The sequence below is a fragment of the Pseudomonas sp. fls2-241-TYG-175 genome (assembly GCF_030209155.1).
GTDB classification, from domain to species: Bacteria; Pseudomonadota; Gammaproteobacteria; order Pseudomonadales; family Pseudomonadaceae; genus Aquipseudomonas; species Aquipseudomonas viridiflava.
In genome coordinates this window covers 1-57,671 of the sequence record NZ_JARVSO010000025.1, presented here as the reverse complement: position 1 = coordinate 57,671, position 57,671 = coordinate 1, and the positions used below count along the sequence as shown (strand labels likewise).

At 58.6% G+C, this 57,671-nt stretch carries 52 protein-coding genes (1 of these 52 running past the window's edge); 15 read left to right on the top strand and 37 right to left on the bottom strand.

What is annotated here, in order from left to right; genetic code table 11:
• The 20 genes from fliF to QRN20_RS18010 all read right to left on the bottom strand — a co-directional run.
• Positions 1 to 83: the start of a flagellar basal-body MS-ring/collar protein FliF gene (gene fliF, locus QRN20_RS18105; RefSeq protein ID WP_029242798.1), read on the bottom strand. 1,699 nt of this gene lie to the left of the window's left edge; 83 of the gene's 1,782 nt are visible here — the first part of the coding sequence; the start codon lies at positions 81 to 83; its stop codon lies off the left edge, out of view.
• Positions 84 to 98: 15 nt separating this feature from the next.
• Entirely contained in the window at positions 99 to 428 is a 330-nt protein-coding gene (fliE, locus tag QRN20_RS18100; RefSeq protein WP_004880750.1) for a flagellar hook-basal body complex protein FliE, read from the bottom strand.
• A 253-nt stretch (positions 429 to 681) separates the two neighbouring features.
• On the bottom strand, positions 682 to 2,097 hold the full coding sequence (locus tag QRN20_RS18095; protein ID WP_122429100.1) for a sigma-54-dependent transcriptional regulator: 1,416 nt from the start codon (positions 2,095 to 2,097) through the stop codon (positions 682 to 684).
• Positions 2,097 to 3,311 carry a sensor histidine kinase gene (locus QRN20_RS18090; protein WP_122407473.1) on the bottom strand — a complete coding sequence of 405 codons (1,215 nt, stop codon included), beginning with the start codon at positions 3,309 to 3,311 and terminating at the stop codon, positions 2,097 to 2,099. Before QRN20_RS18090 ends, QRN20_RS18095 begins: the two co-directional genes overlap by 1 nt.
• A 122-nt stretch (positions 3,312 to 3,433) precedes the next feature.
• The gene (gene fleQ, locus QRN20_RS18085) at positions 3,434 to 4,909 is read right to left on the bottom strand and encodes a transcriptional regulator FleQ (RefSeq protein WP_025995203.1); all 1,476 of its coding nucleotides are present in this window, start codon (positions 4,907 to 4,909) and stop codon (positions 3,434 to 3,436) included.
• A 178-nt stretch (positions 4,910 to 5,087) separates the two neighbouring features.
• The gene (fliT, locus tag QRN20_RS18080) at positions 5,088 to 5,384 is read right to left on the bottom strand and encodes a flagellar protein FliT (protein ID WP_004880742.1); all 297 of its coding nucleotides are present in this window, start codon (positions 5,382 to 5,384) and stop codon (positions 5,088 to 5,090) included.
• A 28-nt stretch (positions 5,385 to 5,412) separates the two neighbouring features.
• Positions 5,413 to 5,808 carry a flagellar export chaperone FliS gene (gene fliS / locus QRN20_RS18075; protein ID WP_025995202.1) on the bottom strand — a complete coding sequence of 132 codons (396 nt, stop codon included), beginning with the start codon at positions 5,806 to 5,808 and terminating at the stop codon, positions 5,413 to 5,415.
• A 130-nt stretch (positions 5,809 to 5,938) separates the two neighbouring features.
• Positions 5,939 to 7,399 (bottom strand): flagellar filament capping protein FliD, encoded by a 1,461-nt coding sequence (gene fliD, locus QRN20_RS18070; protein WP_029242795.1) that lies wholly within the window; start codon positions 7,397 to 7,399, stop codon positions 5,939 to 5,941.
• Between the two features lie 79 nt (positions 7,400 to 7,478).
• Complete coding sequence (locus QRN20_RS18065; protein WP_025995200.1) at positions 7,479 to 7,871, bottom strand: flagellar protein FlaG; 393 nt, start codon at positions 7,869 to 7,871, stop codon at positions 7,479 to 7,481.
• A gap of 72 nt (positions 7,872 to 7,943) precedes the next feature.
• Entirely contained in the window at positions 7,944 to 8,792 is an 849-nt protein-coding gene (locus QRN20_RS18060; RefSeq protein WP_025995199.1) for a flagellin domain-containing protein, read from the bottom strand.
• Between the two features lie 319 nt (positions 8,793 to 9,111).
• Positions 9,112 to 10,038, bottom strand: a complete 927-nt coding sequence (locus QRN20_RS18055; RefSeq protein WP_029242794.1) for a ketoacyl-ACP synthase III — start codon at positions 10,036 to 10,038, stop codon at positions 9,112 to 9,114.
• Positions 10,039 to 10,334: 296 nt separating this feature from the next.
• Complete coding sequence (locus tag QRN20_RS18050) at positions 10,335 to 13,238, bottom strand: glycosyltransferase family 2 protein (protein ID WP_122418634.1); 2,904 nt, start codon at positions 13,236 to 13,238, stop codon at positions 10,335 to 10,337.
• Positions 13,239 to 13,379: 141 nt separating this feature from the next.
• On the bottom strand, positions 13,380 to 16,961 hold the full coding sequence (locus QRN20_RS18045; protein ID WP_029242792.1) for a glycosyltransferase: 3,582 nt from the start codon (positions 16,959 to 16,961) through the stop codon (positions 13,380 to 13,382).
• Positions 16,962 to 17,049: 88 nt separating this feature from the next.
• A complete protein-coding gene (locus QRN20_RS18040; protein ID WP_029242791.1) occupies positions 17,050 to 18,642 on the bottom strand; it encodes a flagellar hook-associated protein 3 in 1,593 nt (530 codons plus the stop codon).
• A gap of 13 nt (positions 18,643 to 18,655) precedes the next feature.
• Positions 18,656 to 20,716, bottom strand: coding sequence for a flagellar hook-associated protein FlgK (gene flgK / locus QRN20_RS18035; RefSeq protein ID WP_285360903.1), 2,061 nt, complete (start codon positions 20,714 to 20,716; stop codon positions 18,656 to 18,658).
• A gap of 10 nt (positions 20,717 to 20,726) precedes the next feature.
• Entirely contained in the window at positions 20,727 to 21,968 is a 1,242-nt protein-coding gene (gene flgJ, locus QRN20_RS18030; RefSeq protein ID WP_096766712.1) for a flagellar assembly peptidoglycan hydrolase FlgJ, read from the bottom strand.
• A 10-nt stretch (positions 21,969 to 21,978) separates the two neighbouring features.
• Positions 21,979 to 23,088 carry a flagellar basal body P-ring protein FlgI gene (locus tag QRN20_RS18025; protein ID WP_004880722.1) on the bottom strand — a complete coding sequence of 370 codons (1,110 nt, stop codon included), beginning with the start codon at positions 23,086 to 23,088 and terminating at the stop codon, positions 21,979 to 21,981.
• 13 nt (positions 23,089 to 23,101) lie between these two features.
• On the bottom strand, positions 23,102 to 23,818 hold the full coding sequence (gene flgH / locus QRN20_RS18020) for a flagellar basal body L-ring protein FlgH (protein WP_004880720.1): 717 nt from the start codon (positions 23,816 to 23,818) through the stop codon (positions 23,102 to 23,104).
• A gap of 81 nt (positions 23,819 to 23,899) precedes the next feature.
• Entirely contained in the window at positions 23,900 to 24,688 is a 789-nt protein-coding gene (flgG, locus tag QRN20_RS18015) for a flagellar basal-body rod protein FlgG (RefSeq protein ID WP_002554310.1), read from the bottom strand.
• A 46-nt stretch (positions 24,689 to 24,734) separates the two neighbouring features.
• Positions 24,735 to 25,475, bottom strand: coding sequence for a flagellar basal body rod protein FlgF (locus QRN20_RS18010; RefSeq protein WP_029242787.1), 741 nt, complete (start codon positions 25,473 to 25,475; stop codon positions 24,735 to 24,737).
• A gap of 282 nt (positions 25,476 to 25,757) precedes the next feature.
• Here QRN20_RS18010 and QRN20_RS18005 point away from each other — a divergent pair, with 282 nt between their 5' ends.
• A complete protein-coding gene (locus QRN20_RS18005) occupies positions 25,758 to 25,949 on the top strand; it encodes a hypothetical protein (protein WP_004880715.1) in 192 nt (63 codons plus the stop codon).
• A gap of 91 nt (positions 25,950 to 26,040) precedes the next feature.
• Here the strand turns inward: QRN20_RS18005 and flgE are convergent, their stop codons facing one another.
• The 4 genes from flgE to flgB are packed head-to-tail and all read right to left on the bottom strand — an operon-like array spanning position 26,041 to position 28,942.
• Positions 26,041 to 27,369 (bottom strand): flagellar hook protein FlgE, encoded by a 1,329-nt coding sequence (gene flgE, locus QRN20_RS18000; protein ID WP_004880714.1) that lies wholly within the window; start codon positions 27,367 to 27,369, stop codon positions 26,041 to 26,043.
• A 28-nt stretch (positions 27,370 to 27,397) separates the two neighbouring features.
• Positions 27,398 to 28,075 (bottom strand): flagellar hook assembly protein FlgD, encoded by a 678-nt coding sequence (locus tag QRN20_RS17995; RefSeq protein WP_004880713.1) that lies wholly within the window; start codon positions 28,073 to 28,075, stop codon positions 27,398 to 27,400.
• A gap of 15 nt (positions 28,076 to 28,090) precedes the next feature.
• Positions 28,091 to 28,531, bottom strand: a complete 441-nt coding sequence (gene flgC, locus QRN20_RS17990) for a flagellar basal body rod protein FlgC (protein WP_004880711.1) — start codon at positions 28,529 to 28,531, stop codon at positions 28,091 to 28,093.
• A gap of 3 nt (positions 28,532 to 28,534) precedes the next feature.
• Positions 28,535 to 28,942: a flagellar basal body rod protein FlgB gene (flgB, locus tag QRN20_RS17985; RefSeq protein WP_004880709.1), complete on the bottom strand. Its 408-nt coding sequence runs from the start codon at positions 28,940 to 28,942 to the stop codon at positions 28,535 to 28,537.
• 310 nt (positions 28,943 to 29,252) lie between these two features.
• On the opposite strand from flgB, the gene QRN20_RS17980 reads away from it, so the two are divergent.
• Complete coding sequence (locus QRN20_RS17980) at positions 29,253 to 30,623, top strand: hypothetical protein (RefSeq protein ID WP_231991836.1); 1,371 nt, start codon at positions 29,253 to 29,255, stop codon at positions 30,621 to 30,623.
• A gap of 76 nt (positions 30,624 to 30,699) precedes the next feature.
• Here the strand turns inward: QRN20_RS17980 and cheR are convergent, their stop codons facing one another.
• The gene (gene cheR / locus QRN20_RS17975; protein ID WP_004880708.1) at positions 30,700 to 31,527 is read right to left on the bottom strand and encodes a protein-glutamate O-methyltransferase CheR; all 828 of its coding nucleotides are present in this window, start codon (positions 31,525 to 31,527) and stop codon (positions 30,700 to 30,702) included.
• A 63-nt stretch (positions 31,528 to 31,590) separates the two neighbouring features.
• A complete protein-coding gene (locus tag QRN20_RS17970; RefSeq protein WP_004880707.1) occupies positions 31,591 to 32,517 on the bottom strand; it encodes a chemotaxis protein CheV in 927 nt (308 codons plus the stop codon).
• A gap of 78 nt (positions 32,518 to 32,595) precedes the next feature.
• Between QRN20_RS17970 and flgA the strand changes: the two genes are divergently transcribed.
• The 4 genes from flgA (at position 32,596) to QRN20_RS17950 (ending at position 35,173) form a co-directional block, all read left to right on the top strand.
• The gene (flgA, locus tag QRN20_RS17965; protein ID WP_025995188.1) at positions 32,596 to 33,354 is read left to right on the top strand and encodes a flagellar basal body P-ring formation chaperone FlgA; all 759 of its coding nucleotides are present in this window, start codon (positions 32,596 to 32,598) and stop codon (positions 33,352 to 33,354) included.
• A 160-nt stretch (positions 33,355 to 33,514) separates the two neighbouring features.
• A complete protein-coding gene (gene flgM, locus QRN20_RS17960) occupies positions 33,515 to 33,826 on the top strand; it encodes a flagellar biosynthesis anti-sigma factor FlgM (RefSeq protein WP_025995187.1) in 312 nt (103 codons plus the stop codon).
• 50 nt (positions 33,827 to 33,876) lie between these two features.
• Positions 33,877 to 34,344: a flagella synthesis protein FlgN gene (locus tag QRN20_RS17955; protein WP_004880702.1), complete on the top strand. Its 468-nt coding sequence runs from the start codon at positions 33,877 to 33,879 to the stop codon at positions 34,342 to 34,344.
• A gap of 82 nt (positions 34,345 to 34,426) precedes the next feature.
• Positions 34,427 to 35,173 carry a flagellar brake protein gene (locus tag QRN20_RS17950; protein WP_025995185.1) on the top strand — a complete coding sequence of 249 codons (747 nt, stop codon included), beginning with the start codon at positions 34,427 to 34,429 and terminating at the stop codon, positions 35,171 to 35,173.
• A gap of 97 nt (positions 35,174 to 35,270) precedes the next feature.
• Here the strand turns inward: QRN20_RS17950 and QRN20_RS17945 are convergent, their stop codons facing one another.
• From QRN20_RS17945 to QRN20_RS17935, 3 genes are all read right to left on the bottom strand, one after another.
• Positions 35,271 to 36,683, bottom strand: coding sequence for an MFS transporter (locus tag QRN20_RS17945; protein ID WP_217667727.1), 1,413 nt, complete (start codon positions 36,681 to 36,683; stop codon positions 35,271 to 35,273).
• A 53-nt stretch (positions 36,684 to 36,736) separates the two neighbouring features.
• Complete coding sequence (locus QRN20_RS17940; RefSeq protein ID WP_162868380.1) at positions 36,737 to 37,978, bottom strand: glutamine synthetase family protein; 1,242 nt, start codon at positions 37,976 to 37,978, stop codon at positions 36,737 to 36,739.
• A gap of 204 nt (positions 37,979 to 38,182) precedes the next feature.
• On the bottom strand, positions 38,183 to 38,362 hold the full coding sequence (locus tag QRN20_RS17935; RefSeq protein WP_127051617.1) for a hypothetical protein: 180 nt from the start codon (positions 38,360 to 38,362) through the stop codon (positions 38,183 to 38,185).
• Between QRN20_RS17935 and vioA the strand changes: the two genes are divergently transcribed.
• The 3 genes from vioA to QRN20_RS17920 all read left to right on the top strand — a co-directional run bounded on the left by vioA (position 38,361) and on the right by QRN20_RS17920 (position 43,800).
• Complete coding sequence (gene vioA / locus QRN20_RS17930) at positions 38,361 to 39,479, top strand: dTDP-4-amino-4,6-dideoxy-D-glucose aminotransferase VioA (RefSeq protein WP_004880695.1); 1,119 nt, start codon at positions 38,361 to 38,363, stop codon at positions 39,477 to 39,479. The genes QRN20_RS17935 and vioA overlap by 2 nt on opposite strands.
• Complete coding sequence (locus tag QRN20_RS17925) at positions 39,479 to 40,204, top strand: methyltransferase domain-containing protein (RefSeq protein WP_122583100.1); 726 nt, start codon at positions 39,479 to 39,481, stop codon at positions 40,202 to 40,204. The genes vioA and QRN20_RS17925 overlap by 1 nt, the downstream gene beginning before the upstream one ends.
• A 74-nt stretch (positions 40,205 to 40,278) precedes the next feature.
• Positions 40,279 to 43,800, top strand: a complete 3,522-nt coding sequence (locus QRN20_RS17920) for a glycosyltransferase (RefSeq protein ID WP_285360896.1) — start codon at positions 40,279 to 40,281, stop codon at positions 43,798 to 43,800.
• Between the two features lie 89 nt (positions 43,801 to 43,889).
• On the opposite strand, the gene QRN20_RS17915 is transcribed toward QRN20_RS17920, so the two are convergent.
• The 7 genes from QRN20_RS17915 to QRN20_RS17885 all read right to left on the bottom strand — a co-directional run bounded on the left by QRN20_RS17915 (position 43,890) and on the right by QRN20_RS17885 (position 50,145).
• A complete protein-coding gene (locus tag QRN20_RS17915) occupies positions 43,890 to 44,912 on the bottom strand; it encodes a ketoacyl-ACP synthase III (protein WP_004880688.1) in 1,023 nt (340 codons plus the stop codon).
• Positions 44,912 to 45,553 (bottom strand): dTDP-4-amino-4,6-dideoxy-D-glucose acetyltransferase VioB, encoded by a 642-nt coding sequence (gene vioB, locus QRN20_RS17910; protein WP_025995178.1) that lies wholly within the window; start codon positions 45,551 to 45,553, stop codon positions 44,912 to 44,914. Before vioB ends, QRN20_RS17915 begins: the two co-directional genes overlap by 1 nt.
• Entirely contained in the window at positions 45,550 to 46,311 is a 762-nt protein-coding gene (locus QRN20_RS17905) for an SDR family NAD(P)-dependent oxidoreductase (RefSeq protein ID WP_029242781.1), read from the bottom strand. Before QRN20_RS17905 ends, vioB begins: the two co-directional genes overlap by 4 nt.
• Positions 46,312 to 46,363: 52 nt before the next feature.
• Positions 46,364 to 46,573, bottom strand: coding sequence for an acyl carrier protein (locus QRN20_RS17900; protein ID WP_004880682.1), 210 nt, complete (start codon positions 46,571 to 46,573; stop codon positions 46,364 to 46,366).
• Positions 46,574 to 46,824: 251 nt separating this feature from the next.
• Complete coding sequence (locus QRN20_RS17895) at positions 46,825 to 47,520, bottom strand: sensor histidine kinase (protein ID WP_096766707.1); 696 nt, start codon at positions 47,518 to 47,520, stop codon at positions 46,825 to 46,827.
• The gene (locus QRN20_RS17890; protein ID WP_004880679.1) at positions 47,517 to 49,118 is read right to left on the bottom strand and encodes a tetratricopeptide repeat-containing response regulator; all 1,602 of its coding nucleotides are present in this window, start codon (positions 49,116 to 49,118) and stop codon (positions 47,517 to 47,519) included. The genes QRN20_RS17895 and QRN20_RS17890 overlap by 4 nt, the downstream gene beginning before the upstream one ends.
• Positions 49,119 to 49,470: 352 nt before the next feature.
• A complete protein-coding gene (locus tag QRN20_RS17885) occupies positions 49,471 to 50,145 on the bottom strand; it encodes a TIGR04211 family SH3 domain-containing protein (RefSeq protein WP_004880677.1) in 675 nt (224 codons plus the stop codon).
• A gap of 465 nt (positions 50,146 to 50,610) precedes the next feature.
• Here QRN20_RS17885 and ppnN point away from each other — a divergent pair, with 465 nt between their 5' ends.
• Positions 50,611 to 51,984 carry a nucleotide 5'-monophosphate nucleosidase PpnN gene (gene ppnN / locus QRN20_RS17880; RefSeq protein WP_043306574.1) on the top strand — a complete coding sequence of 458 codons (1,374 nt, stop codon included), beginning with the start codon at positions 50,611 to 50,613 and terminating at the stop codon, positions 51,982 to 51,984.
• 49 nt (positions 51,985 to 52,033) lie between these two features.
• Here ppnN and QRN20_RS17875 read toward each other — a convergent pair whose 3' ends face one another.
• Positions 52,034 to 52,903 (bottom strand): helix-turn-helix domain-containing protein, encoded by an 870-nt coding sequence (locus tag QRN20_RS17875; RefSeq protein WP_029242778.1) that lies wholly within the window; start codon positions 52,901 to 52,903, stop codon positions 52,034 to 52,036.
• A gap of 148 nt (positions 52,904 to 53,051) precedes the next feature.
• Between QRN20_RS17875 and pobA the strand changes: the two genes are divergently transcribed.
• The 5 genes from pobA to QRN20_RS17850 all read left to right on the top strand — a co-directional run.
• Positions 53,052 to 54,236: a 4-hydroxybenzoate 3-monooxygenase gene (gene pobA / locus QRN20_RS17870; protein ID WP_122435354.1), complete on the top strand. Its 1,185-nt coding sequence runs from the start codon at positions 53,052 to 53,054 to the stop codon at positions 54,234 to 54,236.
• Between the two features lie 351 nt (positions 54,237 to 54,587).
• Positions 54,588 to 55,913, top strand: coding sequence for an MFS transporter (locus QRN20_RS17865; RefSeq protein ID WP_122429093.1), 1,326 nt, complete (start codon positions 54,588 to 54,590; stop codon positions 55,911 to 55,913).
• 167 nt (positions 55,914 to 56,080) lie between these two features.
• Positions 56,081 to 56,431, top strand: a complete 351-nt coding sequence (locus QRN20_RS17860; protein WP_025995170.1) for a DUF6152 family protein — start codon at positions 56,081 to 56,083, stop codon at positions 56,429 to 56,431.
• Positions 56,431 to 56,925: a DUF6644 family protein gene (locus QRN20_RS17855; protein ID WP_025995169.1), complete on the top strand. Its 495-nt coding sequence runs from the start codon at positions 56,431 to 56,433 to the stop codon at positions 56,923 to 56,925. The genes QRN20_RS17860 and QRN20_RS17855 overlap by 1 nt, the downstream gene beginning before the upstream one ends.
• A 304-nt stretch (positions 56,926 to 57,229) precedes the next feature.
• Positions 57,230 to 57,671: contractile injection system protein, VgrG/Pvc8 family (locus QRN20_RS17850; protein ID WP_285360888.1), on the top strand; the 442-nt coding region annotated here is incomplete at its 3' end.

Below are 57,671 nucleotides of genomic sequence, written 5' to 3'. Positions count from 1 at the left end.
TCCAGAAAAGAGAGCCCGAACAACGGTTTCTTGTCGGAGGCGCCCGCTCTTGCTGGAACAGGATCGGCTGTTGCTTCGGCCATGACTCAGTACGTCCCTTAAACCGGCATCTGCATGATGTCTTGATAAGCCTGAACCAGTTTGTTGCGAACCTGGGTCAAGGCCTGAAACGACACACTGGCTTTCTGCGAGGAAATCATGACGTCAGTCAGATCCACACCGCTCTTGCCGATTTCGAACGCGTTGGCCAGCTGGCTGGAGGCCTGCTGAGTCGACGCAACCTTGTTGACGGCCTGGCCAAGCATATCGGCAAAACTGCTGGCACCTGCTTCCTGAGGACCGGACACAGGCTTGGGTGCGGCCATTGCATCCATCTGCATGGCACGCATATCCAACATCAAGCGATTAAATTCAATACCTTGGCTCATGGACATTTTCTCTCGTAAGGCCCGCAAATTTTTGACACTGATTCAGCGGATACAGATGACTTAGCAACAACGGTGCCAGCTAGACGGCGGCAATATGCCACACCACCTTCGAATATCATGTCGATTCAGACGCCATCACCGGCACAACCCCCACCGGACAAGGCCTCCGGGCCTCCCGTATTGCATTCGTCATACGAAGAATCAAATACACCAGATCACGACCACTGGTCTGCAGCTGGCTGGACGGTGGCCGTCAGGTCGCAAACAGATAGCCTTCCACATCCATACCGGCGTCACGCATCTGCGCCAGCTTGTAACGCAGCGTTCGCGGGCTGATACCCAGCCGCTCGGCAGCTTCCTTGCGACGACCGCGCTCGGCGCGCAGCGTGTCGATGATCATCTGAAACTCTCGACGCCTGAGGTCATCCCCCAGCGCACCTGCGGACTCTGAACCGCCAGCGACCACGGCATTATCCGCCACTGACGTGACAGGCATGTGTGGCGCGGGCAACTGGACCACGGGAGCAGGAACGCTGCCCACCGGGCCGGCGAGGCAGAAATCCTGCGCCTGAATCACGCCGCCCTGCTGCAGGATCAGCGCGCGCTGCACGGCATTGTCCAGCTCACGCACATTGCCCGGCCATGGATAACTGACCAGACAAGCCTGCGCTTCAGCTGAAAGACGAACCGGCGCATGCTTCATTTTATTGACGTGCTTGGCCAGAAGACGCTCGGCCAACGGCAAAATATCGGCAGTCCTTTGACGCAATGCCTGCCAGGCCAGCGGAAACACCGACAGCCGATAAAACAGATCCTCACGGAAGCGCCCCGCCGCCACTTCTCCGGCCAGATCACGGTTGGTGGTCGCCAGCACACGAATATCAAGAATGATGGGCTTGCGCGCACCGACCCTCTCAACCTCGCGTTCTTGCAGCACGCGCAACAACTTGGCCTGCAGGCCCATGGGCATTTCGGAAATCTCGTCGAGCAGAATCGTGCCGCCATCGGCCTGTTCGAACTTGCCCGCCTGCGCCGCAATGGCCCCTGTAAATGAGCCTTTCTCGTGACCGAACAGCGTGGCCTCGAGCATGTTGTCGGGAATCGCTGCGCAGTTGATCGCAATGAAAGGCTTATCGGCACGCGGCGAGTTTTGATGAATGTATCGGGCCAGAACTTCCTTGCCGGTCCCGGACTCGCCGGAAATCAGCACCGTGGAGTCGCTTTTCGCCACTCGACTGGCCAGATTGAGCAGTTGAATGCTTGCAGGCTCGACGGCAATCGGCCCCTCGCCTTCGGCCGGACCGAGACGCCCCAGCGCATGGCGCGCGACCAGCGCCAGCAGCGCCTTGGGCTCGAAAGGCTTGACCAGGTAATCCGCAGCGCCCTGTCGCATCGCATCGACGGCACGCTCGACAGCGCCGTGCGCCGTCATCAGCAGCACAGGTAACTGCGGATGACGATTGCGCAGCAAAGCCAGCAACTGATGGCCGTCCATGCCCGGCATGTTCACGTCACTGATCACCAGACTGAACGGCTCGGACTCTACCGCCAGCAAGGCTTCCTCAGCCGAACCGACCGCACGGTAGCCGTATCCGGCCAGCTCCAGGGTTTCCCCCAGCGCTTCGCGCAAGGAACGGTCGTCTTCGACCAGCAGCACCTTGATCGACATCAGCTTGCACTCACTGAGCTGGACGCAGGAATCAACGGCAGGCTGACAATGGCGCAAGTGCCGCGCCCGACACGGGAGCGATATTGCACGCCACCCTGATGCGCGCGAGTCACTGCCGTAACCACCGCAAGGCCAAGGCCGGTACCTGTGGTCTTGGTGGTGAAGAATGGCTCACCGATGCGAGCCAGCGCCGCCTGATCCATGCCACTGCCGTTGTCGCTGATGCACAGCCGCAACGTATTGCCGCGACTGTAGACATGCACCTTGAGACGCGTGCGCCCTGCACTGGCCTGCACCGCGTTTTCAACCAGATTGAGCAGTGCACCGACCAGCGTGTCGCGGTTACACAACAACTCACCGTCGACGCTGTCGCACTGCCAGCGAACCGCCACGCCCTGCAAATGGGTCGCCGCTGCGTTCTGAAGTGCCTGAAACAGCGCACCCGGCGCGATCCGGTCAGTCAGCGGCAGTTCGCCACGGGCGAACACCAGCATGTCACGCACCTGATGCTCGAGTTCATGCAAACGCTCCTTGAGTCGGCCCGCAAAACGCTGCTGGGTTTCCACCGGCAGTTCCTGCTCGGTCAAATGGCTGGCATAGATCATCGCAGCCGACAGCGGCGTGCGAATCTGATGCGCCAGCGAGGCAACCATCCGCCCCAGAGAAGAAAGACGCTCGTGGCGAGCCAGCTGCTCCTGCAGGCGACGGGTTTCAGTCAGGTCGTTAAGCAACACCAACTGGCCCGGCTCGGCATCCAGAGAGCGGGTAGAAATGGACAGACGACGGCCGTCCTTCAGCGATATCTCGTGCCCGTCATCTTCACGCGGAGCGAAGCAGCGACTGATCACATGCCGCCACAGCATGCCCAGCAACGGCTGACCCAGCAGATCGATTGCAGCAGGGTTGGCCTCGCGGACCACACCCATGCCGTCAATGACGATCACGCCACCGGGCAGCAAATCAAGCAGGTTCTGCAGGCGGTTGGCCAGGCGCTCTTTTTCTGCCAGCTCCTGAATACGCTGAACACCGGCCTGCGCCAGCTCACCCTTGAGTTCAGTCACGCGTGCTTCCAGATGTCCGTAGGAATCGGTCAATTGTGCCGACATCTGGTTGAACAGCGAAAACGCCTGTTCCAGCCCGTGACGGCTTTCCAGCTCAAGAGCGGGAAACGGCTGGACAGACAGTTCGGAAGTCATGTGGGCGGCGTTGGACATAAATCATCTCTCGCGTGGCGGACCGTCAGTAAACGGTGTGTTGAGAGAGACTTAGCAATCCTCGTGCCGAAAAAAAACCCCTGAAAATTCAGAGGTTTGATTTTTGGCCGTTCGAGCAGGCGTCAATCCTCCGCCTGTTCGTCTCCTTCCCGACGGCTCATGCCGTACTTGCGCATCTTCTCGACCAGCGTCGTGCGACGGATCCGCAGACGCTCGGCGGCACGGGCAACGATGCCGTTGGCATCATCCAGCGCCTGCTGAATAAGCCCCTGCTCGAGACCACCCAGGTAGTCTTTCAGATCGAGCCCTTCAGGCGGCAACAGCGCACCGGAGGCGAAGTTTGGCGTATGACCGTTGATGGCGACACGCTCTTCGATCTCGCTGCGCAGGCTGTCAACCATCTGCTCGTCTTCGTCGTCGACATAGCGAAACTTCTTCGGCAATTCTGCAACACCGATCACACCGTACGGGTGCATGATCGCCATGCGCTCCACCAGGTTGGCCAGCTCGCGAACGTTGCCCGGCCAGGCATGACGGCAGAGCGACATGATGGCCGCCGAGTTGAAACGGATAGAGCCGCGCTTTTCGTGTTCCATGCGCGAGATCAGTTCGTTCATCAGCAGCGGAATGTCTTCGACGCGCTCACGCAGCGGCGCCATCTCGATCGGGAACACGTTCAGACGATAATAAAGGTCTTCACGGAAGCTGCCGATCTCGATCATGTTTTCGAGATTCTTGTGCGTAGCGGCAATGATGCGCACATCAATACTCTGGGTCTTGTTACTGCCAACGCGCTCAAAGGTGCGTTCCTGCAGCACGCGCAGCAATTTGACCTGCATCGGCAGGGGCATGTCGCCGATCTCATCCAGAAACAGAGTGCCGCCATTGGCCAGTTCAAAGCGCCCGGCACGACTGGTGATCGCTCCGGTAAAAGCGCCCTTCTCGTGACCGAACAATTCGCTTTCCAGCAATTCAGCCGGAATCGCACCGCAGTTGACGGGCACGAACGGCGCGTCGCGGCGTTTGGAGTGGTAATGCAGGTTACGGGCAACAACTTCCTTGCCGGTGCCGGACTCGCCCAGGATCAGAACACTGGCGTCGGTGTCGGCCACCTGCTGCATCATCTGCCGCACATGCTGGATCGCACGGCTGGTACCGACGAGGCTGCGGAACAGGTTCGGTTCGCGATGACGACCACGCTCACGGGCCTGATCGTACATTTCACGATAGACCTGGGCACGGTGCAGGGAATCCAGCAGTTTGCTGTAGCTGGGCGGCATTTCCAGCGCAGACAGCACGCGCCTGCGCATGTCTTCCGGAAGCTCGACGGAAGAACTTTCGCCCAAAAGCAGGACAGGAAGGAACTCATCCCATGCGGCGATGGTCTTAAGCAGTCCTTGAAGGCTGCCCGGGGCGTTTACGTTGCCGATCAGCACGCAAAGCACTTCCCGCGTAGACCCTAACGAGCCTACGACCTGCTGCCAGTCTTGACTGGAACAGGAAAGATTTTCTTCGCCAAGGAAGTTCAGGATAACCGCCAGATCCCGGCGGCGCTGGCTATCGTCATCGATTAGCAGAATCTTGATTTCACGCCACATGCAATAGCAACTTCCCTAGTCAACTCAATGCCCATGATTGGGGGGCAGCTTGGCCGCTCAGCCGATATAAACGATGAGACGCCAGAAAATAGTAAACATCACTAGTTAAGTCAAAAAAACGTACACAGTCAAATTTATGGCGAACTTCCTGTCGGATAATTAAAACGACAAATAAAAGCTAGCCGAAGAGATGATAGACCTTCGTTGCGTTTTTCGCATTCTGGATTTGTGCCATTTCATCGACGATTGCTTGACGCTCGCCGGTTGCGACGTCAATCAATTGCCTGTAGACCCCTAAAAGCTCTTCCAGGTTGCTGCGCAGGGCGGGCTCGTCATCAGGCGAATGGCCGACCACCGCATCGACACATTCACGGCACGCCAGGTCAAGCTTGCCGATGGCCTCCCAGTCGCGCTCAGCCAGTGCCCCGACCAAGGCCTCACGGGTTTCTTCGATTCGCTTGAGTGCAGCACTCATGATGTCTCTCTCCTAAGGCAGCCGGGCCTTATTGCGATTGCGTGGCGCCGATGGCGTCCCAGCCTTCCTTGACCGTGATCAACAGACCTGCCACTTCATCGAGCATTTTCTGATCGTTGTGCGCATTGGCTTCAGCGAGACGCGTCATCATGTAGTGATACAGCTTGTCCTGCCTGATCAGTGCTTCGGTCGGCTCTTTTTCAAGATCCAGACCATCACGCAGGCCGCCTACAATGCCGATGGCCTTGCTGATGAAGATGCCCTTGTTAGCGATTTCCTTGCGTGACATCGCGCCCTTGGCCTGGGCAATGCGATCCAGACCGCCCTCCATCAACATCTGAACCAGACGGTGTGGGCTGGCTTCCGAGGTCTGTGCCTGGGAACCAATCTTCTGATACTGCCGCAACGCTAACATCGGATTCATAGGGGGCCTCATGATAAATCCAGATTACTCATATTCAAGCTATCGACGCAGCGCGAAAAAACTTTAGCCCAAAAACAACAACCCGACACAGGGTCGGGTTGTTGGCAAGCACAATAATCGGCAAATGGAACTACGAATTGTTCTTTTGCGCATTCATGGCTGCAAATATCGACGTGATGCTGCTCGCTGTTGCCTTGAGCTGCCCCACTACCAGATCCATCGCGTTGTACTTCTTGGTCAGGGTCTGAGTGAGGGTGTCGATACGACGGTCCAGGTCAGCCTGATCTTTGGTCAGTTGCTTCTGCACCGCCGTCAGGCTGGTCGTTTTGCTCGGCAGAATCCCCTTGCCAGGTTCATTGTAGGGGAGGACCGCTTTGCCCAGACGACTCAGCAGACCACCTTCACCTGTGAAGAGCGCCTGGATCTGGCTACCCATCTTCTTGTCACTCAACGCCGCCGTGAACTTGGTCGAGTCCAGAGACAATGTGCCGTCGGTCTGCTGCGTCTGGATACCCAACTGAGCGAGAGAGCCAAGACCTGAAGTCGAGGTCGAGGTAGCGATCTGTGTACGGATCACTGCCAGCAGCGAGCGAGGCGTCGCGTCGCCAGTCAGCGGAGCGGGTACGAACACATCCTTGCCGGCAGCATCCTTGCCCGTAGACCCCTTGGTAAGCGTCGCGACAAGCTTGACCAACGTGTTATAGGAATCCACAAAACTTTGCAGAGAAGCCTTCAGACCATCCGTGTTGGTTGCCACGGTAACGGTGGTGGTGGCGCCTAGTGCACTCGGCGCAACCAGGTCAAAGGTGATGCCGGAAATCGCGCCACTTACCTTGTTCGTCTTACTGGTCAGACTGAGACCGTCAACGGTGAACTCTGCGTCTCCCGCCAGTTCAGAAATCGCGCCCGCGCCTCCGATCACTTTGCCGTTGGCATCGGTGGTAGCGGTCTCCGACATTTTCTTTGTGCCATCGATATTGAACATTTCCAGACCGGAACTGGCCTCTACCGAGATGTCACTGCCGCTGCCGGTTGTGGTCGAACTGAACACCAGACGCGCACCGCTGGTGTCGTTGATGATGTTCGCGGTAATGCCCTTGCCTTGAAGCGTGGAGTTGATCTTGTCGCGTGCCTGCTCCAGCGTCGAGCCCTGGTCGATCGAGACCTCCTGAGCAACGCCATTCTGAGTGATTTTCAGGGTACCACTCGGAATGGCACTGGTCTGGGCAGCCGTCAATGCTGCAGTCGCGACCTTGGAAGGAGTCGCCAGCTTGGTGACACCGATAGCGTAAGAACCGTTGACTGCGTTGTTGCCCGCCGTTGCCTTCACGACCTTTTCATCGGCCGAGGTCGCCGCGAAGCCATTGAACGCAAGCGTTGTGGTGCTGTTGAGCGTGTCCATGGTTTTCTGGAACGCAGCCAGCGCAGACGACAACTGACCGACACCCGACAGCGAGGCCGAGGTAGCGGAAGTCTGTTTGTCTATCTGGGTCTGCTTGGGGGCTTTCTCGGCACCCACCAGCCCTTTGACGATTTCACCGATATTAAGACCCGAACCCACGCCTACTGTCGAGGTAATTGGACTTGCCATTTCGCTTCTCCTTCTCGTGTGTCACCGGGCTTCGAGGCATTTGACCCTCCAAACCCTGCAACAATAACCTTACCGGTGGTCAGGCCTTGGCGCGGAACAACAAACTGTTCGCGTCACTCAGGCTATCGGCCAGTTTCAGGATTTCTGCATTCGGAATCTGCCGGATCACTTCACCAGAGTCACTTGCAATGACTTTGACGATGACTTTGCCAGAACCTTCATCGATCGAAAACTCAAGATTGCGTTTGACCGAATGAAAAAATTTCTGGATTTCGTCCGCCGCGGCCCTGACTTTAGTCTCCTCCTGAGCATCATCCTTCTTATGATCCAGCTCTTTGCTTTCATCCGAAGCGGCAACCCGCTCCACCGACTTGACGTCGGCAGGCTTATCAACAGACTTGTCCGTGGCCGGAGCCGGACTCGTCGGTTGAGTGGCCGGATAGGACACGTTCAGCTTTACACTCATCTCCATGACCATCACCTCCGAAAGCAAAAAAGCGAGAGAGCGCGATTACGCACTCCCCCGCCAAAACTCATGCCGATATTACTGAAGCAGTTTCAGTACAGCGGATGGCAGCTGGTTGGCCTGAGACAGGATCGAAGTCGAAGCCTGTTGCAGAGTCTGCTGCTTGGTCAATTGTGCAGTTTCAGCAGCGAAGTCGGTGTCTTGCAGACGACCCAGTGCAGCACTGGCGTTTTCGTTGATGTTCTGCAGGTTGGAGATGGTGGTGGTCAGACGGTTTTGTGCAGCACCGAGATCAGCACGGCTAGACGAGATGGTCTGCAGAGCGGAGTCGATTGCAGTGATTGCAGCAGAGAAGGCGGCTTCTGAAGCAGCACTGTCCGAACCGACGATGCTGATGGCCGAACCAACGCCCAGGGTTTCTGCGTCAAAGCTTGCGCTCAGGGTCAGAGTGATCTGGTTGGAGGTACCGGTGTTGGCGCCGACCTGGAAAGTCATGGTGCTGGCAGAACCGTCAAGCAGGTTCTTGCCGTTCAGGTTGGTACTGGCCGAGATACGAGTCAATTCAGAGCTCATCGCTGTGAATTCTTTGTTCAAGGCAGTACGGTCGACTGCGCTGTTGCTGTCGTTACGCGACTGAACTGCCAGTTCACGCATACGCTGCAGGATCGATACGGACTCTTGCAGAGCGCCTTCAGCAGTCTGAGCCAGGGACATACCGTCGTTGGCGTTCTGGATCGCTACGGTCTGACCACGAACCTGCGAGTTGATCGAAGCGATGGTGCTCAAAACACCCACGTTGTCACGGGCGTTCTGTACTTTCAGGCCCGACGACAGGCGGGACATCGAAGTGGACAGTGCGTCAGAGGCGCGGTTCAGGTTCTTTTGAACGGCCAACGACGTAACGTTGGTATTTACTGTTAAAGCCATGATGAATTCCTCGTGGGTTGTGTACTACGTGGCTTCCGGCCCCTGCAAGCGCCGGGTATGCCTAGAGAACCTTCGTAATAGTTATCGTCGCGATGGCAGGTTGCTTGAGTGTTTTTTTCAAAAATTTTGCTAGCAGTCTGCCACCCCTTATAAAACAAGGGCTTGAAGCGCGCACAACACAGAAAAGAGGATCTTCAACAGGCCGGGACAGCGCTGTTGGATTGACAAAAACGGTGACAGCAGATTTTTGTAACCGTTTTATCCAGACTAAAACGCCCACAACTAACGTCGCAGGCGTTTTATTTCAGACCGCCGACAATCAGCCCCTGTAAATAATTGCCGAGCCCCAGGACAAACCGACACCAAAGCCACTCAGCGCCACACGGTTCCAGGAAGAATCGAGTACGTGCTTTTCTATCAGCAGGGGAATACTGGACGACACGGTATTACCGGTCTCGACCATGTCCTTGAGAAACTTCTCCGGTTTGTCCTCAAAACGACGCGCCACGGCGTCCACGATGGCAGCGCTGCCCTGATGGATACAGAAAGCATCGATGTCATCAGGCTGCAGACCGGACTCGCCCAGCAGCTCGTGCAGGTGAGCAGGCACTTTGAGCAGTGCAAAGTTGAACACCTGACGACCGTTCATGAAGAACACGCCGTTACTGACCTTCAGGTGCGGCGCACCGGAACCGTCCGTACCGAACTTCGCCTTGCCCAGTTGCCACTCAGCGCCCTCACCCATCCAGGTGGCGGTGGCCGCGTCACCGAACAGCATGGTGGTGTTGCGGTCTTCAGGGTCGACAATCTTCGAGTAAGGGTCGGCCGTGATCAGCAGACCGTTTTTCAAGCCAGCCGCTTCCATGAAGCCCTTGATCGCATAGATACCGTAGACATAGCCGGAGCAGCCCAGCGAAATATCGAACGCAGCGACGTTGGTCGACAGCCCCAGCTTGTCCTGGACGATGGCAGCAGTGTGCGGCAGCCCTTCTTCATCACCGTTCTGGGTGACGACGATCAGTACATCGACTTCTTCGCGCTTGAGTTGAGGATTGCTGGCAAACAGCTTGTTGGCCGCTTCGACACACAAATCCGAGGTTTCCTGACCGTCTGCCTTGCGCGGCAGGAACGTGGAGCCAATCTTCCCGAGGATGAAGTCTTCATCCTTGCCGAAGCTGGCACCTTGAGCGTAGTTATCGACGCCTTCAGCGGGCACGTAACTCGCTATGCTTTTTATGCCAATCATCATGGCTTCCCGATTAGTAAACAGGTAAATGTTCGTCCCAAAGAAATCAGGGCGCTACCGAATAGAGGCGAATTGCGGACATTTTCAGGGCGCATGACACATTAAGGCAAGTCAGGCGCTTGTCACTCGCTGTAAAACATTACAGTGGAGATGCACTTTATGACCCACAGGTCACTTGAATGTGACTGCTTTGCGATTCTGGGTGAGGAAAAAACAGGGCCGTGAGGCCCTTGCGATGTGGTGTAAGGAGCGATCCGGCTGACTGGCAGCCGGATTTTCCTCAAAAACAGACGGGATTAGAGAGACGCGAGGGTAAACGCTGTGCCCTTCAAGGACAGATTGGCGTTGTAGGCTTCATCCTGAGAGAACTGTGCTGACCATTTGCCGATCAACGCATCGCTCGCAGACTCAGGTGCATCGATCCTTCCGGAATGGATAACCTGAACATGCGGTGTCCAGACCGTCAGATACCCCGCCTGGCCTGCCTTCAGACACAGATCGACATCGCCCAGCGCCTCGGCGAACGGCCCTTCGTCCAGACCGCCGACATCATCGAACAGCGCCTTGCCAATCATTAGGCAGGCCGATGAAACCGCCGAATAGTTCTGCTCGACGACCAGACGCTGCATGTAACCCCGGGATCTTTTCGATTCACCCACAAAGCCTGATCCCACTGCACCGTTTAGCCCGAGAACCAGACCTGCCTGCGTGATGGTGCCGTCCTTTTCAATAAGCCGGACACCGACAACGCCAACCTCGGGGCGCTGGGCCTGGTTGAGCAATGACTCAATCCAGCCGACATTGACGATCTGACTCTCGGCATCCAGCAGAATCAGGTATTCGCCCTTGGCTTCCTGGCTGACGAGATTGCGCAGTACCGAGATACTCACGCGCTGTTCGGCCTTGAATACGCGGACACGGCTGGAGAGCTTCTCCTGCTGATCAAGCCAGGCGGTCAGTTCGGAGGACGAGCTCTGGTTGTCGGCGATCAGGACTTCATAACGCTGATAGCGGGTGCGCTGCAGAATGCTTTGCAGGCATCGCTGCAGCTCGGGCAGGTTGTCCTGACTGTGCAACAGGATCGAGACCATTGGCCGGTGACTGTGGCGATAGTCGATCTTGTAGGTGCCAGGCAGCGCTGAACCGACTTCGGCCTGATAACCGCGATGGCTCAGATGACGAGTCAAGGCCTTCTGCTCATCCGGGTTGTCTTCAAGCTCCGGCGCCTCGCAAATCAACAGTGGCTCGCTGAGATGAGCCAGACCGCTCATGCCGCCCTGCTCGATCAGACGCAGCAGCAGGTCGAATTCCAGCGCTTTCGGAAACTCCCGGGCATAACCGCCCACCTCGACCAGCAGGTCGCGGCGAATCAGCCAGTGACGCGCCATGAGGGCTGGCACACTTTGCAGCAAATCAAGATTGAAGCCTGGACGAAACAGCGGCGCCAGCGTGCCATTGGGCTGACGTTGAATCTCGTCCACGGCAACAGCCCGACAGTGCGATGCATCGAGCAATTGGGCGCTGGCCAGCAACAGACCGCTGCGGGTGAACTCGTCACCGGCCTGCGCCAGCATCAACCAGTCACTGGGCGACTGCTTGAGGACCTGATTGATTCTGTCAACGTAGTTGGCCTCGGTGACCTTCACGAAATGCAGGGTGTTTTGCAGTGTCGTCGCTGCAGGCAGCTCGCCCGTGGTGAATACAATCACCTTGAACGACCGGTAATGGCCGTTCATCAGGCTGTCGAATGTCGCCTGCAACTTGAAGACGTCAGCCTCCAGATCCAGCAACAGGATACCGATCTGCGATCCGGCAGGCTGTTTCGACAGGCGGGCCGTAAGCGTTTTCAATTGCGCAGGCTTCGGATCGCGCGAGTCCAGCCAGCTCAGCAGGCGCCCCGATTCCATGCGGTCGAGCAGCCGGCTGTTACTGTGACTGGAAACTGCGAGCAGACGCTGCGCCCAGGCAGAGATGTCCTCGGCTTCCCCGTCATCGTCTGCAGAGCCGGCAAGTTCTTTCGCCAATGCCTGAACGACATCAATGCTGAACGCGTACGTGGCATAGGCCTGCCACAACCGACTGATCCGCGTCTCCGTATCGGGGTTGCTCTGCGGGCGCAACAGCTCGAATTGTTTGAGCAGCGCAGCTTCAAGTCCTTCCATTTGCAGGCGACCTGCCGGGAAGACGTGAATCAGAAACTCGATTCGAGCCAACTCGTCAAAGAATGGCTGGTTATAGAACGGCAGATCGACAAACTGCCGAGGCTCGAAGTGCGCTTCTGAGCATGCAAGACCGACGTTCCATAGCGCGCTGAACAGTTTCTCATCCGCTTGCCACGGCTGGGTTTCAAGACCGTCCGCTGCGGCTTGAAGCCCCTCGAGAACGGTTTGAACGCCTGGCTCCCCTACAAGACCGGACGCGTCGTCCATTGCCGATATCAGGGTGTGGGCGAATGCTTCACGCGCGGCGCGGGCCTTGGGGTCGATATGCTTGACCGCGCCCGAGACGGCACCGCCCAGACGTGTCTGCGCGTCCTTGTCCAACGCATGATGCAGCGCATAGGGGATTGGCAATATGCGCAGTTTTGCGGCGGCTGCCAAATAAGTCATGTAGCCGAGTTCCTGCCAGTGCAACTCGGTCTGCTCTGTCACCGTGGAAAACCAGCGACGAGCCAGTTCGGTACGGGTCACGGCGTTGAGCAACGAGATCCCCTGCCCCAAAAAGCTCAATAACCGTTCTGCGGATGACTCGCTGGCATAATCCTCGGCGATCCGGCGATCCCGGCGCATGTAATCCACCTGACCGACCAATGCCTGATAGCTCAGGCTGTAGCCCTGACAGGCGCCGTACGACTCGTTGTTTTCCAGAAAGCTCAGCGCCTCGACCACGGCGTCGGGCAACAGAAAACTGTCGACACTGGCGTACGCCACGAACGGCGTGGTCACGTGCCGAAGGCCTTCGGCCAAAACGGCGTTCAAGCCTTTTTCGGCAAACGCTGCAGCGTGCACGTAGTGCAAGTCCGCAATCGCGGCGATTCCCGCAGCCGGTTCCGGCGAGGTATCCACAAGGACGACGCTGCACGGAAAACTGCCGTAGTACTTCAACGCTCGACGCAGGAAATCCGGCTGGTCCTGATTCAGCAACAGCAGGGTCAGACGCTGATTCAAGGGTGTGGCTTCATTCCCGAAGTGGCTTTGCATACTCTTTCCTATAGCGAACCGATAACACCCTCAACCCGGTCCGAGCCGGCATTGAAGCAAGAACAGAACATAGCAGCTTCAGCATCCCGGACCGACTCCGGTCCGGTTTCCGAGCCGTGCGCGAGCTCAACAGATAAAGCGTCAGTCCGGCAGCCAGCCGTTGGCCCAGTATTGCAGGTTGTCCCCGCGCAACATGAAGTCACGCAGCACGGTTTCGCGCAACTCATCCCCCATACGGTAACTGGCATTGGGGTCGGACAAATGCATGCGAATCGCCTGCAGCCACTCTTCAGGGCTGTTGGTGAGTACGCGGGTAGCCGGTAAATGACCACGGTAGGCTTCTGTATCCGAACAGATCACTGGATAGCCGCACGCGCCGTACTCCAATAGCCGCAAATTGCTCTTGCAGTCATTGAAGATGTGAAATTCCAGCGGAGCCAGGGCCAGGTCCAGATTAAGACTGGCCAGCTTGGCCGGGTACGTACTCAGACTGACGCCTGGGTGATACTCATGGATATAGGGCCTGAGCAAGTCGGGGCACATGCCGAAGAGCACCCATTCGACTTCATCGGCCAATTCACGCACCACATCGACAATCAGCTCCAGATCACCGCGGTGACTGGTTCCGCCGCCCCAGCCGATGCGAGGTTTGCCGGACGTACGACGCTTGCTTTTCAGCCCGCTCCACAGATGCGGGGCCAGCATGTTCGGTACCACGCGAATATCGCTGTGCATGCTGGACAGCGCCTGAGCCAGCGGATGAGTCGACACCACCACGCGATCACACAGCCCAATGCCCTTACGCAACATCTGACCAATGTTGTCAGGCATGTTGCGCCGATGCTCGTTAAGCAGCGGAACGTCGGCGATGTAGTCATCCAGCTCGAAAATGCGCATTGCATTCGAGAAATTTTTCACCTGAATGATGTCGGGAATCTTGGCCTCGCTGTAACGCCCTTGAAGGATCACCACATCCGGGGACATGCGCTCGACCTCGACAATCGACGGCGAGTGATACGCCAGACTGCCCAGCACGCGTCCAGCGGCCTTCAATTCGATCAGAGGCTGGCTGACCCGGTAGTGCCCCACTGCTGACGAATTGACGATCATGCCCAGAATGGTCGGCAGATGCCGAGCGCAGAACGGGTTCCAGCCATCCAGCAGACCAGGTTCCAGATCGAAGGATAGCGCTTCATGGAGACTCAGATTGGGGTTGTAGGCCGGGTCACGGGCGATCGCCGGCAGCCACCTCTGGTAGAAAGCGTTCTGCTCGTCTTCAAGCGCTTTTTTCGACGCATCGGAACGCACAGCGGCAGCAGGTTCGGCCAATACGACCGTCGAATCGGGCGTGCCGACTATCAGGTAGCCGCTGCGTCCGACGCGCATGCACAGATCAAGATCCTGCAAGCCTTGGGTGAAGGTTGGCGCCTCCAAACCATCAAGGCTCTGGAATACGTCCTTGCGCACCATCAGGCAATTACCGCTGACTGCACTCCAGTTCTGCGTCACTTGCAGCCGCTGCATATAGCTGTTCGAGCCCGCGTGGAAATTGAAGAATGGTCTGCCAGCCACGCCTTCCATCCCCAGCACCATCCCTGCGTACAGCACATTGCCTTGCGGGTTGATGATTCTAGGGCCGACGATACCAACCTCGGGACGCTGAGCATGATTGAGCAGGGTTTCCAGCCAGTCGGCCTGATGGATGATCGAGTGAGGGCTGAGCATGACCAGATAGTCACCACGCGCTTCGCGCGCCGCCAGGTTCTGCGCGGTGGCCTCGCTGCCGGTTTCAGACAATGTGAAAATCCGTAGCTTCTCGGTGCCCAGTTGCCCCATCGCGGCAAACCAGGCTTGCGCTTCAGGGGTTTCACTGGCCTTATCAACGATCAACACTTCGTAATTCAGGTAGGACGTGTTGCTCAGCAGGCTGTCGACACAACGCTCCAGCGCCGCCAATTGGTCGTGCGTCGTGATAATGATCGATACCAGCGGCCGCTCTGGGTGCAGGTATTCGATGCGATTGATCAGCGACGACTGGTCATGATGGATCAGATGCTCTCGGCCAATGCGTGTCAGGTGAGCCGACACCAGCGGCTCACTCTTAATGATCACTTCAGGCAGCGACAGCCAGTCAGCGAACGCAAGCACTGATTCGACCTGAACTTCCGCGATGTGCTCGATGGTCTGCAACCCCGGGCCTTCCACCAGACGCCAGATCACGTCGTGGGGTGCCAGCTCTGCGTGCGCAGAGTCGAATCCGCCCATTGCCAGCAGGTTGCGTCGCTCGAAGGCGAGCGCGCGCCCGACATACGGATAGGCGCGCATCAGGTCCAGGTTGAATCCGGGCTTGAAAATAGGCTCGCCGGATTCGTCCTCGATGATCGCACCTTCGTCACTGTAGGCGCACAGCATGCCGGGGATGTGCGCAATGCGTTCGGCCAGCACCAACAGCGAAGTGGATGTCAGCCTGTCACCGGCACGCAGCAGGTACACCCAGTCGGCCTGCTCCAGCAACGGCAGCACGTCGTTCAACTGCTGCGCCTGATCAGGGTGCAAGGCAAAGCGCAGCACTTGCGGATCGTTGATGCTCGTTGCCGTGGTCAGCACCACAACGGCTTCAGCCGCGTAGTCCTGTTCGGCAATGCTGCGCAGCGTGATGTCGAGGTGCTCGGCACTGCCGTCGGCGTCAATGATCACCGGAACGATACGCGGCAGCCATGGCCAGCTTGCGATGCGCTGCTCAAGAAGCTTTTTCTGCGGTTTGCTGAACTGACGGCAGGATAGCCAATCCTCGTAAAGCTCGGCATAACTCTGACTTTCAGCGCCCACCCGGCTTCGCATGACGCCCTGCCGATTGGCCATGATGCCGTAAATACCAACCTCGTCCCACTCTTCGCGTGGCTCCTGCGAAGCCTTGCGCAGCGGCAGAAACCTTACCCACCCCTGGGCTGGTGCCTGCTCGCCACTGCGGGCCTTGAGCATTTCGGAAATCCAGCCCCATTCAGTCACTGCCAACTGATTCATTTCAGGCTGACGACTCAAACGCCCCGGATGCAGACGCTCTATATTTTCGATGCTGTGCAGCGTGACAAGATTGCCGCGGCGCAACAGGCAGATGAACAGCGTGAAATCCAGCGTTGCGATAAAACCCTCGCCGGGCTGCGCAATCGATGGCAGCAACTCCAGAACATCGGCCCTGCGCATCAGCGCACCGCTGAATCCACCCAGATAATTGCGCGGCGTGCGCTCGAAGATGGCCAGCATGTCATCGCCTTTGTACAAGGCGTCGTAAGGCACAAGCCCGACGTTTTCCATACGTGCCGGCAATATGTAACTATCGGCGTCCACCAGATGACGCCTGCCAACCACCAATTTCACATCGGCATTCGCCTCGAGCACCCGAGCCTGATTCAGCACGCAGTAGGCATAGAGCCTGTCGTCGTCACACAGAAACTTTATGTATTCGCCGCTGGCTTCTTCCAGGCAGCGAAGAATGTTGCGCTGAAAGCCAAGGCGCTGAGCGTTGCGCACGTAACGCGCCCGGCTGTCAGGCGCAGACGCCAACTCGTCAAAAATGGCTTTGATTTCGTCGGTCCGGCAGTCGTCGCAGACAATGATTTCCAGATTGTCATAGACCTGATCCAGCGCACTTTGCAGCGCCTGGCGGAAGAAGCGTGGATTGAAGGCGGGAATGACGACACTGACGAGGGGGACTGGATTCACTATTGCAGACTCGCGAGCGGCGGGAAGCGACCGTTCAAGTGGCTCCCCTCACCGCTGAAATAAAGACGGCGGATGCTCAACGCCAAGGTTACAGCTGGCTGAACAGGTTCAACTTGGACAACTGGACAAACACCTGCTGAGAGGCATCCAGCATGGTCTTCTGCAACGTCAGCCGTGTCGTGGCTTCAATGATGTCAGCGTTCACATAAGTGCCCTGCTCGACCGTGTTGTTGCCCTTGAGCAAATCATTCGTCGTACCCTGAGCCATCGCAGCAAGCTGACGCGCGCCGCCTGCCGCCGTCGCGGTCGAGACCTGCTCGATGCTGCTGCTCAGGTTACCCAGCGCCGACGTCAACGATGCATTGAGCTTTTGCGTTGCAACCAGATCGCCATCAGCCGGAGTACTCAATGCCTTGATGGCAGCCGTCAATGTGTTCAGCACGTTTTCAGTCTGACGGGTACCGGACTGAACGACGAACTGGTCACCTGCGGCCGGTGTGCCGTTGATTGCGAAATTGACCCCGGAAGCCTTGGCGTTGCCCCCAGCCATCGTCCCCGAAGAAACCGGCGTGCTGCTGCCGGTAATGGGCGAAGCATACAGTTCGTAATCAGTGGCACTGGTGAACCTGAGAATCGCGCCGCCGGTAGGGAATGTATTGTTGTACGCAGTCAGATCTGCAGCACTTGTGCCCACAGCCGAACTGCTCACAGTCGCGCTGGATGCGTTGCCGGGACTGCGGGTTGCATTGACGTTGTCCGGGGTCGACGCAAGGCTGTAGCTTCGATTGGTCATGGCGGCGTCTGCGGTGGCAGTCGTCGCCTTTTCCGCAGCAGACAGGTTGACGTTCAGGTTCATTTCCACACCACGGAATGTGAAGGTCTGAGCGCCAATACCGCCGCTGGTGTAGTTGCCTGCTGACGAAGCGTCTGTAGTGACGTCCTTGCCGGTGCCGTCGGTAATCCTGAATTGCGTACTGCTGGAGAACGTCAGCGTGTACGGCTCGCCACCCTGATAGGCAGAGTTGTAGACGCTGGTGGAGGTGACCAGGCCGCCGGACAGCACGACTTTGCCATCTTCCGTTGCGGGGGAAAGCCGCGTGGCGGACGTGCGCGTCGAGTTGATCGACAGCTCGAACGCCTCATAGCCAGTGGTATTGCTGGCCAACACCAGGCCATCACCCACAGAGAGGTTCATGCTGGTCTGGTCGCCGTTGTACACGTAAGTGCCGTCGGCAGACTCGGTATACGCGGGCGTCGACGACTTGGAACCGGAGAAAATGTACTGCCCGTTGCTGTCCTGACTGTTCATCAGGCCCAGCAGTTGGCTTTGATACTGCTTCAGTTCATTGGCGATGGCGACACGGCTCGCATCGGTGTACGTACCGTTGCCTGCCTTTACAATGGCCTCTCGAGCCAACTGCATGGTTCCGGTGATGTTGCTCATCGCCGTTTCGGAGTTGTCCACGTTGGTACTGATCGTGGCAATGTTCGATTCATACTGGGTCAGCATCGCATTCTGCTGAGTGAGCTGCAGAACGCGCGCAGCTCCTACCGGATCATCGCTCGCCGTGTTGAGCTTGATGCCGCTGGAGACTTCCTCGCCCGTCTTGATGACGTTCGAGTAGTTACGCTGATAGTTAGCGGTCGTGGATTCGTAGATCTGGGTGGTTGAAATACGCATGGCTCACGATTCCTTAAAGACTGTTGATCAGCGTGCTGAAAATGGTTTGGGCCGCCTTGATGATCTGCGAGGAGGCGGTGTAGTACTGCTGATACTTGATCAGGTTGGCCGCTTCTTCGTCCAGCGATACACCGGACACCGAGTCCCGTGCGGCCTTGGCCGTTGCCAGGACCGACTCGTTGGCCGTCACATCGCTCTTGGCCTGGGCGGTTCGCGTGCCGACCACCGAGACGATGTCTGCATAGGCACCGGAAAGGCTGGTGCCGACACTGCCACCCGTCACGCCTACCGATTTGGAGGTCTGCAGGTTGATCATCGCCAGCGCGTTGCGGTTATCGGAAGAACCTGCGCCCGTCAGACCGATGCTGAAGGTGTCATTGACAATCGGCGTTCCGGAAAGGGTCATCTCGACCTCGAACGCCGTCCGGGTATTGGGCGTCGTGGTCGTGTCGGTATAACCGACGGCGAGCTTGATCTGGTTGTTCTGGCCCTGAATGATCGAACCACCGACAGCGTTGCCATTCTGGTCGAGCACAGCGGCACCGGTTGCATCCACCAGCGAATAGCTCTGAACGCCTGTGGCACTGGCAGCACCCATCACCAGCTTCATGGGCGTGGTGGTTTTCAGCGCATTGCGCAGATCGGCGGTTTGCGCGGAGTTGTAGATATCGGACTTGGTGGCAACCACCGGCTGGGTAAAGCCGCCGGTACCGGAGTTGCTGGTACCCGCCGTTGCGGTCAGGGGCGCCGCTGCCGCAATGTCCTTGGGATCAGTCAACGCCACGGCGATACCCGAGGCACCGTTGCGGGTCGGCGTCACTTTGAAGATGTCGCCAGCAGCCACCGCATTGCCACTCAGGCTCATGCTGAAGCCTTCGAACTGCTTGGGCGGGTTGTCGCTCAACGCACCTGTACCCACGCTTTCGCCGTTGGGCAGGCGACGTATCGTGTAGTTGTTGGTGTCGCTGAACGTGACTTCGTAATCATCGGCGGTCAGCTTGCTGGTGTCTTTGATGGTGACGCCCAGGCTGCCGGAGCCGGTGCTGTTGTTGACGTTGCCGGTGCTGCGCTGAAGGATCGCATCAGCGCTGTTGATGCTGGTGTACAGACCTGAGCCGAAGTTGCCCTTGCTGTCGATGCCCTGGCTCATCTGGCTGTTCATCTGATCGGCCAGCACCATGGCCACACGCCCCAGCTCATTGGCCGCCGGAACCAGTATGTCGGCGCGATAACGCAGAAGACCGCCAATCGAACCACCACTCACGACCGAGGTAACGTCTGTCTTGGTCTGACCGTAAGTGATCTGCAGGTTGTACTGCAACGGATCGGCCGCGCTCGGCGACGCACTCATGGTGTAGGCGTTCGCACCACTGACCAGCGATTGTCCGGTGCCGGTGTAGACATCGTAGTTGCCGTTGTTTTCGACCACTTTGACGCCGACCAGCTCGTTGAGCTTGCGAACGGCTTCGTTGCGCGAGTCCAGCAACGAGTTGGGCGTGGTATTGCCTGCCGACGCCTGGGTGATCTGCTTGTTCAGACCGGCGATCTGCTTGGTCAGCTCGTTGGCCTGAAGCGTGAAGGTATTGAGCTGTGCGTTGACGTTATCGTTCTGCGAGGTCAACTGTGCAGCCACCGAGTTGAAGCGCCCGCTGACCGAGGTTGCCTGGGTCAAAAACGCCGAGCGGCTGGACGCCTGCGTGGCGCTGCTGGCGACGCTCTGCAACTTGGTGAAGAAATCTGTCATTTGCGCGGCAACGCCGGTCGTACTGTCGGACAACAGCTGATCGGTCTTGGTCGCCTGCCCGGAGTAAGCCGTGGCATCGGCCTTGAGCGCTGTACTGGATTGCAATTGGCTGTCTAGGTAGCTGTTGTAGATGCGACGCACGTCGGACAGCGTGGTGCCGGTGCCGATGTAGCCGACACCCAGACCGATGTTGATCTGTGCCGACGCCGTGGTCATCACCTGCTGACGCGAGTAACCGGCGGTATCCACGTTGGCCGTGTTGTTACCGATGGTGTTGATCGCGGCACTGCTGGCATTGATACCTGAGAGCCCAATTGAAATCAGCGACATGATTAAAACCTTATAAAGTCGTGGAAGAGCCCGTTGCAGCGGCGTACGTCTGGTAACTCTTCATCTGCTTCGCAATCTGCGAAATCTTGCTGGCATAGTCCGGATCTGTTGCGTAACCGGCCTTCTGCAATTCTTTTACAAACTGTTCTGGTTTATCGGCCGAATTGACCACTTCTTTATATCGATTGTTGTTCTGCAGCAGACTGACCAGGTCGTGGAAGCTGTCGGCATACGAGGTATAGGAACGGAAGTCTGCCGTCTCCTTGACCATCTTGCCGTCGCGGAACTCGCTGGTGATCGCACGCGCTTCCGGCCCTTTCCAGCTGCCAGCCGCCTTGATGCCGAACAGGTTGTGACTGCTGCTGCCATCCTGCTGACGCATGATGGATTTGCCCCAGCCGGTTTCCAGTGCAGCCTGCGCCACCAACATGACCGGATCGACGCCAATACGCGCAGCGGCTTCCTTGGCGAGCGGCAACATGGTTTCGACGAACTGGTCGGCGTTGCTGAACGCCCGCTTGGCCGGGGCCAGCGGTGGCTGAGCCATGGTGCGCACGTACTCCGGCGCAGGCGCCAGATTCGGATCCATCGTCCAGTCTCCATTCTGGCCGCCGGAACCGGCTACGGCGCGTGAAGGCATGGGGCTGTTGGCTACGTTGGCAGCGGCGGTGGCCGACGGCACGATGCCCGCCAGCAATCTGTCAGTCAGTTTGGTCGGCAGCGACAGACGACGCGCATTGAGCAGCGCCATGTCGTTGCGGCCTTCACCGGACGCCGAAGCAGCCGCAGCCGCCTGATCGGCAGCCACCGAACGCGTGGCCCACAGCGGACGCTGATAGACGCTGGTCGCCAGACCGGTCTTGGCAGGTGCTGCTGGATCGGCAGTTGTTGCCGCCTGATCAGTTGGCGCTGCGTGCTTGATGCCCTTGTCTTTCGAGAGCTGACGCATCAGCACGTCCTGCAGCCCAATACCGTTGCCACGGGTGGAAAGTGTCACGGCCAATTGCTGGTCATACATATCCTGATACTGCCGCGTCGCCGCGGTGTTCATCGGGTTGTCCTTGGCCAGCACTTCGTTGGCCGAACGCATGGCCTTGAGCATCTGGCTGACGAACAGCGACTCGAACTCCTGGGCGACCTTTTTCTGGTTCGCCACACTGTCCTTGTCACCATGCTTCAGCGATGCCAGACGATTGACGTCGGTATAGGCGCCCGAGTCGACCGGTGTGGAAATTCCACCCTTGATGTCCATGTACGCGTCCTCAGATGACGATCAGGTCGGCTTGCAATGCGCCGGCCTGCTTCAAGGCTTCGAGGATGGCCATCAGGTCACCGGGCGCAGCGCCCACCTGATTGACCGCGCGGACGATTTCGTCAAGCGTGGTGCCTGGACCGAACTTGAACATCGGGTGCAGTTCCTGCTGGGCATTGACCCGCGAACGAGGCACTACAGCCGTCTGGCCACCGGACAACGCGCCCGGCTGGCTGACAATCGGGTCTTCGGTGATGGTCACCGTCAGGCTGCCGTGAGTCACGGCGGCTGGCGATACCTTCACGTTCTGACCGATCACGATGGTGCCGGTCCGCGAATTGATGATGACCTTGGCCGCCGTCTGGCCCGGATCGACTTCCAGGTTTTCCAGAATCGACAGGTAATCGACACGCTGACCCGGATCCAGAGGCGCGGTCACGCGAACCGATCCGCCGTCCAGCGCCTGAGCCACGCCAGGGCCGAGCAGGTCATTGATCTTGTCGACGATGCGCTTGGCGGTGGTGAAGTCGGAACGGTTGAGGTTCAGCGTCAGGGTGTTGCCCTGATTGAAGCCGCTCGGCACCGAGCGCTCGACCGACGCACCGCCAGGGATACGACCCGACGACGGAACGTTGACTGTAATTTTTGAGCCGTCACGGCCTTCCGCGTCAAAACCACCCACCACCAGGTTGCCCTGAGCGATGGCGTAGACGTTGCCGTCGACACCTTTCATCGGCGTCATCAACAAGGCACCGCCACGCAGGCTCTTGGAGTTACCGATCGAAGAAACGGTGATGTCGACCGTCTGGCCCGGCTTGGCGAACGCCGGCAGGTCGGCGTACACCGCCACTGCCGCGACGTTTTTCAGCTGCACGGTGCCGGAACCGGCTGGCACCTTGATACCGAACTGCGACAACATGTTGTTGAAGGTCTGCAGCGTGAACGGCGTCTGGGTGGTCTGGTCGCCCGTACCGTTGAGACCCACCACCAGACCGTAACCGATCAATTGGTTGGCACGCACGCCGGAGATGCTCGCGATGTCCTTCAGACGTTCGGCGTGTGCGCCGAACGCTGTGGTCAACAACAAGGTCGCGGCTATCAGTTGCTTGAGCTTGATCATGTTTATCCCGCTATCAGAAAGGGAACAACGGGCTGAGGAAGAACCGGTCGAACCAGCCTGGCTGGCTGGAATCGGCGAAGGCGCCTGTCCCCGAATAGGTGATGCGTGCATCGGCAATGCGTGTGGACGAAACGGTGTTGTCGGTAGCAATATCGTCAGCGCGAATCAGACCGGCAATGCGCACCAGTTCGTCACCGGTGTTGAGCGTCATCCACTTCTCGCCACGTACCGCCAGAATGCCGTTGGGCAGCACGTCGGCCACCGTCACGGTCACGGAACCGGTGAGGCTGTTGCTCTGGGCAGCCTGACCACTGCCATCAGTGGCACGCTTGCCGTTATACCCGGCGTTCAGGCTCAGATCGTTGCTGCCGATCGGGTTATTGGTGGTCAGGCCCGAGCCGAACAACGAAGTCAGCCCAATGCTGTTGGTACTGTCTTTTTTCAGCGCCGAACTGGCCGCCTTGCTTGCTGCCATACGCTCAGAGAGCGTGATGGTGATGATGTCGCCAACCCGGAACGCCTTGCGGTCGCCATAAAGGTTCTGCTCGAAGCCTGCCTGATAGATCGCACCGTTGTTGGCCGCAGCCGACATCGGTGTGCGCGGCAACACCGGCGCGTAATAAGGGTCATTGGGCTTGGCGGACGGCGCCACGCAGCCCGACAGCAAAGCGATCCCGCACAATGAAGCGATCAACACTGAAAAACGCGGAACAACACTTAGGTGCTTCATGACACTTGAAACCTCGCGGTGTAACAGACGCTTATCAGGCGCCGCATCGGATTGAGCTTGAGCAACAGGCGGATCAAGGTGTTACAGGTTCTGAGTCAGGTTCTGCAGCATCTGGTCGGCGGTCGAGATCACTTTGGAGTTCATCTCGTAGGCGCGCTGGGTGGTGATCATGTTGACCAGTTCCTCAACCGTGCTCACGTTGGAGTTTTCCAGGGTGTTCTGCAGGGTAGGACCGAGGCCGTTCAGACCTGGCGTGCCGATCTGCGGCGCGCCGCTGGAACCGGTTTCCAGATACAGGTTGCCGCCGATGGCCTGCAGGCCGGCCGGGTTGATGAAGTCGGCGGTCTGGATGTTGCCGATGATCTGCGGCGTCGCGGTGGCGCCCGCCAAGGTGACCGAAACCGTACCGTCCTGACCGACCGTGAAGGTCTGGGCATTCTGCGGAACCACGATTGCAGGCTCGAGGGCATAACCGTTGGCGGTCACGATCTGGCCGTTGGCGTCCAGGTGGAAGGTACCGTCGCGGCTGTAGGCTACGGTGCCGTCCGGTTGAGTCACCTGAAAGAAACCACGACCGTTGACGGCCAGGTCCAGCGGGTTGTTGGTGGTCTGCAGGCTGCCGGCGGTGAAGTTCTTCTGCGTGCCGACGATGCGCACACCGGTACCCAGTTGCAGGCCGGAAGGCAGCTCGCTGTCCTGAGTGGACTGGGCGCCTGGCTGACGCTTGATCTGGTAGAGCAGGTCCTGAAACTCGGCGCGATCGCTCTTGAAACCTGTGGTCGACACGTTCGCCAGGTTGTTGGAGATCGTGGTCAGGTTGGTGTCCTGAGCGGCCAGGCCGGTTTTGGCGACGTATAGTGCAGGTAGCATGTGGATTCTCCTCGAGCGCCGGTTTGTCGGCGCAAGCTGTCAATAGTTAGCCAAGTTGCAAGACGCGAGCCATCGACTGGTCGTCTTCTTCGGCGGTCTTCATCATCTTGACGTGCAGCTCGAACTGACGAGCCAGGGCCAGCACCGAGGTCATCTCCTCGACGGCATTCACGTTGCTCGCCTGCAGGAAACCGGACTCGACCTGAACGTTGGCATCCACGTCGGCAGGCCGACCGCTCTTGGTGTGGATCAGACCATCGGGGCCTTTCTCCATCGTCTTCAGATCAGGGTTGACCAGCTTGATCCGGTCGACCTGCGCCATCACCTGAGGGCTTTCGCCAAGCGAACGAATACTGATGGTGCCGTCGGCGCCGATTTCGATCTGCTGCTGAGGCGGCACGGCAATCGGACCGCCGTTGCCCATTACCGGCAAACCGCTGCCGTCGCGCAGCACACCCAACGCATCGATGTTCATGCCGGAACTGCGGGTATAGGCTTCGCCGCCATCGGGTGTCTGGACCGCAATCCAGCCGTTGCCCTTGATGGCGATGTCCAGTTCACGACCGGTCTCGACCATGGCGCCGCCGGAGAAATCAGTGCCTGGACGCTCGCTCATGGCGTAGGCGCGTGAAGGCATGACCTCGCCGTACACGGGCATTGAGCGGGCCTGTTCCAGGTCGCGCATGAAGCCGTTGGTCGACACGTTTGCCAGGTTGTTGGCATGGGCCTTCTGCGCGATCGCGTTTTCAGATGCACCGCTCATTGCGACGTAAAGCAACTTGTCCACAGTCTTCCTCCTCCGACAGACGCTTGCCGCCTGTAGCTGTTCTGACAGTGAGAAAGCAATTTTCGAACCAACTCTTTACGCACGATACAAACGCTTGATTTACCAGCAAAAACGGGCGCACTCCAGCTGACCTGTGGCAAACGGCTATCCGATAGCGGCGGCAGACTGCCGCCTGCCTGCCAACACGGAGGACACACCGCCAAAAAAACTTCACTGCCCCCGCGTCGCAGTAGACAGGCAGTGATAATCTTGCGCTCACCACCCTGCACATCGGGAATCGACATGCCTGCTCGCACCTGGATTATCGGCATCGTCACCGCCAGCCTGACGACCTTCGCCCTGCTCGCCCACGCAGCGCCTGCCCACTATTACAAGTGGCAGGGCGACAGCCGTATCGTCTGTGCACAGACCAGCCCGGGGCCGGGCTGGACGCGATTGAAAGGTCACTTCGTCAAATCCGACTGCTCGATCTGAGCAGCCTCCCGACAGGTCGTTTTCGGATTGATCGTCGAGAAAACAAAAAGCCCCTTGAAGGGGCTTTTTGTTTATCGCAAAACCGACTTCATCAAGTCATCTGAATGGTGGTCTGCATGATGGTGCTTTGCGTCGAGATGGTCTTGGCGTTCGCCTGATAGTTGCTCTGCGCCTTGATCAGGTTGACCAGTTCCATGGTCAGGTCAACGTTGGACTCTTCCAGCGCCTGGCCGGTGATGTAGCCCAAGGTGCCCGACTGCGGAGTACCGCTGACCGGAACGCCCGACGCGAAGGTTTCACGCCAGTTGGTGCCGCCCGCCTGCGCCAGACCCTGCACGTTGGCGAAGTTGGTCAGCGAGGTCTGACCGATCACTTGCGACTTGCCGTTGGTGTAGGTGGCGAACAGGTTGCCGGTTGCATCCACGCTCATCGCGCTCAACTGGCCGGTCGCGTAACCATCCTGATCCTGAGTGAGCAGACCCGATACCGAAGCAGTCTGGGTGATGCCGGACATGTTCAGCTTGATCGTGGCCGCACCCGCAGCACCGTTGGCAGCCCAGGTCGTCGTGGTACCGGAACCGGTCTGCACGCCTGGCACCCAATTGTTGACGTTGAAGGTGCCGTCAGTGTTGAACGTGATGTTCGGGCTGTTGGTAGGTACAGCGCCAGGCGCGGTCACAACCAGATTACCCGCCGAGTTGAAGGTCAGGTCGTTCTTGTCGGCAGTGGTGGTGGCCGGGTTGGCGATGCTGCGGCCATCCATCAGCGAGTACATGGACCACGTGTTGGTGCCTGTCTTGACGAAGTACTGGTCCAGGGTGTGTGCATTACCCTGAGAGTCGTAAGTCGGCGTGCTGTACTTCATGTTGTAGCTTTTGGTATCTGTGGCATCGAAGGTCGACAGACTCGGCAATGGTGTCACCGAGTTCAGGTTGGCGACGTTGGTGATCGAACTGGTAGGCTTGGGCTCCAGGTTCGACGAATCAACGCGCAGATCGCTCAGTGCACCGGTGACGACGCTGCCATTGGCATCGACGTTGTAACCCTGCAGTTTCATGCCGCCGCTGTTGACGACAAAACCTTCCTTGTCGGTGTGGAACGCACCGGCACGGGTGTACAGCTTCTCGCCATTGTTGCTGAGCTGGAAGAAACCGTTGCCGTTGATGGCAAGGTCAAGGCTGTTGGCGGTGCCCGTGGTCAGGTTGCCCTGAGAGAACTGCTGGGAAACCGCGGCAGTGGAAACACCGCTGCCCACGTTGGTCTGGCCGGACGTACCGCGAATCGATTGCGCATACTGGTCGGCGAATTCCGCACGGGACGATTTGAAGCCGGTGGTCGCTACGTTGGCAATGTTGTTGCCGGTAACGTCAAGACTCTTGTTTGCAGCATAGAGCCCACTAAGACCGATATTGAAAGACATATTCCACTCCTGCGCCGTCTAGTCGGCTCTATATTCCGATCGTTTGAACTTTGGACAAGGCAACACTGCCGCTGGCCAGGTTGAGCTTTGTTTCAGCACCATTGACGCCCAGCGTGACGCTGTTGACGATCGCAGGCAGGTAAGTCGTGAACTGGGTGTTCTTGCCGTCAACCGAACCTGCAGCCGTGAAGCTGTAAGTACCGGCAGGTGCCACGGTGCCGTCGCTGGCCTTGCCATCCCAGGCAAAGCTGGTCGAACCGGCTGGCAGCGTGCCGAGGTCCACGGTATTGACCAGGTTCGACTGGGCGTCGTAAATCTTGACGCTCGTCACAGAGCTGGTCGCTGGCACTGCGATGGAGCCGACCATGCCCTTGGTGGTGTCAACCGCTGTGGAGCCGGCATTGATGATTACCGAGCGACCTACCAGCGACGACGCCTGGAGCGCCTGGGACGACTGGTAGCTGCCGGCAATCGAATCAACAGTAGAGGTCAGGTTCTGCAGGCTTTCCACACTGCTGAACTGAGCCAGCTGCGCCACAAACTCAGTGTTGTCCTGAGGATCCAGCGGGTTCTGGTTCTTCATCTGCGTGACCAGCAACTGCAGGAAGGAATCCTTGCCCAGCGTGCCCGTCGAATCAGTCTTCGTCGGCGTCGGGTTCTGAAGCGAGTTTACAAAACTCGTCGATACATTATTTTCAACGGCCATATCTTTCGCCTTCTATCACTGACCGAGGGTCAGAACCTTCTGCATCATGGATTTTGCGGTGTTCATGATTTCTGCGTTGGTCTGGAACGAACGACTGGCGGAAATCATGTCGGCCATTTCTTCCACGACATTGACGTTGGGGTAGTAGACATACCCGTTCTTGTCAGCCGAAGGATGATTGGGCTCGTAGCGCGCTTCGAGGTTGGAGCTGTCTTCGATGATGCCGTTGACCTGCACGCCCTGCCCGGCTTCGCCCTGATCCTGGAACAGCGAGCCACCCGTGGACTGCTGACCCTGCATCACGGTGGCGAACACCGGATGACGGGCGCGGTAGGTGGCGTCAGCGCTCGAGGAAACGGTCTCGGCGTTGGCGATGTTACTGGCCGTGGTGTTCAGACGCGTGGTCTGGGCACTCATGGCGCTACCGGCAATGTTGAACACATTGGCTAGTGACATGAATTACTCTCCGCGAAGGGCTGCAACCAGCCCCTTGAATTTGCTGTTGAGCAAGGTGAAGCTGGCCTGAAAGCCCATGGCGTTCTCGGTGTAGCTGGCCTGCTCGACCTGGGAATCGACGGTGTTCTGGTCAAGCGATGGCTGCGACGGCGTGCGGTACATCAGCGTGCCGTCCTGATTGCCCATGCCCTCGGCTTCGATGTGGCGACTGTTGGTCTTGTTCAGCGCAAAATGGCCGTTCTGGACCTTGTCGTTCTCGGCAGCCAGCACCGACGAAAAGTCGAGATCGCGCGCCTTGAAGTTCGGGGTGTCAGCGTTGGAAATGTTGTTGGCCAACACCTCTGCACGCTGAGCCCGGAAATTGAGGGCCTTTTCGTGAATGCCTAGCGCTTTGTCGAAACTGATGCTCATGTCGGGAAACCTTTGCCGGTTGACCTGATTCTGTTGTCAGTGACAAAGCAATCGGCGTGCCACTTCTCAAAACGCAATGATTACGGGGCTTGCGGGCGGTGGCAAAGCGGCAATGCCAGAAAAGCGGCAAGGCATTTCCGCTGTAAAGAGGTAAAGCGGCAAGGTGGGTGCCGTTTTTTTGCCAGTATTCTGCTGGCAACCAGCGTCGGAGGACCACGCTCACGCAGGTCGCTTATGACTGCAGAGATCCGGCATACAGTCGATAGCTCTGGATGATCACAGGAATGATGTGCAAAGGGAGTTTCAAATCTTGGTCAACTCAGTCAGCACGAATAGCGCCTACGTACCGCCAGCCGCCAGCGCCACGAAAGCAGCATCGGCAAGCGCACCCACCAGCTCAAATGCAACTTCGTTTGCAACGGGCACCGCCGAAACGAACGCCGGGTTGTCTTCCCTTTCGCTTCAATTGAGCGAAAGCGCAACACGCGCAGCCTCCAGAGACTCAGCGTTAACCCGTCAGGAGCTGAGTGAAAAGGCAGCGCATCAGCTGAGCCAGATCGCAGGGCCTGGCTATGACGCAAACAAGGCCCGCAATAATGCAGAGGCTGTCGACAGTTACGATCCCGAACGACTGGCTCGCGCTGAGAAAGCGACTCGGTTTGTGAGCGGAGGTAGCGACAACCCCTTTGCAGGAATGCCCCGCAGCCAGCTTGCCCTGATCGCCTATGACGACAGCGACACCTTCACGGTGAACGAGAAGAGAGCAGCCTTCGAGGAGGACTTCCAGCAGGAATCACAGTGGCGGCAACAATTTGCAGCCAAAGCCATGGCCGAGTACAACGCAACCGGAAAACTCACCAACGCGTTTACCGAAGCACTCCAGCACTTCAAGGGCCTCCCGGCTATTGAACAGGCGCAATACCCGGAAGATTACGAAGCAAAATTACAAGGCTGGATCGACCTCGATTTCAATTACTGGACCCACACCGCCGAAGGCAAAGGCGGTGCTCAGCGCCTGTTCAGCCAGCTTCTGAAGCTGGATAAAAACCCGATCGACGAGAGCATTGCACGCGCTGATACCCGAGACAAAAGCCTCAGCCGCCAAGAGCTGAGCGAGAAAGCCCGTCAAGTGACGGAGCAACTGATAGGCCGCAGCTACGACGACAATAAAGCCAGGCACGATGCGGAAGTCCCCGACAGCATTGATCCTGATCGTCTGGAACGCGCCAAAGAGGCCACTCGTTTTACCAACGGCAGCGGCACAAACCCGTTCGCCGGCATGTCACGAGAGCAACTCTCCGTCATCGCGTATGACGAAGGTGGAGATTTCACCGTCAATGAGAAAAAAGCGGCGTGGCTTGAGTCCTACCATCAGGAAACAATCTGGCGGCAGAAAGTAGTGGCGCAAGGGAGTGCCGAATACAGTTCAACGGGCAAACTCACCCAGTTCTTCACCTCGGTGCTGGATCACTACAAAGCGCTGCCAGCCATTGAGCAGGCCACCTACGACGCCGGTTACGAGACCAGACTTCAGGCATTTATCGACCTGGATTTCAATTACTGGACCCACACCGCCGAAGGCAAAGGCGGGAGCGCTCAAAGCCTCCTGGAAAAATTCCTGAAGCTTGATGACACTGCGTTTGACCAGGACACACAGCCCACGAAACCTGTTCAACCTTAGCCAACTTATTTCCCATCCAATAAAAAAGAGACCCAAAGGTCTCTTTTTTATTTTCATTGAGTACAACCACTGCCAATCACTTGGCCTTGTAAATGATCCCCGGGCTGCACTGAACCATCTGGTAGTGATCCGGCAGGCCGTTGAGCGCTTCGGAAGCCCCCAGGAACAGGTAGCCACCCGGCTTGAGCGTGCCGTGGATGCGCAACAGGATGTCTTTCTTCACCTCAGCAGAGAAGTAGATCAGCACGTTGCGGCAGAACACGATGTCGAACTTGCCCAGCGCGGCGTAGCTGTCGAGCAGGTTGAAGGAGCGGAACTCCACGCGACTCTTGATCGGCGTCTTGACGACCCAGCGACCCGGGCTCTTGACGTCGAAAAAGCGCTGCAGGCGATCCGGCGACAGGCCGCGGCCGATGGCCAGGCTGTCGTACTCGCCAGTCTTGCAGTTGTTGAGCATCGCACCCGACAGGTCGGTGGCAACGATTTGCGCGCCAGACTTGAGCTGGCCAGGGTTGGCGCGCTCGAATTCATCGATGGACATCGACAGCGAGTACGGTTCCTGGCCCGACGAGCAGGCGGCCGACCAGATGCGCAGGCGCTGGCCGGGGCTGGCTTTGATCTGTTCCGGCAATACCTTGTTCTTCAAGACTTCGAAGGGGTAGGTATCGCGAAACCACAGGGTTTCGTTGGTCGTCATCGCATCGACCACCTGCTCGCGCAAGCCACTGCGCGGCTGGGTCTGAATGCGCTGGACCAATTCGCCAAGCGATTTGATGCTTTGCTGTTCCATCAGTTTGTTGAGACGGCTGGACACCAGGTACTGCTTGTTTTCCCCAAGCAGGATGCCACAGGCTTTTTCCAGAAATACCCGGAACTGATCAAAATCCAAATTACCCGTAGACAAGGTGCAGCCTCTCAAATCAGGTGAATCGCCGAGGACGACGCCCCCGACTGTTTATTCCGTTATTTATTCTGCTGCGTTGATGCGCGCCACGACCCTGGCTGCCAGATCATCCGGCCGGAATTTCGCGAGGAAATCGTCGGCACCGACTTTCTTGACCATCGCCTGGTTGAACACCCCGGAAAGCGAGGTATGCAGGGTGATGTGCATTTTCTGCATGCGCGGATCGTTGCGGATTGCCGCGGTTAGGGTATAGCCGTCCATCTCCGGCATTTCAATGTCGGAGATCATCATCAAGAACTCTTCGTGAGGCTTCTTGCCCTCCTCGACCATTTTGCGCAGGTAATCCAGCGCCTGACGACCGTCGTTTAGCGCAACCACCTCCACGCCGACCGTTTCCAGACAACGACTGACCTGCTTGCGCGCCACCGAGGAGTCATCGACGGTCAGCACCCGCAACGAGATGGCTTTGTGGTGAACCTCTTCATTGATGACGCCCACCGACACCTCTTCAGAGATCGGCGCTACCTCGGCGAGAATTTTCTCGACGTCGATAATCTCGACCAGCTGATTATCGACCCGTGTGACGGCGGTCAGGTAATGGTCGCGGCCGGTGCCCTTGGGTGGTGGATGAATCTCTTCCCAGTTCATGTTGACGATGCGCTCGACCGAGTGCACCAGAAAACCCTGAACCTTGGTGTTGTATTCCGTGATGATCACGAAGGAATTGACCAGCGAGATCATGCCTGTCGAACCGGTTGCCATCGCCAGGTCCATGATCGGAATGGTGCCGCCGCGAATGCTCGCCACGCCCCGCACGATCGGACTCGATTTGGGCATGATGGTGAGCTTCGGGCATTGCAGCACTTCTTTAACCTTGAACACGTTAATGCCATAGAGCTGCTTGCCGTCGAGACGGAACAAGAGCAACTCCAGACGATTCTGACCCACCAGCTGCGTACGCTGGTTTACCGAATCCATTACACCTGCCATGCCGACCCCCTCTTACCAAAGCAACCGTTATCCACACACCAGACTGATAAGCGGCACGGGCTTTGCTTTTTATACGTCATGAACCCAAAGACGACAATTTCTCGACACCTGGCATTAGAAACCCGCAGGCTTCTGTGCGCAATCGGCATGCTGTGCCTTTTCAGCGTGACAAACCTGTGTCGCGCGGAGAATTTCACACTGCCTGAACAGCTTATCGGCGTTACCCAAGGGTTTCTTGAGTTCACAGTAGAAGACTATTTGGCAACCAACCAGATTGAGGGTCGTCATGACATCCAGGTCAAGCAGCTCGACCCGCGTATGCGCATGAATGCCTGCGACAAGGATTTGACAGCCACACTGGAAAGCCCTCGCCCTGTCGGCCGGGTCACCGTGCGGGTTCGCTGCGAAGGCTCATCGCCCTGGACGGTGTTCGTGCCCGCTCAGGTGCAGCTGTTTCGTAACGTTGTGACCGTTATGCGCCCTCTCAAACGGGACGCCATCGTCACCGAAGATGATGTGGCAATGCGCGAGCGCGACGTCAGCAGTGTGGGGCTGGGTTTTCTGTCTTCGCTGGATCAGGCGGTCGGGCAGAAGGTTGTCCGACCAATGGTCATCGATCAGGTGGTGACCCCCGTGGCGCTGGAGCAACCGCGCATGATTCACAAGGGTGATCAGGTGGTGATCATCGCCCGCAGCGGCTCGCTGGCGGTCCGCATGCCGGGCGAGGCCATGTCCGACGGCAGTTTCAACGAACAGATACGGGTAAAAAACCTCAACTCAAGCCGGGTCATCAAGGCGAACGTGACGGGTCCCGGACAGGTGGAAGTGGCCATGTGAGCACATTGACGCTGGTATAGAAGACGCGTTTTTTCTAGACTGCGGTAACTTTCCGACGGTGAAAGCCTCTATTTGAGAAGCTTTATCACGACGAGCCTAAAGTTTTATCGGGGATGGCCGAAAAAAGGGCAAGCGTCCAAACACCCAGAGGTTTTTTATCATGGTCATAGACTTTAATAACCGTATCAACGGTGCGCAGTCCACACCCCGCGCCAATGCCGTAAAAGAAGCAGGCAAGACCGAAGCAGCCACACCTGCCAGCAGCACTGCAGGCGTAAAAAGCACAGGGGAAACCGTTTCACTGAGCAACGAGGCTCAACAGTTGCAGAAAATCACTGACAAGCTCGCCGATCTGCCGACCGTCAACAGCGCACGCGTTGCTGAACTCAAGCAGGCCATCGCTGACGGTACTTACACAGTGGACAGCAACCGCGTTGCCAGCAAGCTGCTCAATTTCGAAACCCAACGCTAAGCCCGAGGCTCGCGCTGGATATTCTGGACGCTTAAAAACCAGAGCATGCGATGCAAGACACTACTTTGCTTCAGATGATCACCGACGACATGGTTCCGACCAGACAGCTGCATGAGCTGCTGCAGGCGGAGTCACTGATCCTTCAGGGTCGCGACATGGGCGAGATGGAACATGTACTGGCGCAGAAACAGGCGCTGGTGATTCTGCTCGAGCAACATGGCCGCCGTCGCAGTCAAGTGCTGACAGGACTCGGGCTACCCTCTAACAGGCAGGGGCTTGAGCAACTGGCCAGCCATTCGGACATCGGCGAGCAATTGCTTGCAGCCGCCGACGAGCTGAACGCGCTGATCGCTGAATGCCAGACGCTCAACGAGCGAAATGGCAGCCTTATTCAAATGCAACAGGTGAGCACTGCCCACCAGCTTCGCATTTTGAATGGAGGGGATACGCCGACCCTGTATGACAGTCGCGGTTCGACTGCCGGAAGAGCAAGACCACGCCCCCTCAGTCAGGCGTAACTTCCTGTATAAAGGTTTCGTGCGTAGTGGCAGAATGCCCGCTGTTGCGTTGCCGTAGTATTTTGCCTGGAGATGTAAGAACGTGAATGGCTCAAGCGCGGATGATGCTCCGCAGCCCCCGAAGGTTTTGAATACACCTTTGGAAATCGCCGCTAACCTGCGGTTACTCCTCGAAAGTCATGATCCGCTGATCATTACTTTCCACGAGCGCGCCCAGCGCTTTCAGAGCTACGTTATCGAAGTCGACCGAGAGACCAACGTCCTGGCGCTCGACGAAATGATCCCTCGCGACGGCGAACGATTCCTCACCAATGGCGAGTCCTTCCGGGTAGAAGGCTTTCACGACGGCGTGCGTATCGCCTGGGAAAGCTCGGAACAGATGGACATCGTGGACAACGACGGCCAGCGCCTGTATCGCGGGCCGCTGCCAGAGGAAGTCATCTATCACCAGCGTCGCAACGCTTTCCGGGCCGCGCTCAAGCTTGCGCAACTGGTCGATATCGAAATCGGCGGCGATAAACTCAAGTCGCCACTCAAGGGCAAGCTGCTGGACATTTCGGCAACCGGCTGCAAGCTGCGTTTCGAAGGCGACCTTTCCGAGCGCATGCAACTGGGTCAGGTATACGAGCGCTTCATCGCCAGACTGCCTTTCGGCGCAATGACCGCCCCGGTGGAGCTGCGTTACCTGCATTTCGAGGAAAGGGTTCACACTACCTTTGCCGGCGTGCGCTTCCACAACATGAGCGGGCTGGTGCAACGTCAGGTTGAACGCTTCGTGTACCAGCTGCAACGTGAAGCCCGGCGCTTCGACAAAGACGACGACTTCTGACAGAACGTGCGTCTAAAGTGATTGCGGTAACTTCTACCGCAATCACGCAACACCCTCTTGATTCCCCTTGCAAACCTCCCCCAATTCCGAAAACCGATCAGGCCTTCCAGGTTTCCTCTTCGCGCTCTCGCTCGCCGTCTGCTGCGTGCCCGGTCTCGGCAACCTGCCCTTCTGGCGCTGAAGCGTGCTCGGCTACCGGTTCCGGTTCCGGCTCCAACTCAGGCTCAGGCTCAGGCTCAGGCTCGACAGTGGTTTGCATCTGATCCTGCACGACCTGTTCGTCCACACGCGGGTCAAGTGCCACGACAAGAGGCGAACTGGACATGCTGTCCGGCATGGCCACGTGGTGCAGCGGCGCATTCTCGACCTGGTGCAGGTGCGTAACGGCCTTGGGACGAATCAGCAGCATCAGTATGGCGCCAGCGCCGCAGACGAACACGTACAGCATGTGCCCGCCGAACATTTTCATGATCACACCTGCCGCCAGCGGACCGATGCTTGCGCCGATCCCGTAGGTCATCAGCAGCATGGCAGTCAGCGATACGCGCCGCTCGGCCTCGACATGGTCGTTGGCGAACGCCACGGCCAGCGGGTACAGACAGAACTGCATCAGCGAGGCCAGAAAACCCACACCGAACAGCACTTCCACCGGCACGCTGGGGAAGACGGCAAGCGGCAGCGACGCCACGAACAGCGCTGCGGCGAACACCCGCATCAGTACCGAACGATCATAACGGTCGGACAGCAGGCCCAGCGGCCACTGCACCAGAAACCCCGCCAGAATGCAGCAGCCCATGAACAGACCCACCTGCTCGGTGGTCAGCCCCTGCTCCGCTGCGTAGACCGGCGCCAGACCGTAGAAGGAGCCGATGATCAGGCCGGCGCCCAGCACCGCCGTCAGCGACTGCGGCACCCGCTTCATGAAGAACAGAGGTTCGAGTGGCGCGGGATGCAATGGCGCAGGGTGAATGGCGCGGGTCATGGCAACCGGCACCAGACACAGCGCAAAACACAGGGCCACCAGCATCAGCAATTCAGGCCCCAACTGCGGATGGACCACCAGCACCAGCTGCCCCAGCACCAGCCCCAGGTAGGACGCGATCATGTATCCGCTGAACACCATGCCCCGCTGTTTGGCCGCGGCCTGCTCGTTCAGCCAGCTTTCGATGACCATGTATTGACACATCATCCCCAGGCCGACGATGACCCGCAGAATCAGCCAGGCAGGCAGCCAGGTGATCAGGCCATGCCCCAGCACTGCCGCACCGACGATCCCTGCACAGGTTGCATAAGCCCGAATATGGCCGACCCGGCCGATCAGGCGGTGGCCGATCTTGCCGCCCAGCACCAGGCCGAAATAGTTGGCCGCCATCAAGGCGCCGACCCACAGGCTGTCCACCTGATCGGCAGCCAGGCGCAGGGCCAGATAGGTGCTCAGCAGACCCGAGCCGATCAACATCATCAACGAGGCAAAATACAGCGCTCGAAAGGACTTCCAGATTTGGCGCATCGACATTCCAAAATACGGAGTCGCCTGAACAGGCGAGCCCGAAACAACGTTCTTTAAATCTGGGCAGCCAGTACGCGCCGTTCCCAGGGGGTAATTTCATCGAGAAAGCTGGTCAGTTCCAGGGTCTTCGACGCAATGTAGCCTTCGATGAATTCATGACCAAACAGTTCCTTGGCAGGATGACTGCATTTCAGACGCTCAAGAGCGGCCTGCAAGGTACACGGCAACGTCAATTCTTCCGGCACCTGAATCTCGCCCTGCACGGCAGCCGTCGGCTCGATGCCCCGTTCGATCCCGTACAGCCCCGCCGCGAGGCTGGCAGCGATGACCAGATAAGGATTGGCATCGGCACCCGGCAGACGATTCTCGACGCGCCTGGCCGACGGTGCACTGGCGGGAATTCGCAGACCGGCGGCGCGGTTGTCATAGGACCAGCAGGCGTTGTTGGGTGAAGCGAACGGATGGAACAGACGCTGGTAAGAGTTCACGTTCGGCGCGAACAAGGCTGTGAAGTCTGCCATACAGGTCTGCAGCCCACCGATGAAGTGCCTGAACGTCGGCGTCGACTGGCCGTCCTCGGCGCTGAATACATTACGACCGGACACCGCATCCACCACGCTCTGGTGCAGGTGCATCGAACTGCCGGGCGTGTTAGCCAGCGGTTTGGCCATACAGACCACAATGACGCCATGTTTGAGCGCCACTTCCTTGAGCAGGTGTTTGAACAGAAAGGTCTGGTCGGCCAGCAGCAACGGATCGCCATGCAGCAGGTTGATTTCAAACTGACTGACGCCCATCTCGTGCATGAACGTATCGCGTGGCAGGCCCAGCGCCGCCATGCAGGCGTACACCTCGGTGAAGAACGGCCGCAGCCCGTTGTTTGAACTGATGCTGAAGGCCGAGTGCCCCAGCTCGCGCCGACCGTCCAGCCCTACAGGCGGCACGAACGCCTGAAGCGGATCCGGATTGGGGGCAAATACGAAGAACTCGAGTTCAGTGGCCACCACCGGTGTGAGGCCGTACTCGTCATAGCGGGCAAGTACGGACTTGAGCTGACCGCGTGTCGAAAGCGCGCAGCTGGTACCGGTCAATTCATCGGCGTCGCAAATGGCCAGTGCACGTGGCTGATCGCTCCATGGCAGACGATGCAGCTGCGCAGGGTCGGGGACCAGCGCCACGTCACCATCATCACTGCCGTAGAAACGCGCCGGTGGATAACCGCCCATGATGCATTGCAACAGCACGCCACGCGCCATCTGCAATCGCCGTGCTTCCAGAAATCCTTCGGCGGTCATGACCTTGCCACGCGGTACGCCATTGAGGTCCGGCGTCACGCATTCCACTTCGTCAATGCCCGTCAGTTGCTGTGCAGCCGAACGGGCGTCATTGCGCTTCATTGCTCAATCCTTGCTGAGAGTTAAGGCCATCCTGCGGCAGTGCCTACAAAATACGCAACGGGCGTTCGGGAGATCAAGCGCTGAAACATAGCGTGAGACCGCTCACAAACCGAACCCCTCAAACGGCTCAAACTGAACTCTTGGCTGGTTTTTTGCTTTTATCCAAGTCAAAACAGTTTGGCCGCCATTTTTATGTCGATCGCCTGTGCGTGACGCGCCATGCGCCTTAAAAATGACCTGTCGAACGGCAATCTTCTGCGACACGTGTTGAGAGCTTTTCATGAGCGCACCGATTCCCGTCACACGTCCCCTGCTGCCGCCCCTTGAGGAATTCATTCCCTATCTCGAGCAGATCTGGGACAGCCACCAGCTCACCAACGGCGGACCGTTCCACCAGCAGCTCGAGAAAGAGCTGGCCAGCTATCTGGGCGTTCAACATCTGTCGCTGTTTTCCAACGGGACCCTGGCCTTGATGACCGCCATCCAAGCGCTGCGGATCAAAGGCGAAGTCATCACCACGCCCTACTCGTTCGTTGCAACCGCGCACTCATTGCTGTGGAACAGCCTGACGCCAGTGTTCGTCGATATCCAGCCCGGCACCTACAATCTGGATCCGGACCGCATCGAAGAAGCCATCACGCCGGCGACTACCGCCATCATGCCGGTGCATTGCTACGGCATCCCGTGTGACGTCGACCGTATCCAGCAGATCGCCGATCGCTATGGCCTGAAGGTCATCTACGATGCCGCCCATGCCTTCGGCGTGCAGCATCGCGGTGAAAGCCTGCTCAGACATGGCGACCTGTCGATCCTGAGCTTCCACGCCACCAAGGTCTTCAACACCTTCGAAGGCGGCGCCATCGTCAGCCCGGACCTGAAGACCAAACAACGTATCGACTACTTGAAAAACTTCGGCTTTGCCGACGAAGTCACCGTGGTTGCGCCAGGCATCAACGGCAAGATGAGTGAGATCAACGCAGCGTTCGGCCTGCTTCAGCTCAAGCACATCGATCAGGCACTGATCAGGCGCCAGCGTATCGACGAGCTGTATCGTGCTGCGCTGGCGGCGATCCCCGGTATCGATATCGTCTGGCAGAGCGCCGAAAAACATAACTACTCGTACTTTCCGGTGCTGGTACGCGAGACGTTCGCCGTGTCACGCGACGCGCTGTATCAGCGAATGCGTGATCAGAACATTCTGGCCCGCCGCTATTTCTACCCACTGATTTCGACGTTCCCGATGTACCGGGGTCTGGATTCGGCCAAGCCGGAACGCTTGCCGATCGCAACCGGCCTGTCGAATCAGATCCTGTGCCTGCCTATTTACGACAGCCTGACCGATGAAGCTTTCGACAGCATCATCAATGTCATCGTCGCTGCCAGTAACGAGAACCGCTAATGCGAACGTGTCCGGTCTGCTCCTGCCGATTTCCGAATTTCTACCCGATGGACAGAGGTCATCTGGAAATTTTTCACCGTTTGAACGTGTTCTACAGCGTGGCCGATTTCGAAACCCTGAACGTTGGTCAATACAGTTGCCCTGAATGCCAGGCCTCGGACCGGGATCGGCTTTACGCATTGTTTGCCATGCACCTGCTGAACAATCCGCCGGGACAACCCTTGCGCATTCTCGACATTGCGCCAGCCGTTGTGCTGTCGAAATTCCTGCGCAGCCTGCCCAACGCCCGCTATCGCTCTGCCGATCTGTTTTCGCCGCTGGCTGATGATGTCGTCGACATCATGGACATGCACATATATGCCGACGAGTCCTTTGATTTCATCGTCTGTTCGCATGTTCTGGAGCATGTGCCCGATGACCGCAAGGCCATGTCCGAGCTGCATCGGGTCCTGGCCAAGGGCGGCTCTGCGATCCTGATGGTGCCGATTCTGCTGACCGCGACCGACACCGAAGAAGACCCCGACGAGTCCAGCGTCGATGAGCGCTGGGCGCGCTTCGGTCAGGACGATCATGTGCGGATGTACGCCAGGCATGACTTCGTTTCGCGTCTGGAGGCGTCCGGTTTCAAGGTCGATGCGCTGGGTTCGGAAGCATTCGGCGAAGGCGTATTCCGGCAGCACGGCATTACTGATCAGTCGGTTCTGTATGTGGGCCGCAAGGCCTGACGACAGCAGCCGATCATGGATGTCGACCGGCGTGCCCGGTGGGCTCTCAACACTTCTTCACATGTGGTATTGCGATGAGTTCTTCACGCCTGGTCAGTATTGTCATTCCTGCTTACAAACCTGCTTTTTTCGAAGCGGCGCTTGCCAGCGCGCTGCGTCAGAATCACGACGACATCGAGATCATTGTCACTGACGACTGCCGTGACGACGGCATCAGGGACATTGTCGAAAAACTCAGGCCGCAGAGTCGCTGGCCGATTCACTACAGCAAAAATGACACGCCACTGGGCGAGCCTCACAACATTGCGCTTGGCGTGTCACTGGCACGCGGCGATTACATCAAATTTCTCTACGACGATGACATCCTGCTCACCGACTGCGTGCGCCTGATGTTCGATGTCATGCATGACAGCCCTGATATCAAGATCGTGTCAGCGACACGAAAACGAATCGACGCCAGCGGTGCGATGCTGGCCGACAACCTGTACACGGCTTACCCATTCGGCAAGAACGTGGTGCTGAACGGCCCGGAGCTGGTGTCCTTTCTGGCCCAGTATCCCGTCAACTTCGTGGGTGAACCGAGCGCGGTCATGTGTCGCCGCGAAGACCTGCTGGCCTTCGGTCAGGACATCATGTCCCTGAATCAGTTGCTGATCTGGGGGCTGGGCGACCTGGCGATGTACGTCAAACTGCTGCGTCAGGGCAATCTGGCAATGCTTGCCCGTCCCCTGTCCTATTTCCGCGTCTCCGAACAACAGAGCAGCGAGGCGTTCAGAAAAGACCCTACCCTGCCTCGCGAAGGTCACGCCAACTTCCATCGAATTCCCGGCGAACTGGGCTGGATCCGACCCGACGAACTCAATGGCAAGGTCAGGATTGCGCCACTGACCCAGCGCGACAATGTTCAGGACATGGACCTGCTGGGCTACTTCGACAGAAGGTCCCAGGCCACTGTTCGTAACACCCGCGTTGCCAACTGGCTTGGGCAGCGCAGGCCCACGCCCGCTCAGCATGCCCTCCTGCATGAACACTTACAGCAGCACAACGGTGGGCCGCCGATTGCCATCGTCGTTTCCGATTTCGATCAGCAGGCCGAGCGAGTGCTGAGTACGCTGCAAAGCATGGCGTCCGATGCGCCTCTGCTCGACAAGCTCAAGGTTTTCGTACTGGCCGACTACGACCGCGAGCAGCAGACACCGCTTCAGGCCCAGTTGCCCTGGCGGGAGGCGAGCCTGGAAAACCGTGCCACGGTCATCAACGAGCTGATGCAGGAACATGATCACGACTGGTGGATGCTGGTAGACGCAGGTACCACCTTTACCCCGAGCGGCCTGCTATGCGCCGTCATGAAGATGATCGAAGCGCCACACGCCTGCGCGGTCTTCGGTGACGAAGTGACCCTGCATGCTCAAACAGGCGCTCATCTGGTCTTTCAGCCAGGTTTCAGTCTGGATTACCTGCTGGCCTGTCCGTCGGCCACCAGCCGCAACTGGCTGTTCAACCGCGAAAAAGCCCTGGCGGTAGGCGGCTTCGATCCAGGCCACGCTCAGGCTACCGAGCTCGATCTGATACTGCGCCTGATCGAAGATTCAAGCTTTACCGAATTCGTCCATGTAGCCGAGCCGATTGCCATCTCGCCACTCTGGCAAGCGCAGGACAATTATGATGAAGCGCGTACGCTGCAACGACATTTGCTCGCGCGCGGCTATGCCGACGGCCAGGTGCATGCGCTGGAGTCGGGACGTTACCGGATCGAATACGGCCACGCCTATCAGCCGCTGATCACGATCCTCGTCACCTCTCAGGACCAACTGCAGACGCTGCTGCCCTGTGTCGAAAGCATTCTGGAACACACGACTTACCCGTTCTACGAAATTCTGATCTGCGACAACAACAGCCAGTCGGCGCAGACCACCGAATGGCTGAGAACACTGGAGTCGATGCAATCGGAGCGCATCCGCGTCCTACACCACGAGCAGACGCTGAGCCCATCGGCACTGTTCAATGCCGCCGCCAACCACGCTCGGGGCGACTATTTGCTGATGCTCGACAGCAACACCCTGATCGTTCAGCCGGACTGGCTCGAACAACTCCTCAATCACGCGCTGCGTCCTGAAGTAGGCATCGTGGGCGCCAACATCATTTCACCCGACAGCAAAATGGTGGAAGCCGGGATCATCGTGGGGATCGATGGTACCGCCGGGGCGATCACCGCCGAAGACGCGGCGACCTGCGCGAGCTTCGCGCTACGTCTGGAAACCGATCAAAACTACAGTGCCGTCAGCGGTTCCTGCCTGATGATTCGCAAGTCAGTGCATGACGAGATCGAAGGCCTGGACGAACACCTTTTTCCTCTGCATTTTCGTGATGTAGACCTCTGCCTGAGGGCTCGCAGCGCCGGACACCTGGTCGTCTGGACGCCGCATGCCATCGTTGCCCTGCGTCCTGACGAGTCACAGCCCGACGCCGAAGCGATAGATTTCGCGACACGTGCCCTCGCCCATCGCTGGCTGCATTACATGGCTTGGGACCCGGCCTACAGTACCCAACTGTCCCTGACAGAGCGTTTTGTCACCCAGAACAATCCGCAATTGAGCTGGCGGCCGTTGACGCATCGCCCGCTGCCGGTGGTGCTCGTGCAACCCGGTGATCGTGGAACCGCCGGCGATCGGGTCGGCGCGGTCCTTCACAGTCTGCGTGCAGGGCTTGCAGTGGACGGCATCCTCAGCCACACACCGTTGCCGCTCGTGGAGATCGCCAGACTCAGCCCCGATACCGTCGTTGTGCAAGGTCCGATCAACGATGGCCTGGTCGCCAGCATCAATGCGATCAAGGATCACACCCATGCTCGAGTCATCTACGATCTGCCGCACTACCCGGCGTACGCCGAGATCGACAAGACCGCAGTACCTCTCGCTGCGATTGAAGCCTCTCTGCGCCACGGCCTGGGACGTGCAGACCTGATCACTGTCCCCACGAGAGCACTGGCGTATCTGCTGGGCGACTCGCACCCCAACGTTCAGGTCATCGAAACCCGGCTGGCGTCAGATTCATGGCTGAATCTGCAAAGCCAGCGCCAGACCCGTCCGAAACCTCGCGTCGGCTGGGTCGGCACGGCGGGCGAACTGAGCGATCTGTTGATCCTGACGGAGGTCATCAAGGCGCTGGCGGACCGTGTGGAATGGGTCGTCATGGGGCCATGTACGCGCTGGCTGCGACCTTTTATCCACGAACTGCGCTCGCCTGTAGAAGGAGCGCTGCTCCCAGGGATGCTGGCCGGTCTTAACCTTGATCTTGTACTCGCGCCCGCCGAGTCCAATCGGGTCAACCAGAGCAAAGGCCCGGTGGCCTTGCTGCAATTCGGCGCCTGTGGCTTTCCGGTCATTTGCAGCAACGTGCTGAGCGTACCTGAAGAGCTGCCCGTTACGCAGGTGGGTAACGAGACCCAAGCCTGGATAAGTGCCATCGAAGAGCACATCGAGCAGATGGATACCTGCGCGCAAAGGGGCGACGCCTTGAAGCAGGCTGTCATTGAACGCTGGATGCTTGACGCTGATCACCTGCAAGCCTGGCGCAACGCCTGGGTGGGCGGCTGATCGGCAAAAGGCTCACTAAAAAGGCCCTGCGTCAGTGGTATGACGCAGGGCCTCGAGCCAGCCGTAACACAGAGTGCGATCTGTAGCGCTTACCAGTGTATGACGCACGCGCCCCACGAATAACCCACTCCGAAGCCGACTGCCGCAACCCGATCACCGGGTTTGAGCGCCCCCTTGTCCAAAGACTCTTTCAGCGCAATGGGGATGGTGCAGGACACCGTATTGCCGCAGTGCTGGAAGGCGGAAACGAACTTGTCGACAGGCAATTTCAGACGTCGACGCAGGGCATCCAGCATGAAGTGATTGGCCTGATGAAACACGAACAGATCCATATCGGCCACCGCCAGTTCGTCATCGAACAACGAAGCGAACAACTGCGGTACGCGCGTCATGGAAAACTCGAAGATCGCCGGGCCGTTCATGTACAGATTGGCGTCGGTACGCACGTTACCGTTGTCGTCCTCATGGGTTTCAGGCTGAGGATTCTGCGCCGAAGGCCTGCGTGCGCCGCCGATGGGCACAATCAGGTTCTCGGCCCCGGAGCCATCGCTGCCATAACGAAAGCGCTCCAGAAACGGCCCGCCCTCGGCGGCGCTGATCAGGGTAACGGCCGCAGCATCGCCGAACAGGGTACGAACACTCTTGTCCTGCGGGTGAATGTAGCGGCTGTAGGTCTCAGCCGTTACCAGCAATACATTCCGGCATTGGCCTGACTCGATCAACCCCTTGGCAATGCCAAGCCCATAGATGAACCCTGAGCAACCCTGATTGAAATCGAAGGCGGCGCATTGGGTGGGCAACTGCAAGCGATGCTGCAGGATGCAAGCCGTGGCGGGCAACACGTAATCGGGACTTTGCGTGCAATAGATCAGCGCGTCTATCTGGCTGCGCTGAATGTCCCCTTTGAGGAACAGCTTCTCGCAGGCACGAAAGGCAAGGTCGGATGCGGTTTCATCCTTGTCGATGATATGCCGTTCGCCGATACCGGTCTTGGCGAAGATTTTCTCGACGTCCCACTCGGGAAATTCCCGGGCCAGCGTTTCGTTGTCCAGTGAATGAGCAGGCAGTTCATATTCTATGTCCACGATTCTGGCATGAGACTTCATGAGCATTACCCCGAGATACGTTTGGCGGGTACACCGAATACTGTAGTGCCTGCGGCCACATTGCGTATTGCAACACTGCCCGCTCCGACTACAGCCTGTTTGCCGATTCTGACCCTGGGCAGGACACTGGCATGTGTGCCCATGAAAACGCCCTCTTCCAGCACCACTCCACCGGTAATGTCGCAATGTCCGCTCAAGGTGGAGAAATCACCGATGTCTGCGTCGTGTCCGATCAGGCAGCCGATATTGAGGGTCACGAATGCACCGATCCGAAGGTCGACCGTCAGCACGGTTGAAGGGCAGATGACCGTGCCCTGACCCACCACGACATTCTCGCCCATGATGACCGAGGGATGGATCAGCGTGAAAAACCGGCAGCCCCTGGCGAGCAGTTTTTCCACCACAGCGCGCTTCCCCTGAGGCGAGCCAATCGCGCAGACCAGATACTCGTCAGGCTTCGGCTGGTAGCCGTCCACGGTTGAAACGACCGGCGGGTAATGATCGAAACGCTCGGTGGAGCCGGGTCCATCGTTGATGAATCCAGCGATGTGCCAGCCCGGATTCAACGCGACCCAGTCCGTCAGCCACGCGTGCACTTCACGCCCGAAAGCGCCGGCACCGACGATAAGCAGGTTTTTGGCATTCATTGGGCCAGATACCCTCCGTCCACGACCATCGACGTGCCGGTCACCCAGCGAGCCGCCGGAGACAGCAGGTAATTGACTGCGTAGGCGATATCCAGCGGCTCACCGAAACCCAACGGGTGCTTCTGCTCCACAGCCTTCATGGAATCGGCACCCACCAGATCCTCGAGCGTGCGGGTCATTTCGGTTCTCACCACACCCGGCGCAATCGCATTGACCCTGATTCCGTCGCGGGCCAGCTCCAGCGCCGCAGCGCGGACCATTGACTCAACCGCACCCTTGCTGGCGCAGTAAGCCATCAGGGAAGGCTGGGCAGCCTGAGCCATCACCGACGAGAGCAGCACGATGCTGGCACCCTGAACGAACACCCCTTTCTGCCTGAAGGCCTTGACCAGCGAAAAGCCGGAGGTCACGTTGGTGGCGAATACCGTCTCCCACTGCTCGAGTCCCAATGCCCGAATCGGCATAGGCATCTGCACGCCAGCAGCATGCACCAGCCCGTCAAAGGGCGCGTAGGTCCTGGCCAGGTTGCGCATCCAGCCTGAAACAGCAGCACCCTCCAGCAGATCGAAAGGCTCGACCCCATGACCTTCGCCATGGAGCTGAAGCCTTGTCGCTTCAAGGCGCTCGGTATTTCTGGCCACCAGCACCACGCGCGCGCCCTGTTGACTCAACCAGATCGCAACCTGGCTGCCGATACCGGAAGAGGCACCTGTCACCATCACCACTTTGCCGCTCAGTGAAAAAGGACTACTCACCACCCAACATTCCCCTTGAGGGCCGATTCATACGGTTTGAAAAGAGACTGACGACTTACTTCTCTGTGACGAGATCGATCACATCGTCCACCGTCTTGCAGCCGTTGAGACGATTGGCCGCCAGGGTCTTGCCCAGATGTTCGTCGGCCAGCGACATGAAGGTCAGGACCGCAATGGAATCCCAGTCAAGGTTCTGGCCCCGGCTCAGACTGCCTTCGTCTGCTTCCATCGCTTCTTCGATCAGCCTGAGTACTTTGTCTTCCATCTCTATGCTCCCGGACAGCCCGCTATTGAATTGATTTTGCGAAGACCAAAGCCGACGCCTGAGAGCGATATAGCAATAATCGAACCAAGCTGTTGAACAGATGAAGGTGCCGTGAATACGGGGTTTCAGTAGGCAGGAAGCAATACGCGGAGGCCTGAAAGCCAAAAAGATGACGCTCAAGGCCTCGGTGATTCGACGCGGGCACCGCGCGCTGCGTCAATATAATGAAGAGGTGCGACTGCTTTTTTCGCTCAGGGCAGATAGATGCTGAACATCGCGCCGCCCAGCACGCCGCCGTTGGCGATCTCGATCCGCCCCTGGATGCCGTTGCGCACATGCAAGCGGGCAATGTGTGCGGCAAAGTAAAGGCCCAGGCCGGTGCTGCCTGTGCCCTGATTGATGCCCTGCACGTAATCGGTCTGGCGCTCGATCAGGTAAGCCGGGTAACCGGGGCCGTCGTCATTGATGGTGATCTTCAACTGACCGTCTTGTTCAGCGACGCTGATCGCCAATTGCTCGCGGGCAAAACCGATCGCGTTGACGATGATGTTGCCCACCACCGAGCCGACCAGTTCGCGGTCGAAAAACCCAAGTGGGCTTGCATCCGTGATATCCACCCGAGCGGCGATACCGCGACTGGCCAGCACCTCCTGATGATGCGCCAACTGTGCTTCGATGAAATCGTCCAGCTCGTGATAATCAGGGCGCAACGGCAGCTGGTTGACCCCGAGTTTGTACAGGCCCAGCAACTGCACCAGCATGCCGTTGAGGTTGGCGAACTCGTACTCGATCACCCCATGCTCCGGGGTGTCGCGTTGCTGGACGGAGAGCTTCGCCAGCCATTCGCTGTGCGCCTGGGTCAGCGTCGCCAGCGAGTTCTTCATGTCGTGCACGGTGGAAGCAATCACCATGGAAAAATCGAGTCCCTGTTGCTGCTCTTCGCTCATGCGCCAAACGCCCTTTCCCTGAGTTTCTGATAACGCTCATAACGTGAATCGCTGTCCGGGATCATGCCGACCATTTTCAGGCTGGCGCGGCATTCCTCGAGTCCCGCCTGCCCGAGGTTCTGCCCCGGATGCAGCAGCGACTGCGCCATGTTCAGCGCGATACTGATGTTCTTGGGCTGCAAGGCCAGGGCACGACGGAAATGCTCCTGCGCCTCCGGCAGGTTGCCCGCCTTGTAGCTGCGCACGCCCTGCAGGTTGAAATCGATGGCGGCCTTGTTGGCACCCAGAATGGCGGGATCGTCGGTCATGCTGGCCACGCTTTTCATCACAGCCGGGTCATCACCATAGACTTCCGCGCAGTTTTTCAGCACGCCCGCGCCCGCCTCTTCCTGACCCAATTGCTTGAGCTGTGACGCCACCAGCAGGGCTGCGTCGGCACTGAGGAACTGCTCCATGCCTTCAAGCCTGGCCATCGCCTGCTCGGTGAGCTTGGCGGCGGTTTCCGGGTCCGAGTGCTGCAGACTGGCGGCTTTCATAAGGCGCGTGCGCACTTGAAGACCTTCGTCGTTGGTGTGTTCCTTGGCCACATCGCCCAGCGCGTTGTTGATCTCGACACGCGTGCGCGCATCCAGCCCCTGGTCGCCGCCCTTGCTGATCAGGGCATGAGCCAGACCCAGGTTGGTTTCCGGGTCCTTGAAACGTGAATGCGCACCTTGGGAAACGGCCTGACGAAAGGCCTTGGAAGCGCTTTCAAAATCTTCGTTGCCCATCGCCAGCTTGCCCAGCATCTTCTGGCGACGTACCGCCAGCGGCGAGAGGCGCACGGCGTTCTCCAAGGCACTTTGCGCACGCTTGGCATCGCCGCGAGTGACGAGCACCTCGGCGAGGCCATCGTACAACGCAGGCATGGTCGGAAAGGCCTTGATCGCCTGTTCGTAAACGGCCTCCGCCTCGGTGACCTTGCCGCGTTTGAGCAGCAGACTGCCCAGCGCGGCATACGCCCAGGGCGTGGCACGGTCGGCCAGGATGGTCCTGAGAAACGCTTCCAGCGGCTCGTTCTGTTTCAGATCACGCAGCGCATCGGCCTTGTAGCGCAGACACAACGGCGCATAGCGCGGATCCTGTTCGATCAGTTTGTTGCACGCGACCAGCACTTCGGCGGGCTTGCGACGGTCCAGCGCCTGCAGAATCGGCTTGAGCAGGTTCTTGCGCTGCACCAGCTTTTCCAGACGCTGGGCCAGGCCTGCGCGGTTGAACGGCTTGGTCAGGTAGCCATCGGGCTCCCACTCCAGGGCGCTCATGACCATTGCCTGACTGTTCTCGGCGGTGACCATGATGAAAACGCTTTCGTAGCTCAGCAGTCGCTCGACCATCAGGTCTTCCAGCACCTGTTGACCGTTCTTGCGGCCATCGCCCAGATTGAAATCGTGCAGCACAAAGTCATAACGCTTTTGCGAGCACATGCGCAGGGCCTGCTCGCCGGAGTCGGCGGTGTCCACTTCCTTGACGCCCAGCTCACGCAGCATCGACCGCACCGAACTGCGAAAGTCGGAGAAGTCATCAACGATAAGAAAGCTTTTTTGGTTGTACGCCAGCATCCGGATTCCTACACAGGAGAGGGTGAAAATATAAGACCCAAGGCCTGAACGACTTTTCCAGGTCCAGCATCGATGCGCATGTTAACTAATGGCAACATGCCACATATAGCCCTGATCGCTCTATCGCGTGATTCAGTTCAGGGCAACAGCCAGTTTTTCGACCACTCAGGCAGAAACTATAGAGCGAACATCGACTTCGCGACTGATTGCATCGAGGACAGGCAGGATTTTTTGCGAGGCGGATCAAAAAAGCAGGAGCGCAGAGGCTATTACAGAGACGCGAGTCACATCGCAGGATTGCCCTGCACCGCAGCGCCCCGATACTCGAGGGCTGCGGCATGCGGATAGAGCGTTACACCCAGCCGTCGTTCTTCTTGCGGCCACGGGTCAGGGCCGGCAGGATCAGACCAACCAGCAGTCCAGCGCCAGCAATGCTGCCACCGTAGACCATGTAGCGCATCATCACCTGCTTGTTCTCGTCACCCAGGCGGGCCTGAGTGGAACGCAGCTCGGCCTGTGAGTCAGCCAGTTGATCGTTGAGGGTCTTGGTACGCGCTTCCAGTTCATCAACCAGCTTCTTGCGCGCATCCAGAGTTTCCTGCATGCCTTGCACGCGGGTTTTCCAGGTGTTGTCGATGCCGTTCAATTGTTCGGTCAGTTCTGCGACCTGCTGGGTCAGCTGCGGCACCCGCTCGGCCTGGCCAGGGACTTCCTGCAGATCACTGCTGGGGATCCACACGGTGCTGCCCCCCTCGCCTCGCACCTGGCTGAAATTGCCCGAGGTGCTGAGCAGTTCCACTTTCTGCCCGGACTTGAGCGTGCCGACAATGCGATGCCCGTCAGTCGGACCGCTGCGCACGTAGGTGGTCAGGCTGTCACTCACCCAGCGCTCGCTGTCCGCCGCCTGAGCGGTAATGGGTGTAAGAACGCAAAGCACGGCGCCCAGCAGACCGGTGCCGAGGAGATGACGCGAAGCAGTGAACAGGCCAGGGGCACGAGAAAGCAGTGCTGAAAGATGACGAGACATGGCAATGATTATCTTTGTCTGGAATGAAAATAAAGCCCCGACGTACGGGCCGGCTAAGGATGGATCTGGCGAGCGGCAAATCAATTGCAACTCCTGCCTGGACGGGCTGTCTGCCTATCAGGCGCGTTGAAAAACGCCTGCAATCCTTTATATCGGCAGCCACTTCCACAGGCTGTCCAGAGAGTCCATTAGCTAACAGACCCTGTTAAATGGGTCAGGTTCACTATTGGCCCGCTTGTGCGTCAAAATTCAGCCGCATGGCGTTTCGATCAAGTGCCTGCTTTATATGACTTTCAGTCCCTCAGACGACGCCTGCACCCTCGAATACGCAGCAGGCGAGGCCCGGCGTTTGCATTCGCGCCCAAGTGCTGTAGAAAATACCGTCAGGCGTGAACGTCTTCGATGCTCACCATCCTGATGCGCAGGCCCTGCCGCCTCGACTGCATCGCTCTAATGGAAAATAGAATGATCCCAAGACAAGTGATTAACGCCACGGTAAGCCCAAAAGGCAGCCTTGAAACCCTGTCCCAACGCGAAGTCCAGCAGCTCAGCGCTGCGGGCTCAGGCAGCACCTACACCCTGTTCCGCCAGTGCGCCCTGGCCATTCTCAATACTGGCGCCCATGTCGATAACGCCAAGACCATTCTTGAGGCCTACGAGAACTTCGAGGTCCGCATTCATCAGCAGGACCGTGGCGTGCGCCTGGAGCTGCTCAACGCTCCGGCCGATGCCTTCGTCGATGGCGAGATGATCGCCAGCACCCGCGAAATGCTGTTCAGCGCCCTGCGCGACATCGTCTACACCGAAAGCGAACTGGACAGCCAGCGCATCGACCTGAGCAACTCTCAAGGCATCACCGATTACGTGTTCCACCTGCTGCGCAACGCCCGTACCCTGCGCGCCGGTGTCGAACCGAAAATGGTGGTGTGCTGGGGCGGCCACTCGATCAACACCGAAGAATACAAATACACCAAGAAGGTCGGCCACGAGCTGGGCCTGCGCAGTCTGGACATCTGCACCGGCTGCGGCCCCGGTGTCATGAAAGGCCCGATGAAAGGCGCGACCATCGCTCACGCCAAGCAACGGATCGTCGGTGGCCGCTACCTGGGCCTGACCGAGCCGGGCATCATCGCCGCCGAAGCGCCGAACCCGATCGTCAACGAGCTGGTGATCCTGCCGGACATCGAAAAGCGTCTGGAAGCCTTCGTGCGCGTGGGTCACGGCATCATCATCTTCCCTGGCGGCGCAGGCACGGCCGAAGAGTTCCTGTACCTGCTGGGCATCCTGATGCACCCGGACAACAAGGACGTGCCGTTCCCGGTGGTCCTGACCGGTCCGAAGAACACCGAACCATACCTGCAACAACTGCACGCATTCGTCGGCGCCACACTGGGCGAAGAGGCGCAGCGTCATTACCAGATCATCATCGACAACCCGGCAGAAGTCGCGCGTCATATGGCCAAGGGCCTTAAAGAGGTGCGTCAGTTCCGTCGCGAGCGCAACGATGCGTTCCACTTCAACTGGCTGCTGAAGATCGAAGAGAGCTTCCAGCACCCGTTCGATCCGACCCACGAAAACATGGCCAGATTGCAGCTCAACCACGACATTCCGTCTCATGAGCTGGCGGCCAACCTGCGTCGGGCCTTCTCCGGCATCGTGGCGGGCAACGTCAAGGACAAGGGCATTCGTCTGATCGAAGAACACGGCCCGTACCAGATCCACGGCGATCCATCGATCATGCAGCCGCTGGACAAATTGCTTAAGGCTTTCGTCGAGCAGCACCGCATGAAGCTGCCGGGTGGCGCAGCCTATGTGCCGTGCTACCAGGTTGTGACCTGACCGTTCGATAAGGCGGACGGACAACGGGGCGCTCTGAAGCGCCCCGTTTTCATTTCTGCTGGCGGAACTGGCTGGGTGACTGCCCGGTGGCACGCTTGAAGAATCGGGAAAAATAGGCCGGTTCGGAAAATCCCAGGCTGTCGGATACCTGATTCACCGTCATGGTCGTGTAGACCAGATTGCGCTTGGCTTCCAGCAGCAGACGCTGGTTGATGATCTGCAACGCCGACTGGCTGCACAGCCGCCGACACAGCGCATTCAAATGCGCCGCGCTGAGCCCCATGCGCTGCGCGTGCTGCTCGATGGACCAATGTTCACGGAAGCTCGCTTCCAGTTGATGCATGAACACCTGCAAATGCTCGCGGCCGCGATCCAGCACCTGACTGTCATCACCCCGCTGCTCGCTCCCGCGTCGGCTGAGCCAGACCATCAGCACGTTGATCAACGACTGCAGCATCAGATCGCGACCCGGCTTGCGCTGGCGATACTCGCGGGCAATCGCGCTGAACAGCGTGTCCACGTAGACGCTGTCGTCGCCCAGAACATGACAACGCGCCGTACCGATGGCCGAAATATCCAGCGCCGCTTCCAGTTGCTCCACCAACGGCCGCGCCAGGCTGAGAATGTGCCCCTGAATATCCTCGGCAAACTTGAAGGTGTGCACGCTGAGCGCGGGCACCACTTGCAGCGACGGCGTATCGACCTGGTGCACCACGTCTTCGACCTTCAGCACCGCGCGGCCGGACTGGACGTACAGCAACTGAACCAGGTCACCATGGCGATGAGGCTTGATCTCCCATTCATGCATTTTGCTGCGCTCGGGAATCGATTCGCAGTGGATCAGGTCTGGCGTAGGCCACGCTGTGGTTTCGCCGTAAAGCTTGAAAACGGGAACGGAAACAGGCGCTGTTCTGGGCATCATTCAATCCTCGCCAGACCCTCGAAAAGTCCAGGTAATGTGCTGGATATTGCCTTCTTATCCCGCTGGCATCCATTAAAAATGCAGGAGACAAAAACAAACACATCCCGCAAGCCATGGCTGGCAGGGATCACAGAAGGTCATCTCCATGAAAACCCAAGTCGCCATCATCGGCTCAGGCCCGTCCGGACTGCTGCTGGGCCAGTTGCTGCAACGTGCCGGTATCGACAACGTCATCGTTGAACGCAAGAACCCCGATTACATCCTTTCCCGCATTCGTGCCGGCGTGCTTGAGCAGGGCATGGTCGATCTGTTGCGCGAAGCCGGTGTCAGCGAGCGCATGGACGCTGAAGGCATGATCCACGACGGTTTCGAGCTTGCCTTCGACGGGCGCTGCGAACGCATCGACCTGAAAAGCCTGGCCAATGGCCGAACCGTGATGGTCTACGGCCAGACCGAAGTGACCCGCGACCTGATACAGGCCCGCTCTGCGTGCGGTGCCATGACGGTCTACGACGCCGAAGACGTCCAGCCCCATGACCTCAAGACCGACCGACCTTACCTGACGTTCGTCAAAAATGGCGAAACCGTGCGCCTGGACTGTGACTACATTGCCGGATGCGACGGCTTCCATGGTGTGTCACGGCAGGCGATCCCGGCCGAGGCACTGAAGGTCTTCGAGCGCGTCTACCCGTTTGGCTGGCTCGGCGTGCTGGCCGACACCCCGCCGGTCAACGACGAACTGGTCTACGCCAACCATCCGCGCGGCTTTGCGCTGTGCAGCATGCGTTCGGCGATTCGGACGCGTTATTACGTTCAGGTCAGTGCAGATGAACGCGTCGAGGACTGGTCGGACCAGCGTTTCTGGGATGAACTCAAATCGCGCCTGCCTGCCCATCTGGCCGAACGTCTGGTGACGGGTCCGTCCATCGAGAAAAGCATCGCCCCGCTGCGCAGCTTTGTGGTTGAGCCGATGCAGTATGGCCGCCTGTTCCTGCTCGGCGACGCTGCGCACATTGTCCCGCCCACCGGCGCCAAGGGCCTGAACCTGGCCGCCAGCGACGTGAGTACGCTGTACCGCATCCTGCTCAAGGTCTATCAGGAAGGCCGCACCGACCTGCTGGAAAAGTACTCGCAGATCTGTTTGCGCCGTATCTGGAAAGCCGAGCGCTTTTCCTGGTGGATGACCTCGATCCTGCACAACTTCCCCGACACCGATGCCTTCAGTCAGCGCATCCAGCAGACCGAACTGGACTACTACGTCGGCTCCGAAGCCGGACGCAGGACCATTGCCGAGAATTATGTGGGGCTGCCTTACGAGGCCATCGAGTAAGGGGCGCTTCAAATTGATGACCTGCCCGCTCTCCACATAGACAGGCATCCCGGACGCGGACCGTCCTGAGCTGCATTCCCACGCGGAGCGCTCATCGTATACATAAGTCTGCCTCAACACTGATCGTGCCCATCGCTCCGCGTGGGCATGCCGCCCGTGACGCTCCGCGTCACACATGCTGCAGACTGGCGCAATCAAAAAGCCATGCACTGCCCAGTCTTTTGTGCAACCACACAACACCCACCCGCCTCAGCCGTGCAAAGCCCCAAAGCGTTTTATCTGCAGGCTCCCTATGATCGGGAAGCCCCCGGCAAGCTGCATAAAAATAACAAGCTCTGAGGAACTGACGCCATGTCCAACTCTCCGGTTCGCGAGGTTGGCGACGCTGACGGCAATCATGTCTATCGTCGCATCACCCTGCGCCTTATCCCGTTCATCTTCATCTGCTACCTGTTCAATTACCTTGACCGCGTGAACGTCGGTTTCGCCAAGCTGCAGATGCTCGACGCCCTGAGTTTCAGCGAAACGGTCTACGGCCTGGGTGCCGGTATCTTCTTCATCGGCTACGTGCTGTGCGGGCTGCCCAGCAATCTGGCGCTCAACCGCTTCGGCCCAAGGCGCTGGATCGGGCTGATGATGATCACCTGGGGCATGTTCTCCACCTGCCTGCTGTTCGTCACCACGCCAGTCGAGTTCTACGTGCTGCGGTTCCTGACCGGCATGGCCGAAGCAGGTTTCTTCCCCGGCATCGTCCTCTACCTTTCGCGCTGGTACCCGAACCAGCGACGCGGCCGGATCATGGCCTTGTTCATGTCGGCGATTCCGGTGTCCGGCTTACTGGGCGGACCGTTCTCCGGCTGGATCCTCAACCACTTCGCCGCAGGCCAGGGCGGTATGGCGGGCTGGCAGTGGATGTTCCTGATTCAAGGCCTACCGACCGTTGCGCTGGGCGTGCTGGCGTTCTTCCTGCTCTGCGACAAGGTCGAAGACGCACACTGGCTGACGCCCGAGCAACGGCAACGGGTCAAGACCGACATCACTCAGGACGAACTCAATCGCCCGGTGCACGGCAAGAGTTCGGTGGCTTCGGTGCTGACCATGCCCTTTATCTGGATTCTGGGCTTCATTTACTTCTGCATTCAGAGCGGCGTCTACGCGATCAACTTCTGGCTGCCGTCGATCATCAAGAGCCTGGGTTTCAGCGATGCGCTGGTGATCGGCTGGATCAGCGCGGTGCCCTACCTGATGGCGGGTGTGTTCATGCTGCTGGTCGGCCGCTCCGCGGACCTGCGTGACGAACGCCGCTGGCATCTGGTCGTGCCGATGCTGATGGGCGCAACGGGGCTGATCATCGCGGCCAACTTTGCCAGCGTGCCACTCGTGGCCATTCTCGGCCTGACCATCGCCACCATGGGCGCGTTGACCAGCCTGCCCATGTTCTGGCCGCTGCCGACCGCCCTGCTCAGCGCCAGCGTTGCGGCGGGCGGCCTGGCCCTGATCAACTCGATCGGGCAGATGGCGGGCTTCCTCAGCCCCTACCTGGTGGGCTGGATCAAGGACCAGACCGGCTCCACCACCATGGCCCTCTATTCGCTGGCAGCGCTGACCATCGTCGGTAGCCTGGTTGCCTTGCGCATCAGCCGTCAGTCGGCAGCGAAGGTCGGCGCGACGGCCTGAGTCTCTTCCAACCGATCACGATTTCCACGGTAACTGACTACCGTGGAAGTCCCGGATTTCCATCCGTCGGAGAGATAGCCTGGTGCGTCGCCCTTTTCGTTTCAGCTGATTCACTTGTCTGCATCGACTTGATGTCATCCCATCGTCCTTGCAGGAGAAACCGTGCCATGAACCTCATGCACAAGAGCCTCGGCGTGTCCCTTTTGATGGTTGCGACCGCCGCCTTCGCCCACCACGGCTGGAGCGAGTACGACACCGATAAGCCACTTGAGCTGAGCGGCACCATCACGCAAAGCGGATACGCCAACCCTCATGGTTTCATTCATCTCAAAACCACCGACAAGACCTGGACCGTGGTGCTGGCACCGCCCTCGCGCATGGAAAACCGCGGGCTGACTCCGCAAATGCTGGCAAACGATACGCAGGCGACCGTCGTCGGCTATCAGAATCGCACCCGGTCTGAAGAGGTGAGAGCCGAGCGCATCACCATCAACGGCAAGACCGTCGAGCTTCGATGATGGCGGTCGTCAACGACGGCTCATGGCTGGTCTGGCTGGAAGCGTCACCCCTCGGTCAGGCCATGCGTAACGAGATCTGGCTTTACCCAATCATGGAAGTGCTGCACATCGTCGGTTTTACCGTGCTGGTCGGCTCGGTGATCCTGTTCGACCTGCGCGTGCTGGGGTGGTCGAAGGACATCCCGATTACCGCGCTGGCGCGCCATCTGCTGGTCTGGGCGCTGGCGGCACTGCTGCTGATCGTACCCGCCGGGCTGATGATGTTTGCCGCCCACCCCGATGAGTTCGTCAACAACGGTGTGTTCATTCTCAAACTGTGCCTGATCGCAGGGGCCGGCACCAATGCCACGCTCTTTCATGTGGGCGTCTACCGCTCGGTGACGCACTGGAATACACGGCTGGCCACACCCTGTGTCGCCAGATTTCATGCCGTGCTTTCAATCGCACTCTGGATCGGCGTGGTGACCTGCGGACGACTGCTCGCTTACACCTGAAACTGTCGTGGTTCTAGGCCCCTTGGGCTCATCTGCTGATGCGCAACTTATTGCACAGGCGTGACTGATAAGGCCTGGTCCGAGCCATGCAGGCCAATGCGATTGGCCCGCTTTGCAGACATTTGCGCAGGTGCGCAATACCTTGCGCGGAAAACACCGAAAAATTGATCAAAAAACAATCAAATCATTCTCCTGCAACTTCTATCCCTTTGTTTTTATGGGTTAAAAATAATCAGGCACGTATCTTGTTATAGGCATCTGTATTCGATGGGCGCGGTTGCCTGTTGGTACAGAGGAATTCGGGATGTCTGCCCACCAGACTTGTTTCACGCTCAACCTTGATGACATCGATCATGGCTTTCAGGTGCTCGCCTTCAAGGGCCACGAAGCGATCAGTCAGCCGTTTGCCTTTACGCTGGAGCTGGTCAGCGAGTCGTCAGGACTGGATCTGGAAAGCCTGCTGAACAGACCTGCCTTTCTGCAGTTTGCACCCGACAACAGTGGTATTCACGGGCTGATCGACCGTGTCGCCCAGGGCGATTCCGGGCAACGCCTGACCCGTTACTCGGTCACCCTCCGTCCGCATCTGGCTCGCCTCGGCCACCGCACCAACCAACGGATCTTTCAGCACCGTACGGTGCCGCAGATTATTGCCCGGATACTGGAAGAGCATGGCCTGCTGGCCACCACTTATCGCTTCCAGCTCGCCAGCGTCTATCCCGAGCGCGAGTACTGCGTTCAGTACC

Bases quoted from the DNA above. Each gene is read 5' to 3' on its own strand.
- QRN20_RS17865 (WP_122429093.1), top strand. From the start codon at position 54,588: ATGTCCAACTCTCCGGTTCGCGAGGTTGGCGACGCTGACGGCAATCAT.
- QRN20_RS17970 (WP_004880707.1), bottom strand. From the start codon at position 32,517: ATGGCAGGTGTAATGGATTCGGTAAACCAGCGTACGCAGCTGGTGGGT.
- QRN20_RS18050 (WP_122418634.1), bottom strand. From the start codon at position 13,238: ATGCAAAGCCACTTCGGGAATGAAGCCACACCCTTGAATCAGCGTCTG.
- QRN20_RS18060 (WP_025995199.1), bottom strand. From the start codon at position 8,792: ATGGCTTTAACAGTAAATACCAACGTTACGTCGTTGGCCGTTCAAAAG.
- QRN20_RS17875 (WP_029242778.1), bottom strand. From the start codon at position 52,903: ATGCCCAGAACAGCGCCTGTTTCCGTTCCCGTTTTCAAGCTTTACGGC.
- fliS (WP_025995202.1), bottom strand. From the start codon at position 5,808: ATGAATCCGATGTTAGCGTTGCGGCAGTATCAGAAGATTGGTTCCCAG.
- fliE (WP_004880750.1), bottom strand. From the start codon at position 428: ATGAGCCAAGGTATTGAATTTAATCGCTTGATGTTGGATATGCGTGCC.
- flgH (WP_004880720.1), bottom strand. From the start codon at position 23,818: ATGAAGCACCTAAGTGTTGTTCCGCGTTTTTCAGTGTTGATCGCTTCA.
- QRN20_RS17860 (WP_025995170.1), top strand. From the start codon at position 56,081: ATGAACCTCATGCACAAGAGCCTCGGCGTGTCCCTTTTGATGGTTGCG.
- pobA (WP_122435354.1), top strand. From the start codon at position 53,052: ATGAAAACCCAAGTCGCCATCATCGGCTCAGGCCCGTCCGGACTGCTG.
- flgK (WP_285360903.1), bottom strand. From the start codon at position 20,716: ATGTCGCTGATTTCAATTGGGCTCTCAGGTATCAATGCCAGCAGTGCC.
- ppnN (WP_043306574.1), top strand. From the start codon at position 50,611: ATGATCCCAAGACAAGTGATTAACGCCACGGTAAGCCCAAAAGGCAGC.
- QRN20_RS17890 (WP_004880679.1), bottom strand. From the start codon at position 49,118: ATGCTGGCGTACAACCAAAAAAGCTTTCTTATCGTTGATGACTTCTCC.
- flgC (WP_004880711.1), bottom strand. From the start codon at position 28,531: ATGTCACTAGCCAATGTGTTCAACATTGCCGGTAGCGCCATGAGTGCC.
- QRN20_RS17920 (WP_285360896.1), top strand. From the start codon at position 40,279: ATGAGTTCTTCACGCCTGGTCAGTATTGTCATTCCTGCTTACAAACCT.
- QRN20_RS17945 (WP_217667727.1), bottom strand. From the start codon at position 36,683: ATGCGCCAAATCTGGAAGTCCTTTCGAGCGCTGTATTTTGCCTCGTTG.
- fleQ (WP_025995203.1), bottom strand. From the start codon at position 4,909: ATGTGGCGTGAAATCAAGATTCTGCTAATCGATGACGATAGCCAGCGC.
- QRN20_RS17955 (WP_004880702.1), top strand. From the start codon at position 33,877: ATGCAAGACACTACTTTGCTTCAGATGATCACCGACGACATGGTTCCG.
- vioB (WP_025995178.1), bottom strand. From the start codon at position 45,553: ATGAATGCCAAAAACCTGCTTATCGTCGGTGCCGGCGCTTTCGGGCGT.
- QRN20_RS18065 (WP_025995200.1), bottom strand. From the start codon at position 7,871: ATGGAGATGAGTGTAAAGCTGAACGTGTCCTATCCGGCCACTCAACCG.
- QRN20_RS17855 (WP_025995169.1), top strand. From the start codon at position 56,431: ATGGCGGTCGTCAACGACGGCTCATGGCTGGTCTGGCTGGAAGCGTCA.
- flgA (WP_025995188.1), top strand. From the start codon at position 32,596: ATGAACCCAAAGACGACAATTTCTCGACACCTGGCATTAGAAACCCGC.
- vioA (WP_004880695.1), top strand. From the start codon at position 38,361: ATGAGCGCACCGATTCCCGTCACACGTCCCCTGCTGCCGCCCCTTGAG.
- QRN20_RS18055 (WP_029242794.1), bottom strand. From the start codon at position 10,038: ATGATTGGCATAAAAAGCATAGCGAGTTACGTGCCCGCTGAAGGCGTC.
- QRN20_RS18005 (WP_004880715.1), top strand. From the start codon at position 25,758: ATGCCTGCTCGCACCTGGATTATCGGCATCGTCACCGCCAGCCTGACG.
- fliD (WP_029242795.1), bottom strand. From the start codon at position 7,399: ATGGCAAGTCCAATTACCTCGACAGTAGGCGTGGGTTCGGGTCTTAAT.
- QRN20_RS17915 (WP_004880688.1), bottom strand. From the start codon at position 44,912: ATGCTCATGAAGTCTCATGCCAGAATCGTGGACATAGAATATGAACTG.
- flgB (WP_004880709.1), bottom strand. From the start codon at position 28,942: ATGAGCATCAGTTTCGACAAAGCGCTAGGCATTCACGAAAAGGCCCTC.
- flgE (WP_004880714.1), bottom strand. From the start codon at position 27,369: ATGTCTTTCAATATCGGTCTTAGTGGGCTCTATGCTGCAAACAAGAGT.
- QRN20_RS18095 (WP_122429100.1), bottom strand. From the start codon at position 2,097: ATGTCGATCAAGGTGCTGCTGGTCGAAGACGACCGTTCCTTGCGCGAA.
- QRN20_RS17885 (WP_004880677.1), bottom strand. From the start codon at position 50,145: ATGTCTCGTCATCTTTCAGCACTGCTTTCTCGTGCCCCTGGCCTGTTC.
- QRN20_RS17995 (WP_004880713.1), bottom strand. From the start codon at position 28,075: ATGGCCGTTGAAAATAATGTATCGACGAGTTTTGTAAACTCGCTTCAG.
- fliT (WP_004880742.1), bottom strand. From the start codon at position 5,384: ATGAGTGCTGCACTCAAGCGAATCGAAGAAACCCGTGAGGCCTTGGTC.
- QRN20_RS18090 (WP_122407473.1), bottom strand. From the start codon at position 3,311: ATGTCCAACGCCGCCCACATGACTTCCGAACTGTCTGTCCAGCCGTTT.
- QRN20_RS17895 (WP_096766707.1), bottom strand. From the start codon at position 47,520: ATGAGCGAAGAGCAGCAACAGGGACTCGATTTTTCCATGGTGATTGCT.
- QRN20_RS18025 (WP_004880722.1), bottom strand. From the start codon at position 23,088: ATGATCAAGCTCAAGCAACTGATAGCCGCGACCTTGTTGTTGACCACA.
- flgJ (WP_096766712.1), bottom strand. From the start codon at position 21,968: ATGGACATCAAGGGTGGAATTTCCACACCGGTCGACTCGGGCGCCTAT.
- flgM (WP_025995187.1), top strand. From the start codon at position 33,515: ATGGTCATAGACTTTAATAACCGTATCAACGGTGCGCAGTCCACACCC.
- QRN20_RS17935 (WP_127051617.1), bottom strand. From the start codon at position 38,362: ATGAAAAGCTCTCAACACGTGTCGCAGAAGATTGCCGTTCGACAGGTC.
- QRN20_RS18040 (WP_029242791.1), bottom strand. From the start codon at position 18,642: ATGCGTATTTCAACCACCCAGATCTACGAATCCACGACCGCTAACTAT.
- flgG (WP_002554310.1), bottom strand. From the start codon at position 24,688: ATGCTACCTGCACTATACGTCGCCAAAACCGGCCTGGCCGCTCAGGAC.
- QRN20_RS17900 (WP_004880682.1), bottom strand. From the start codon at position 46,573: ATGGAAGACAAAGTACTCAGGCTGATCGAAGAAGCGATGGAAGCAGAC.
- QRN20_RS17925 (WP_122583100.1), top strand. From the start codon at position 39,479: ATGCGAACGTGTCCGGTCTGCTCCTGCCGATTTCCGAATTTCTACCCG.
- QRN20_RS17940 (WP_162868380.1), bottom strand. From the start codon at position 37,978: ATGACCGCCGAAGGATTTCTGGAAGCACGGCGATTGCAGATGGCGCGT.